Genomic DNA, 53,577 nt, shown 5'->3' on the forward strand with positions numbered 1-53,577 from the left:
CTTCACATCCGCGTCTAACCGCAGTGGACCCAGCCGCTGTTGCCGGTGTGCTTCTTGACGATGTAGGTGTCGTTGGGGCCGACCCAGGAGCCCGTGATGTCGCCGCGCACCCGCACGCAGCTGCCGGGGGCCTTCACGTAGACGGGGCCCGCGTACTGGGTGTAGGCGCGCTGGCCGTCGACGTCGCTCTTGCCGGCGCCCTCCAGGATGACGGACATGCCGTCGGTGACGTAGAACTGAGAGTCACGGCGCAGGATCGCGCAGTTCGTGCCCGTGGACGCGTTGTAGTACAGGAACAGCACGCCGGCCCCGGTGGCACCCTGGCTGTCACCGAGCGGGTAGGCGTCCTGCTGGTAGTAGCCCGCGCCGCACGAGCCACCCGAGATCGTCTGGGCCTCGGCGGGGACCGCGGCGAGCGCGGAGATGGCGACCACCCCGGTGGTGGTGGCGAGGAGGTTGCGGAAGAATCGCTTCACTGAGGTCAGCCCCGTAAGTTCGAAGATCAATTGAACTTGTTGATCTTAGATCCTCTTTATCCGGGGTTGCGCACCCGATGGTTCGTCAATGCCGGTGACCTCGCCGGACATTGACGTACGGTCAGCGGCCGCTTCCCTCGGTGACGGAGACGGCGAGCCTCAACTCCTCGTAGGCGCGGGGGTCGAACTCTCCCGCCGCCGGGGCCAGTACCGTGGCCGCCGAGAGGGCGACCGCGCGGGAGAGCCGCTCGGGCCAGTCCAGGCCCTCCGCCAGGGCGGACAGCAGGCCGGCCACCGCGGAGTCGCCGGCTCCGGTGGGGTTGCCGGACAGGGCGCGGGGCGGGGCCGCCTGCCAGGTGCCCTCGGGGGTGGCGGCCAGCAGGCCGTCCGGGCCGAGCGAGGTGACCACCGCGTGCGCGCCCCGGCGGCGGGCGTCGCGGGTGGCGGGCAGCGGCTCGCGGGACCCGGTCAGCTCGGCCAGCTCGGCGGCGTTCGGCTTGATCATCTCGGGGCGGGCGGCGACCCCGCGGCGCAGGGCCTCCCCGCTGGTGTCCAGGAGGACCGGCACCCCGGCCGCGCGGGCGGCCCGTACGAGCGCCGCGTACGCGCCCACCGGCACGCCCGGCGGCAGGCTCCCGCACAGGGCCACCGCGGCGGCGCCGTCCAGCAGGGCCTCGTAGCGGGCGAGGAACCGCGACCACTCCGCGGGAGTGATCAGCGGGCCCGGCTCGTTGAACTGGGTGGTGTCGCCGGAGGTGTCGTCGACCACGGCCACCGTGCGCCGCGTGGCGCCCGCGCAGGGCACCAGGGCGTCCACGACCTTCGGGGAGCGCTCCGCCAGCAGTTCCCGTACGAGGGTGCCGGCCGGGCCGCCCGCGAAGCCGGTCGCCGTCACCTCGTGGCCGAGCGCGGCCAGTACGCGGGCCACGTTGATCCCCTTGCCGCCGGGGCGCTCGTCGACGGCGGAGACCCGGTGCGAGGCGTGCGGGAGCAGCCGCGGCACACGGTAGGTGACGTCGAGCGCGGTGTTGAGCGTCACGGTCAGGATCATGAAGGGCACCCCCGGGGTTGTTGCTGCCGGGATCATGCCAAACGGAGGGCGGTCGGCCCAGCCCTCCGGGCCGACCGCCCCGCTCCGTACAGCCGCTTGGCCGTCAGGAACCGGAGGCGGCGCCCGGGCTGACGATCCATTCGCCCCGCCGCATGACGCCCTTGAGGTCGAACTCGGCGTCCAGGACGACGAGGTCCGCGTACTTGCCCGGCTCCAGCGAGCCGATCTCGTCGTACAGGCCGATCAGCTTGGCCGGGTTGGCGGAGATCGCCTGCACCACGGATTCCACCGGCAGCTTGTCGACGGTCACCGACCGCTTGAAGGCGGTGTCCAGGGTCAGCGTCGAGCCGGCGATGGAGCCGCCCTCCACGAGCCGGGCCACGCCCTCCTTGACCTCGACCTCCAGCGGGCCGAGGTGGTAGGTCCCGTCGCCGAAGCCGGCCGCGTCCATCGCGTCGGTGATCAGCGCGACGCGGTGCGCGCCCGCGTGGTGGAAGGCCAGCTCCAGGGCGGCCGGGTGCAGGTGGGTGCCGTCGTTGATGAGCTCGACGGTGATCCGCTCGTCCTCCAGCAGGGCCGCGATCGGGCCCGGTTCGCGGTGGGCGAGGCCCGGCATCGCGTTGAAGAGGTGGGTGGCCACGGTCGCGCCCGCGTCGATGGCCGCGCGCGTCTGCTCGTAGGTGGCGTCCGTGTGTCCGATCGCGGCGATGACCCCGTGCTCGGCGAGCAGCCGTACGGAGTCCAGGCCGCCCGGGAGTTCGGTGGCGAGGGTGAACATGCGGGCGGCGCCGTGGGCGGCGTCGACGAGCTTGCGGACCTCGGCCGGGTCGGGGTCGCGGAGCAGGTCCTCCTTGTGGGCGCCCTTGCGGCAGGCGTTGATGAACGGGCCCTCGAAGTGGACGCCCGCGATCTCGCCCTGCTGGGTCAGCTCGGCGAGCAGCCCGGCCCGCCGGGCCAGCTCGGCCAGGTCCCCGGTGACGGTGGAGGCGACGAGGGTGGTGGTCCCGTGCTCGCGGTGGGTCCGTACGCCCTTGAGGACCTCCTCGGCGGTGCCGGAGGTGAAGGAGGCGCCACCGCCGCCGTGGTTGTGCATGTCCACGAAGCCGGGGACGATCCAGTGCCCGGACAGGTCGACGACCCGCGCGCCCTCCCGGGCGCTGCCGGAGATCCGGTCGCCCTCGACGATGACCCGGCCGTTCGCGACGGTTCCGGTGGGCAGCACCACCCTGGCGCCGGAGAGAACAGTGCTGTGCGCGCTTCCGGACATCAGGCAGGTACCTCCGTGGCGAGTAGGTCCCAGGCGAGCAGCCCTGCGCCCAGGCATCCGGCGGTGTCCCCGAGGGCCGCCGGAACGATGTGGGGGAGCCGCTGGAACGTCACGCGCTCTTCCACTGCGGTCCGTAGTGGTGTGAACAAGGTTTCCCCCGCCTCGGCGAGGCCGCCACCGATGATCAGCGTGCGCGGGTCCAGCAGGGTGATCGCGGTGACCAGCCCGTCGGCGAGCGCGCCGACGGCGGCCAGCCACACCTCGCGGGCGCGCGCGTCGCCGGATTCGACGGCCTTGGCGCAGTCGGCGGCGTCGGCGTCGGGGTCGCCGGAGGCGGCCGCCCAGGCGCGGCTGACGGCGGAGGCGGAGGCCAGGGTCTCCAGGCAGCCGTGCTGGCCGCAGCCGCAGGCGGGGCCGCCGGGGCGGACCACGATGTGGCCGATCTCGCCGGCGTAGCCGTGGGCCCCGGCCTCGATGCGGCCGGCGATGCCGATGGCACCGGCGATGCCGGTGCCGAGCGGGACGAAGAGGAAGCGGTCGGCGTCCCGGCCGGCGCCGATGCGGCCTTCGGCGAGTCCGCCCGTGCGCACGTCGTGGCCGAGGGCCACCGGGATGCCGCCGAGGCGCCGGCTCAGCAGGTCGCGCATCGGTACGTCGCGCCAGCCCAGGTTCGCCGCGTAGACGGCGGTCCCGTTCTCGGCGTCGACGATGCCGGGCACGGCGACGCCGGCGGCCGAGGCGGCCCGCCCGAAGCGTTCGCGGCCGGTGTCGCGCAGCTCGGCGGCGAAGTCCAGGATCGTCTCGACGACGGCGTCGGGGCCCCGCTCGCGGCCGGTGGCGCGGCGGGCCTCGTGGAGCAGGGTGCCGTCGGCGGCGACCAGGGCGGCCTTCATCCCGGTGCCGCCCACATCGAGGGCGATGACGTGTTTCACGGGTTTCACAGGGGACAGTCTCGCGTGCTCGGCGGGGAAAGGTCTAGTCCATTGAGGGGGATTGTTGAGCTGCCATACAAATCCGGGACCCCGGTCTGGATCCGAATGTGGAACAGCTGCCAAAGTGGTGTAGACCTTACGTGGATCGTACGTACAACAAGGGGTGGAACGAGAACTGTGGAGCGCCGTTACCTGCCGGGCCTGGCCGCGTCCTGTGCCGCGCTGGGCCTGATCGCGACGCTGACGGGCTGCGGAGCCCTCGGCGGACTCACCGGGGACAACGAGGTGACCCTGCGGGTCGTGGCGGCCGACTACGGGGACAATCCGCAGAACTCCTCGGAGACGTACTGGAAGGCCCTCGCCGACGGCTTCGAGAAGGACAACCCCGGCGTGAAGGTCGAGGTCAGCGTCTACTCCTGGTCGGAGGTCGACGCCAAGGTCGCCGAGATGGTCAAGGCCGGCAAGGCCCCCGACATCGCGCAGATCGGCGCCTACGCCGACTACGCCGAGGCGGGCAAGCTCTACACGGCGGACGAGCTGCTCTCCGTCAAGACCGAGGCCGACTTCCTCGCGCCGCTCGCCGACGCGGGCAAGGTCAAGCGGGTCCAGTACGGGATGCCCTTCGTGGCCAGCACGCGGCTGCTCTTCTACAACGAGAAGCTGCTGGCCGACGCCGGGGTCATCCCCAAGGACTCCAAGGCCGGCTGGCAGCCCAAGAGCTGGGCGGAGCTGGAGGCGGCCGCCAAGAAGCTCAAGGCCGCCGGCGTCCCGACCCCCTTCGCCCTGCCGCTGGGCCGCGAGGAGGCGCAGGCCGAGACGATGATGTGGATGCTCGCGGGCGGTGGCGGCTACACCGACAACGAGGAGCAGTACGCGATCGACTCCGCCGAGAACGTCAAGGCCCTGGAGTTCCTGCGCGACAAGATGGTCGGGCAGGGGCTGACGGGGCCGGTGGAACCGGCGAAGCTCGACCGGCAGGCCGCCTTCGACGCCTTCACGCGGGGCGAGGTCGGCATGCTCAACGGGCACCCCACGCTCCTCAAGCAGGCGGCCGGCAAGGGCGTCAGGTTCGGCATGGTGACCATGCCGACCGCCGACGGCGCCGAGCACTCGGCGATGGGCGTCGCGGACTGGGTGATGGCCTTCAAGAACGGCCACCGCAAGGAGTCGGGGAAGTTCCTGGACCGGCTGTTCGAGACGAAGAACGTGACGGCCTTCACCAACACGTACGACCTGCTGCCCGCGACGACCACCGGCTACCGGGCCATGGCGAACGGTACGGGCGGCTCCGCGCCGCAGCTGAAGACCTTCCTGGACGCGCTGCCGACCTCGAAGCTGTACCCGGTGGGCAAGAAGTCCTGGGCGGGCGTCAGCGAGGACATCAAGCAGAACATCGGCAAGAGCGTGCAGCCCGGCGGGCAGCCGGAGCGGGTGCTGGGGGACATCGCGACGGCGGCGCGGGCGGCGGACCCGCGCTAGCCCTGTGGAGGGCGCCCGGGGGGTGTCAGCGGTCGGCGTTAATCTGGCGGTATGACGGACGAGGGGCAGCTGACGGCCACCGAGGCCGCGGTGCTCGCGTACGAGGCACGCACCTGGCCGGGGCCCGGGGCCAAGGAGCGGGCGATACGGGAGGGGCTGGGGATGACCCCCGTCCGCTACTACCAGCTGCTCAACGTGCTGATGGACGACCCGCGCGCCCTCGCCCACGCGCCGGGCACGGTGAACCGGCTGCGGCGCATCCGCGAAGCACAGCGGGCCAGGCGGTAGGGCGGTCCCCGGCGGCACCGTAGCCGTCCCCGGGCGGGGCCGTTAGGGTCGTCCGTATGGGGAGCCATCCGCACGACCGCGACCTGCCGATGCCCGACACCGCAGCCGGACGCGAGGGACTCGAAGCCCTGCTCCGCGCACCCCGGCGATCCGTGATCGCCCTCGACTTCGACGGCACCCTCGCCGAGATCGTCCCCGACCCGGACCAGGCCCGGGCCCACCCCACGGCCGTCCCGGCCCTCTCCGCCCTCGCCCCCCAGGTGGCGTCGGTCGCGGTGATCACCGGCCGGCCGGCGGGGGTCGCCGTGCGCTACGGCGGCTTCGCCGGGGTTCCCGGACTGGAACACCTGGTGGTCCTCGGCCACTACGGGGCCGAGCGGTGGGACGCCGTCACCGGCATCGTCCACGCCCCGGCCGAGCACCCCGGGGTGGCGGCGGTCCGGGCGGAGCTGCCGGGGTTCCTGGAGTCGATCGGGGCCTGGCGCGGCACGTGGATCGAGGAGAAGGGCCGGGCCCTGGCGGTCCACACCCGCCGCGCGGCCGACCCGGCGGCCGCCTTCGCGGCCCTGCGCGAACCCCTCACCGAGCTGGCGGCGCGGCACGGGCTGATGGTCGAACCGGGGCGGGCCGTCCTGGAGCTCCGTCCCCCCGGCACGGACAAGGGCGTCGCCCTCACGGAATTCCTCGCCGAGACGGACGCGGAGGCGGTCCTGTACGCCGGCGACGACCTGGGCGACCTCGCCGCCTACTCGGCGGTGGAGAAACGCCGCGCCGACGGCCTCCCGGGGCTGCTGGTGTGCAGCGGCTCGGCGGAGGTCCCGGAACTCGCCGCCCGCGCCGACCTGGTCCTCCCCGGCCCGGCCGCCGTTGCCGCCTTCCTGGCCCAACTGGCGGCGGCCTTGCGGGGCTAGGACCGCCCCCGCCGCGCGGCGAGGGCCGGCCATCTCCCCCTCGGGCCGCCGAGCCCAGCCGGTGGCTGCCCACCCGCCCCCGACCGCGGGTCCGGGACCGCCGGTCGTCGTCGACAGCCGGACCGCTCGCGACTGCGTCGTGCGGATTCGCCAGATCACGTGAAAGAGGGTGGGATGAGCCAGTCGTCACAGATCGGCATCGACCGGCTCGACGGCACGGCCGCAGCGTCGGCCGAGGATGCCTTCCGGCAGGTCTACGCCGAGGCGTTCGCCGAGCCGCCCTATGACGAAACCGAGGCGGACGTGGCGGCCGCCTTCCGGCGTTTCCGGTCCCAGACCCGCAAGATCACGTTTCGCGCGGTCCTGGCCACAGCGGATGACGGCCGCCCGGTCGGCATGGCGTACGGCCACCACCTCCCCCCGGAGGCGGTGTGGTGGGGGCAGCTCACGGAGCCGGTATCCGAGGAGATGCGCCGTGAGGACGGCCGCCGGACCTTCGGCCTGATGGAACTCGCCGTGCGCGCCGGCTGGCGTCGATCGGGCGTGGCCCACCGGCTGCACGAAGCCCTGCTCACCACCTTCGAGGCCGAGAGGATCCTGCTCAACGTCCACCCGGACAACAGGGCGGCCGTGGCCGCGTACCGTGCATGGGGCTACCGCAAGGTGGGCGACGCCCTCCCGTGGCCCGGAGCCCCTCTGCACGACGTGATGCTGCTCGCCTTGGACGCCCGCCGGACGGCCAAGACCGGGCCGCCGCCTCCCGGGGCTATGCGCGGAGGTCCGCCAGCTGGGACGTGAACCACTGGGCCGGGGGGAGGGCCGTGGCGGCCGCGGCCAGGCGTTTCGTGCGTTCCGCGCGTTCGGCGGCCGGCATGGACAGCGCCGCGTGCAGGGCCGACGCCGTCTCCGAGACGTCGTACGGGTTCACCGTCAGCGCCTCCTCCCGCAGCTCCCCGTACGCCCCCGCCCCCGTGGACAGCACCAGGGCACACCCCGCCTCCGACACCACCGGGATCTCCTTCGCCACCAGGTTCATACCGTCCCGCACCGGGTTCACCAGCGCCACGTCCGCCAGCCGGTACACGGCCAGCGAGCGCGCGAAGTCGTCCTGCACCGACACCAGCACCGGCTGCCAGTCCGCCGTGCCGAACTCCGCATTGATCGCGGCCGCCAGTTCCCGTACCGACTCCGTGTAGTCCCGGTACACCTTCAGGTCCTGCCGGGACGGGTACGCGGAGGCCAGGTGCACCACCCGGCCCCGCCACTCGGGGTGGACCGTCAGCAGCTCCCGGTACGCCAGCAGGCCCCGCAGGATGTTCTTCGACAGCTCCGTGCGGTCCACGCGGACGATCGTCTTCAAGCCGCCGACCTCCGCCCGCAGGGACGCCAGCTTGTCGTCCACCTCCGGCCGGTGCGCCAGCGCCCGCAGCTCGTCCCCGTCCACCCCCAGCGGGTACCTCGTCACGTGCGTGAACCGCTCCTCGCCGCCGGCCCTGGTGTGCTTCACCCCGCGCAGCGGGTCCTCCCCGCCCGGCAGGTGGGTCCGCGCGACGCCGCTCGCGTCCTCGATCCGCGCGCTCGTCATGAAGGCGAGCGCCCACTCGTCCGTGTGGAACCCCAGCCGGTCCGCCCCGAGCATCCCCCACACCAGTTGCGACCGGATGTCGGCCGGGAGCAGGTCCATGAACTCCCGGGCGGCCCACGGCGTGTGCGTGAAGTGCCCGATCCGCAGGTCCGGCCGCAGCCGGCGCAGCGCCCCCGGCACCAGCGCCAGGTGGTAGTCCTGCACCAAGACGGCCGCGCCCTCGGCCGCCTCCTCGGCCAGCGCCTGCGCGAAGGCCCGGTTGTAGGCGGCGTACGACTCCCACCGGCGCCGGAACTCCGCGTCGAAGACCGGCTCGCGCGGGATGTCGTACAGGTGGTGGTGGGTGAACCACAGCACCGAGTTCGCGATGCCGTTGTACGCGTCGTCGTACACCGCGGGATCGATGTCCAGCATCCGGACCCCGGGCTCCGCGACGCCCCGGCGGACCGCCTCCCGGTCCGCGTCCGAAAGGGCCGCGCAGATCCACAGCGCCTCCGGCTGCTCCGCGAGGGCCGCGGAGAGTCCGGAGACGAGACCGCCCCCGCCGCGCCGGGCACCGAGCGTGCCGTCGGCGGCGAGGGCGTAGGAGAGCGGGCCGCGGTTCGCTGCAACGAGTACCTGAGAAGCCATGCGGCCAACCTAGCCCGGCCCGCCCCCGCTCAAACCGTACGTTCCGTCACGCCACGCGACGCAGCGCGTACTCCTTGATGCCCAGCATCGGCGGCCGTTCCTCGGTGTCCACCGCGTACGTGCGCGGTACGAACCCCTCCGGGCCCCGCTCGAACTGCGTCAGCTCCGGCCGTACGAGGTGCCCGCGCGAGAGCCGTACCTGGGCCGTCCGGTAGATCGCCGCGGCCATCCGGCCCAGCGCCTGCCCGTCCTGGTGGCGGTGGTGCCGTACGCCCACGTCCACCTGAGCCAGCGCGTCCAGCCCGACGGTGTGCAGCGCGTCGACCAGCAGGCCCAGCTCCACCCCGTACCCGACGGGGAACGGCAGCCGCTCCAGCAGGGACCGGCGCACGGCGTACTCGCCGCCCAGCGGCTGCACGAAACCGGCCAGCTGCGGCCAGTGGAGGTTCAGGAGGGGACGGGCCACCAGCTCCGTCACCCGCCCGCCCTGGCCCGGGGCCTCGCCCAGCGGGCGGTCGTACATGGCCTTGACGAACTGCACCTCCGGATCGGTCAGCAGCGGCCCCACGATCCCGGAGACGAAGGAGGCCGAGAAGTCCCGCAGGTCGGCGTCGACGAAGCAGACGATCTCCCCGGTGGCCGCCAGCAGGGAGCGCCACAGCACCTCGCCCTTCCCCGGCAGTGCCGGGATCCGCGGGAGTATCTCGTCGCGGTGCACCACGCGGGCGCCGGCCTTCGCCGCCACTTCCGCCGTAGCGTCGCTGGAGCCCGAGTCGATCACGATCAGTTCGTCGACCAGCGGGGCCGGCGGTCCCTCCATCAGCTCACGCCGGATGATCTCGACGATCTCACCGACCGTCGCCTCCTCGTCGAGCGCGGGCAGCACCACGCTGACCGTGGTCCCAGCCGCCCGTTTCCGTTCCAGCAGCTGGTCGAGCGGTCGGTCGGCGGCTGCCCAGGAGCGGACGGCCAGCCAGCGCTCCACCTCTTCCAGCACTGTGAGCACTCCCTGTGGCTTGGTCGGTTTGACCGAAAAGAGATCCATCTCGCGGTTCGGACGGCTGTCTCAACCGCCCGGCCCTTCGGTTACAGTCTTGAACAACGCGAAGGACCACCGCATGCCGGGGGTCCTCGCGCACAAACGCACCGGCGCGCCATAGAGCGCGTGTGCCGGTGCCATACCGCTCATCCAGAGGGGCAGAGGGACACGGCCCGTTGAAGCCCCGGCAACCCTCCAGTCGGTTCTCGCGATGCGTCTTGGACGCACCCCCGCGAGGTCCCCGGCTAGGGAAGGTGCCAATTCCGTCTCATGGCGAAGTGCGCCATGGGGAAGATGAGGAGAAAGGGCCTCGCCATCATGGCTGCACAGACTGTCGCCACCTCTGTTGATCTCGGACCCGCCACGGGTCTTTCCTGTCGCGAGTGCGGCACCCGCTTCGAGCTCGGCCCCATCTTCGCGTGCGTCGAGTGTTTCGGACCGCTGGAAGTCACCTACGAGCTCCCCACCGGTGACCCCGAGGCCCTGCGCGCCGCCATCGAGGCCGGCCCCAACAACATCTGGCGCTACGCGCCGCTGCTGCCCGTCCCCGCGGACGTGGCCGACAAGCCGAGCCTGAACCCCGGCTTCACCAAACTCGTGGACGCGGAGAACCTGGCCAAGGCGCTGGGCGTCACCGGCAAGCTCTACGTCAAGGACGACTCCGGCAACCCGACGCACTCCTTCAAGGACCGCGTCGTGGCCATCGCCGTCGAGGCCGCCCGCGCCTTCGGCTTCACCACCCTCTCCTGCTCCTCCACCGGCAACCTGGCCGGCGCCGTCGGCGCCGCGGCCGCCCGCGCCGGCTTCCGCTCCTGCGTGTTCATCCCGCACGACCTGGAGCAGGGCAAGGTCGTCATGGCCGGTGTCTACGGTGGCGACCTGGTCGGCATCGAGGGCAACTACGACGACGTCAACCGCTTCTGCTCCGAGCTCATCGGCGACCCGCTGGGCGAGGGCTGGGGCTTCGTCAACGTCAACCTGCGCCCGTACTACGGCGAGGGCTCCAAGACCCTCGCGTACGAGATCTGCGAGCAGCTCGGCTGGCAGCTCCCCGACCAGATCGTCATCCCGATCGCGTCCGGCTCCCAGCTCACGAAGATCGACAAGGGTCTGCAGGAGCTGATCAAGCTCGGTCTCGTCGAGGACAAGCCGTACAAGATCTTCGGCGCCCAGGCCGAGGGCTGCTCCCCGGTGTCCACCGCCTTCAAGGCCGGCCACGACGTGGTCCGCCCGCAGAAGCCGAACACCATCGCCAAGTCGCTGGCCATCGGCAACCCGGCGGACGGCCCGTACGTCCTGGACATCGCGCGCCGCACCGGCGGCTACGTCGAGGACGTGACCGACGAGCAGGTCGTCGAGGCCATCAAGGTCCTCGCGCAGACCGAGGGCATCTTCGCCGAGACCGCGGGCGGCGTGACCGTCGGCGTAACGAAGAAGCTCATCGAGAACGGCCAGCTCGACCCGACGCTGACCACCGTCGTCCTGAACACCGGTGACGGCCTCAAGACCCTGGAGGCGGTGGCCGCGGACAGCGGCCAGACCGCCACCATCCGCCCGAGCCTGGACGCGTTCCGCGCCGCCGGCCTGGCCTGACCCTCCCCTGCACACCGGAAAGGCAGTAGCGCCATGAGCGTCAACGTCCGCATCCCCACCATCCTGCGCACCTACACCGGCGGCCAGGCCGAGGTGCCCGCCGAGGGCGAAACCCTGGCCCAGGTCATCGCGTCGCTGGAGAAGAACCACCCGGGCATCGCGGCCCGCGTCCTGGACGACCAGGGCAAGCTGCGCCGCTTCGTCAACGTGTACGTCAACGACGACGACGTGCGCTTTGAGGGCGGGCTGGAGGCGGCGACGCCGGACGGCGCCGGCGTTTCGATCATTCCGGCCGTCGCGGGCGGCTGCTGATCACCTTCCGGGTGACACGCGCAAACCAGAATTGCCCCCTCCGCTAAAAGCGGAGGGGGCAATTCTGCTTGATTGGGCGCGGTAGAGTTGGGGAAGTCCCCTCCGCTGTTCTTGCCCGCCGCATATGAACGGGCCGTGTGAGGGTCGACATCGGGTCAATGTGCAAGTGCGGTATGGGGCTTTGGCGCGATATGCCGGGCCCGAGTTGCCCTGGAATATGCCAAATTTTCACTCTATTTCAATGTATCCGTGTGTCCAGAATTCTCGTCGGATTGACCTGTTGCAGACAGCACCGGCGCAGATACATTCAGCCTCGGTCGACGCGTTCCGACGCAAGTTCTGACCCGGGAACGCGAAGTGCGCTCCCGCGCAAGGGCCAGTAATAGGGGAGTTAGGCATGGCTCAGGGCACCGTCAAGTGGTTCAACGCGGAGAAGGGCTACGGCTTCATCGCGGTCGACGGTGGTGCGGATGTGTTCGTCCACTACAGCGCCATCCAGATGGACGGGTACCGCACCCTTGAAGAGGGTCAGCGGGTCGAGTTCGAGATCTCGCAGGGCCAGAAGGGTCCGCAGGCGGACATGGTCAAGCTCGCCATCGGCTAGTCCTGGCGCGATCGACCGCCGACGCGACAGCGTTGATTCAAGACGTACGAGGGGCCCACATCCTGGACACGGGATGTGGGCCCCTCGCGCGTCGCCGGTGTGTTCACTGGGGTGTTCCCCCAAGCCGCTTGCACTCGGGGGGGTCGAGTGCTAATCATTGGCGTTAGCACTCTCCAGGTGAGAGTGCTACTGAACGAGGACCGGGTCGGTGAGGCCCGCAGGGTCCGGCGGGAAGGAACCGCCGGGCACGCAGGCCGTCCGTCGCGGGCGCGGGCGCGGTCCTGGGAGCAATCCACCGCTGTCCGGGAGGACCACTTCAGATGGCCAAGATCATTGCGTTCGACGAGGAGGCCCGGCGCGGTCTCGAGCGTGGCATGAACCAGCTCGCCGACGCCGTCAAGGTCACCCTTGGCCCCAAGGGTCGCAACGTCGTCCTTGAGAAGAAGTGGGGCGCGCCCACGATCACCAACGACGGTGTCTCCATCGCCAAGGAGATCGAGCTCGAGGACCCGTACGAGAAGATCGGCGCCGAGCTGGTCAAGGAAGTCGCCAAGAAGACGGACGACGTCGCCGGCGACGGTACGACCACCGCGACCGTGCTCGCCCAGGCGCTCGTCCGCGAGGGCCTGCGCAACGTGGCCGCCGGCGCCAACCCGATGGCCCTCAAGCGCGGCATCGAGAAGGCCGTCGAGGCCGTCTCCGGCGCCCTGCTGGAGCAGGCGAAGGATGTCGAGACCAAGGAGCAGATCGCTTCCACGGCCTCCATCTCCGCCGCCGACACCCAGATCGGCGAGCTCATCGCCGAAGCCATGGACAAGGTCGGCAAGGAAGGCGTCATCACCGTCGAGGAGTCCCAGACCTTCGGTCTGGAGCTGGAGCTCACCGAGGGCATGCGCTTCGACAAGGGCTACATCTCGGCGTACTTCGCCACCGACATGGAGCGTATGGAGTCGGCTCTCGACGACCCGTACATCCTGATCGTCAACTCCAAGATCGGCTCGGTCAAGGACCTGCTGCCGCTCCTGGAGAAGGTCATGCAGTCCGGCAAGCCGCTGCTGATCATCGCCGAGGACGTCGAGGGCGAGGCCCTGTCGACCCTGGTCGTCAACAAGATCCGCGGCACCTTCAAGTCCGTCGCCGTCAAGGCCCCGGGCTTCGGTGACCGCCGCAAGGCCATGCTCGGCGACATCGCCATCCTCACCGGTGGCACGGTCATCTCCGAGGAGGTCGGCCTCAAGCTCGAGAACGCGGGCCTGGACCTGCTGGGCCGCGCCCGCAAGGTCGTCATCACCAAGGACGAGACCACCATCGTCGACGGTGCCGGTGACAGCGACCAGGTCGCCGGTCGCGTGAACCAGATCCGCGCCGAGATCGAGAACTCCGACTCGGACTACGACCGCGAGAAGCTCCAGGAGCGCCTCGCGAAGCTGGCCGGCGGCGTGGCCGTCATCAAGGCCGGTGCCGCGACCGAGGTCGAGCTCAAGGAGCGCAAGCACCGCATCGAGGACGCCGTTCGCAACGCGAAGGCGGCCGTCGAGGAGGGCATCGTCGCCGGTGGTGGCGTGGCCCTGCTGCAGGCCTCCTCCGTCTTCGAGAAGCTGGACCTCTCGGGTGACGAGGCGACCGGCGCCAACGCCGTGAAGCTCGCCCTGGAGGCCCCGCTCAAGCAGATCGCCGTCAACGGTGGTCTCGAGGGTGGCGTCGTCGTGGAGAAGGTCCGCAACCTGACCGTCGGCTGGGGCCTGAACGCCGCGACCGGCGACTACGTCGACATGATCGCCGAGGGCATCATCGACCCGGCGAAGGTCACCCGCTCTGCCCTGCAGAACGCGGCGTCCATCGCGGCCCTCTTCCTCACCACCGAGGCCGTCATCGCCGACAAGCCGGAGAAGGCCGCCGCCGCTCCGGGCGGCATGCCGGGCGGTGACATGGACTTCTGATCGGCCCCTGGCTGATCGGCTGTTCTCGAACGAGGGCGGCACCCCCCGTGGGGGTGCCGCCCTCGGGCGTTTCAGAAGCCTGTCGTGTCGATCGTGAAGTCGAATGGCTTCGGAACGTACAGCGGCTCGCCGAACGAGACCGTCGTACGGGAGCGGTACCCGTGCGGGGAGGGGTCCCAGAAGCAGGTGATCTCCGCATCCTGCATGTCGACGACCAGGTAGATGGGAACGAGCAGGCCGTACACCTCCAGCTTGTCGTTCCAGTCCGCGTCCTTGGTGGAGACGGAGGTGAACTCGCCGACCAGTGACAGAGCCGCTGCGTCTGCGTGCAGACCTTCTTCCTCGAAGGCCGCCTCGTCCGCGACGTACAGGCCTGGTCCGTAACCGCGCTCCGCTGCCGGGAACCGGAACAGGAAGGGTGACGTATCCGCGAAGTGCCCCTCGGGGACGTGGGCCTGGAGCTGCGCGCGGAGCAGACGCATACGACGGGAGTAGCGCAGTTTGGAAAACGGCGACACGATGATCTTCCCCCGGATGAGCTCGGCCTTGAAGCCGTCTGGCGTCTCCATCTCCGCGACTGTGTGCAGGAGAGTCTCGAATGATGGCGGCGACAGGCTCTCTATCGGTGTGGCCCGGTCGGTCATGATCGTCACCGTCGTCCTCCGGATGGCATGCTGTGCCCTGATCGTGTGCCTCGTCCCAGGCTAGCGGCGGGAAGACCGCATGCCCGGCCTATGGGACGCATCGCCGTGGGCAGGCATGGTTTGGTTGACTGCTGCCATGACGGACGGGACGAGCGTGTTCATCAAGATCTGCGGGCTCAAGACGGCGCGGGACGTCGAGGTCGCCGTGGCGGCCGGGGCCGATGCCGTCGGGTTCGTCTTCGCGCCCGGCAGTCCGCGTACGGTCGATGCCGCCACGGCGCGGGCGCTGGCGGCGCTGGTGCCGGATTCGGTGCTCACCGTCGGGGTGTTCCGGCGGCAGTCGGTGGCGGAGGTGCGCCGGTTCGCCGAGGAGAGCGGCGTACGGGGTGTGCAACTGCACGGTGAAGAGGGGCCCGAGGATTTCGCGGCGCTGCGCGCCGAGGGCCGGACGCTGCTGCGGGCCACCGCCGAGCACGTGGAGCGGTGCGGGGAGTACGGCGAGGACCTGCTCCTGATCGACGCCCCCGACCCCGGCTCCGGCAAGCCGTGGAACTGGGGCTCCGCGGACTTCACCGCGCCCGAGGGGCGCTGGCTGCTGGCCGGCGGGCTGACCCCGGCGAACGTGCGGGAGGCCGTCGAGGTCACCCGGGCCTGGGGAGTGGACGTGTCCAGTGGTGTGGAGCGCGAGCGCGGGGTGAAGTCGCCGGAGCTGATCCGGGCCTTCATCGAGGCCGCCCGGGGAGCCGGCTCTTCGCACTGAGGGTATTCGTAGCATTACTCTCAGCGAGAAACCGGGGTGTGGGCGGGCCCGGCGGGGGCAGAGGAACCGCATGGTCATCGACACCCTGGGCCGGCTGTTCGCGCCGCGCCGGGCCCCCGTCTTCACCGCCGACTTCGCCTCCTCCACCCAGTGGATCGCCGGCCGTTCGTGGGCCTATCCCGACGGCGGCCCGGTCAACCCGGGCGACAACAAGCTCGACCACCTCACCGCCGACCCCGCCTACAGCCGCGGCGGCGTCTTCCGCGCGACGCTGCGCCCCGACGGGAACTGGGACACCGGACTGCTCACCACCGAGGGCAGCGAGGAAGGCTTCATGCTGCGCACCGGCGACGTCCTGGAGGCCCGGGTGAAACTGCCCGAGGTGCTCGGGGCGTGGCCCGCGATCTGGACCTGGCGGGACGGCGGCCAGGAGATCGACGTCTTCGAGTACCACCCCGACAACCCCGATCTGCTGGAGCTGTCGAACCACGTCCGCGAAGCCCACCGCTACCACCGGGACCCGGCGGTCCGGCCCGGCGGCTGGATCGACCTGAAGGTGGAGTTCGGGAAGGGCTCGGTCGTCTGGTGGGTGGACGGGATCCGTGCGTTCAGCGACGGCAGGGGCGTGGGCCGCGCCTGGCGCGCGTACCTCATCGTCAACCTGTCGGTCTCGGCCGGGCGTTACCACCCGGCGCCGGCGCCGGAGGCCACGGAGATGTCCTACGAGGTGTCGCAGCTGCGGGTGTACCGGTCCGGCCGCTCCGGCTGGCCGGGCTGGCCCGGCTGGTTGAGCCGGGTGCCCGCGCCTTCGGTGCCACCGGCCTGACGCTGCGCGAAGGAAGCCGGGGGGATCCGTGCCCGCCCGGCTCCTACGCCGTCGTGGATCAGAGGCTGGTGACGAAGGCCGCCCAGGCCGGGGCGTTGAAGGTGAGGTGGGGGCCGTCCGGGACCTTGGAGTCCCGGACGGGGACGAGGCCGGGGTGGTCGTCGGAGACTTCGAGGCAGTTGCCGCCGTCGCCACCGCTGTGGGTGGACTTGCGCCAGGTGGCCATCTCCAGGCAGTCGCCGCCGTCACCACCGCTGTAGGTCGACTTGTGCCACACGGCGGCCGACAGGTCGTACTCAGTTGTGCTGATCATGTGCGTAATCCTCTGCCACGGACTCGACCAGAGCCAGGGATTGGCTGGGTGACAGCGCGCTCGCCGTGAGGAGATCGTAGGTCAGGCTGTGCCGGGCGACCTCAGCCGGATCATCCAACAGCCTTCCTGTTCCATTGCTTTGGACGTAGGCGAGCGGAGGAGCGTCCTCGAAGGACATCAGCTTGAGGGGGCCCATCAGGGCGGCGTGGGCTCCGGCACTGAACGGGACCACCTGCACGATGACCCTCCGCGCCCGGATCAGGGCCGCGATGTGGTGCAGGGCCTCGGCCATCACCGCGCTGCTGCCGACCACGCGCCGGAGTACCGCCTCGTCCAGCACGCACCACAACAGGGGCGTTGTGGGATCGGAGAGGAGCGAGGCCCGCGCCAGCCGGGCCTCGGTCAGCTCGTCGATGACGTTCTGTGTCGCGGTGGGCTGGTAGGCGTGGAAGACCTCGCGGGCGTACGCCTCCGTCTGGAGCAGTCCGGGGATGAGCAGGGGCGCGTACTCGCGGATGGCTTTGGCCTCCGCCTCGGCTTCGGCGGCCTCCGCGAAGTGGTCGGGGTACTTGGACTTGGCGGACGCCGCGCAGTTGCGAACGAAGAAGCCGCCGGTGTTGAGCAGTTCGTCTATCGGCCGGGCGAGTTCGAGGGTGATGCGGCGGGTGCCGGCTTCCATCTGGCCGATGTACGAGCCGCTCACGAACAGCGGCTCGCCGAGCTCGGTCTGGCTGAGGCCCGCGCGTTCGCGCGCGACGCGCAGCTCGGCGCCGAGCAGGGCTCGGGGTGAGGAGGAGGGATCGAGATCCTTGGGTGCGGGCATGGCAACTCCTGTTGCAACGGCACGTGTTGCTGTATCTGCCTGCTTGCAAGGCTAGCCGCGGCGTCGCCACGCTGAGTGAGGAACATGAACACTCAGAGTAGAAAGGTGACATGTCATGGTGCTCTCTCCGCAGGAGCGGATGCGGGCGGCCGAAGAAGCCGTCCGGCAGCTGAAGGAGTCCCTGGCCGGAGTGGGGGTGGTCTTCCCCTCCCTCCGTGTGGAAGGGGTCTCGGCGGCCGGCTCGTACGGCCTGCCCCTCGTCGACCTGGGCCGCTGCAATCTGGACACCGCGCTCCGGCTGGCCGCCGTACTCCACGAGCGGGCGCACCCGTGAGCGAGGCGGTGGAGTGGGGCTTCGAACTGGGCTGGAAGCTCCACGCGTTGGAAGCGGCCCTTGTCAGTGGCGGATGGAAGCGTGGAGGCATGGGACTGACGGTGCGCGTGCAGCGCGACGACGACGGCGGGGGCGACGGCGGGCCGTGGACCGCCGTGGGGGACGACGGGGAGCGGAGGGAGACGCGGACGGCGGACACCGCGGACGAGGCGACCGCTCTCGTACAGGAGGCCTTCGGGATGAAGGCGTGGCGGCCGCAGCCGCCTCCGCCGCCCGGGTGGCAGCGGTTCACGCTGATCCACTGCCCGGTGGGGGAGTGTCCGGGGTTCGAGGACGCGCGCTACGACCGGCTCAAGGCGGAGCCGCCGCAGGGCTGCGTGGCCGAGGAGATCGGCGGGTACTTCGGGCTGCGGTGCGAGCGGCCGGGGGCGCGGCTGCTGGATGCCGTCGCCGCCACGTGCGCCGAGGTCCGGGGCGGGTACGGGCTGCTGATGACCGATCTCGGCATCGAGAAGCTGTGGGAGTGGTCGGCGGACGGCACGGACGGCTGGGGCGCGGAGATCGTGGGCCAGTTGCTGCTGATGGCGGCGGAGCGGGGACCGAAGCTCGGCTACTCCGTGGACGATCTGGCCCGGTTCCTGCGGGCGGCGGCGGGGGCGGACCTCAGGCGTAGTGGCTGAGGATGAACAACAGCGTGGCGGTGTGTGCCGTGGCCTGGAGGCCGGTCATCCAGGCCCGTGCTCCGGCGAACGGCAGGTGTCGGGCCGGCCAGGACACCGCGAGGAGGCCCGCGACGAGGGTGAGGGCGAGGGCCCCGAGCACCCACGTGCCCGGAACTCCGTGGGCGCAGCCTTCCCCGTAGGTGATGCAGCGGCCCGCGCGCGGAGAGGCCAGTACGGCGACGAAGGTGGCGATCAGGGAGGGGATCAGCAGGCCGAGCCCGATGCCGGCCGTCATGCGGGCGCGGCGGTCTCGTACGCGCGGCTCCCGGTCCTCCTGGATCTGGGGGGTGGCGGGGACCGGAGCGGCGACGGGTGTGGTCATGGCCCCATTGGACCGTGTGGGGGTCCGCGGGTGATCGGCCGACGTACTCAGGCGGTGTAGGTAGCCGGGCTCAACCGTCCGTGCGCAGGCGGGCGTGGAGGTGCTCGTCGTGCCAGCCGTCCGCGTGGAGGAGGGCGCCGCGCATGGTGCCCTCCAGGGGGAAGCCCGCCTTGGTCGCGATGGCGCAGGAGGCGGGGTTGCCCGCCGAGTGGGTGATGCGAAGGCGGTGCAGTCCGAGGTCCTCGAAAGCCCAGCGGGCCAGGCGGGACGTGGCCGCGACCATGGCACCGCTGCCGCGGCCCGCGGGCAGCAGCCAGTAGAGGAACTCGCCGCTGCCGCCGCGCAGATCGAGGTCGGCCAGGCCGATCAGGCCGACGGCCGGGCCGCCGTCGGCGGGGGCGATCGCCCAGATCGCGGCCTCCTCGGCCTGCCAGAGGTCGCGGAACCGCGTGATGCGCTCCTCCGCCTCCGCCGCAGTGCGGTGGCCCGGGCGGTTCCAGTGCCGGATGTCCGGGTCCTCGTACGCCGCGACCAGCGCGGGGGCGTCGTCCTGGGTCCAGGGGCGCAGGTGCAGGGGTCCCGGGAGGGCGAACGCCGGCTGCGGGAGGGCGCACATCCGGCCGGCCGGGACCACGGGGGGTATGTCGTTGATCATCCCTCCAAGGGTGCCAGACAGCCGGGCGGTGCCGAGGGAAGCCGGGTGCGCACGGCAACTGGCGTAGAGCCGCTCCCCGCCGGCCGGCCGAGGGGGAGGGGCTCTACGCCAGCGCCGGCTCCTTCGCCGGGTCCGGGCCCGTGCCCGGGGCGGTCGGGGGCGGCGGTGGGGCGGGGTCCGTGTTGAGGTCGGTCAGCATCTGGCGGGTGAAGCCGAAGAAGTACGTGGCGATGAAGCCCGCCGCGTAGCCGACCGTCAGCCCGCCCGCGTAGGTGGCGACGGTGGCGAACACGCCCGACGTGCCGTCCAGGAGGGGGAAGAGGGCCCAGCCCGAGGGGCCGATGGCGGTGGAGCCGAAGCCGATGCCGAGCTGGTTGAAGAGGCCGATGAAGGCGCCGCCGGCCGCGCCGCCGACGCAGGCGGTGACGAAGGGGCGGCCGAGGGGGAGGGAGACCCCGTAGATGAGGGGCTCGCCCACCCCCAGGAACCCGGCCGGGAGCGCCGACTTGACGGTGGCGCGCAGCGAGCCGTTGCGCGGGAGCCGGCAGTAGACGGCGATGGCCGCGCCGACCTGGCCCGCGCCGGCCATGGCGAGGATGGGGAGCAGGACGGTGTAGCCGGACTGCTCGATGAGGGTGGTGTGGATGGGGATCAGGGCCTGGTGCAGGCCCAGCATGACGAGCGGGAGGAAGAGGCCGCCCAGGACCAGGCCCGCGAAGGCGCCGCCGGTGGCGAGCAGCCAGTTGGCGAAGCCGCCGATGGCGGTGGAGGCCTCGCCCGCGAGGAACATGAGGCCGTAGATGGTGACCAGGCCCGGGACCAGGACGGTGAGGGTGGGCGTGACCAGGACGTCCAGGGCCTCGGGGACCCGGCGCCGGCACCACTTCTCCACGTACACGGCGAGGAGCGCGGCCGCGAGCGCGCCCAGGACGCCGCCCTGGCCGGGGGAGAGGTGCCGGCCGAAGGCGTCGATCTTGGCGATGCCGGGGAAGACGATGATCGCGGCGACCGCACCGCCCAGGACGGGCGTGCCGCCGAACTCCTTGGCGGTGTTGTGGCCGACGAAGACGGCGATCAGCGACATGAACCCGGAGGCCATGGCGGCGAGCGCGGGGACGACGGCGGGCAGCGAGCCCGTGTTGGTGAGGATTCCGTTCAGGCCCGCGATGATGCCGCAGCCGATCAGGGCGGGGATGAGCGGGACGAAGATGTTCGCGATGCGGCGCAGGAACAGCTTGAACGGGGTGGAGTTGCGGGCCTTCCGGGCCTGCTTCAGCGCCGCGCCGCGGGCGGCGAGGTCGTCGGCCGTGACGCCGTGGGGTGCGGGTGCGGGCGCTGCCGCCGGTTCGGGTGCCGCCGTTGGCTGCAGGCGGGCCTCCGCCACGAGCGCCTCGAATTCCGGGGTGACGCGGGCGACGGCGCCCGGGCCCAGCACGATCTGGTACGTGTCGTCCTCGACCACGCCCATGACCGCCGGGAGGGCCTTCAGGGCCTCGTCCTGGACGAGCGAGCGGTCGCGGAGCGCGATGCGCAGGCGGGTCATGCAGTGCGCGATCGAGGTGATGTTGTCCGGGCCGCCGACGAGGGGCAGGATCGCGGCGGCCGTGGCGCGGTGCTTGTCAGTGGGCATGTGGGGGCGCCTTGCGTGGGGAGGGAGAGGGGTCAGCTGGTCCGGGGCGTCTGGGCCAGGGCCTCGCGGAGGTGGCCGCGGGAGGCGGCCAGCAGGGCGGCGGCCCGCGCGGCGTCGACCGCGCCGAGGATGACGAGGACGGCGTTCTTGACCTCGCCGCCGGTGGCGGTCAGCGCGGCCTCGATCTCCTCGTCGGGCGCGCCGGTGGCCAGCGCCACGATGCGCCGGGCGCGGGCCCGCAGCTTCTCGTTCGAGGAGCGCATGTCGACCATGAGGTTCCCGTACGTCTTGCCCAGGCGGATCATGGTGATCGTCGAGATGAGGTTGAGGACGAGCTTCTGCGCGGTGCCGGCCTTCAGGCGGGTGGACCCGGTGAGCAGTTCGGGGCCGACGACGACCTCGATGCCGTGTTCGGCGGCCGCGGCGAGCGCGGAGCCGGCGTTGCAGGAGAGCCCGACGGTGAGCGCGCCGCGCGTACGGGCGAACTCGACGGCGCCGATCGCGTACGGGGTGCGGCCGGAGGCCGAGATGCCGATCACCGTGTCGTCGGGGGTGAGGTCCAGCGCGGTGAGGTCCCGCGCGGCCAACTCCCCGGAGTCCTCGGCGCCTTCGACGGCCCGGAACATGGCGGAGGGGCCGCCCGCGATGAGGCCGACGACCTCGGCGGGGTCGGTGTTGAAGGTGGGCGGGCACTCGCTGGCGTCCAGCACGCCCATCCGCCCGGCCGTGCCGGCGCCCGCGTAGACCAGCCGCCCGCCGCGTGCCATCCGTACGGCGATCGCGTCGATCGCGGTGGCGATGTGCGGGAGTTGGGCGGCGACGGCGGCCGGGACGGTGGCGTCCTCGGCGTTCATGGTGCGGGCGATGTCGAGGGTGGAGAGCCGGTCGATCTCGGCGAGCTCGGGGCGGAAGGCCTCGGTGGTCAGGGTGTCGAGCTGTGCGCGGAGCGCGGCGTGCGCGGGGGTCATCGACGGGGCCTCCTGGCGGCTGTGGGGTGGCTGCGGGCTGGGGCTGCGGCTCTTGCGCTGGCGCCATGGTGGCACTGCCGGAGCCCCGGGAGGCCGGGCGCGCCCGGTGCGCCTCCCGGCTTCGTGCGCCGTCCACCGCGTTGGCGGCGCGGCACGGGCGGGGGCCTGCCGCTGCCGGAGCGTGCGTACACCCGTACCGTGTGTGGCCGGCCGCGCGGTGACCAGCGGTCCGCCGGGCAGTGCGGGGCGGGCATCCCCTCCCCTTATGGGCGGGGAGGGGTCAAAATGAGCGCATGGACCACGCAACCCCCCTGGAGCAGGCGCTGCACGTCGCACGTGCACTTGTTCTCGCCGATCTCGCCGCCGGCGAGGTCGCCGATGCCGATGTCGTCTCCCTCGTCGAGGACTCGGTCACACACCGCCGGTGGTGGGTGGAGCAGTGGCCGGAGGGGGTCGACTACCTTGCCGGACTCGTCGCCCAGGACGTGCAGGACGCGCTGCTGGAGAAGTACGGGCGCTGGCCGCTGTGCCCCGTATGCGAGCACGGAGACCCGCACGCGCTGGACGTGGAGCCGGAATTGGGGCCGGACCCGCACTGGGTGTGCTCGGAGGCCGGTGTGAGGGTGGCGGCCGTGGGCGCGCTCGGCCCCGTCTTCCACCCGGGCCGGTGAGGCCGGTGAGCCGCCGGTGACGCTGTACATCGACCCGCCGACCTGGCCGGGCCACGGCCGCATGTGGTCGCACCTGGTCAGCGACGTCTCGTACGAGGAACTGCACGCCTTCGCGGCGGGCATCGGCTGCCCGCCGCGCGCCTTCGAGCGGGACCACTACGACGTCCCGTCGCACCGCTACGCCGACGCGGTCGGCGCGGGCGCGGTCGAGATCGGCAGCAAGGAACTGGTCCGCCGCCTCACGGCGGCCGGCCTGCGCCGCCCGAAGGGCCGGGCGACGGCCTAGGCGTGTTCGGTTACCGGGGTTGCCGGGGTGGGGGTTGAAGAGGTGACCACGCGGGTCGTGCGGGGTGGGGTGCGGCGGTCCAGGCGGAGGGCGACCGTGGTCAGGGCGATCGCGGTGAGGGTCATGGCGGCGCCCGCCCAGGCGGTGGCGGAGAAGCCGAGGTCCGCGTCGATGACGGTGCCGCCCAGCCAGGGGCCGCCGGTGTTGCCGAGGTTGAAGGCGGCCGTGGTGGTGGCGCCGGCCAGGGTCGGGGCGGCGCCGGCCACGTTGAACATGCGGGCGTTGAGCGCCGGGGCGGTGAAGAAGGCCGAGAAGCCGATCAGGAAGGCGAGGGCGATCGCCGCGACCTGGAACGACGCCAGCAGGGCGAGCGCGGTCAGGAAGACGGTCGAGGCGGTGATGCCCCAGATCATCACGCCGAACAGGTGCGCGTCGGCGACCCGGCCGCCGGCCGTGGTGCCGGCCAGGGCGCCGATGCCGAACAGGGCGAGGATCCACGGGACCCAGCCCGACTCCAGCCCGGCCACGTCCGTGAGCAGCGGCGACAGGTAGCTGAAGGCGCAGAACACGCCGCCCGCGGCCAGGGCCGTGATCCCGATGGCGAGCCACACCTGGCGGTCGCGGTAGATGCGCAGCTCGCGCCCGAGCGACGGCTTCTCGGCGGGCAGCGGGATCTTCGGGATCAGCACCAGGATGCCGGCGAGGGCGATCGCCGAGGCCGCGCCGACCGACCAGAACGCGGAGCGCCAGCCCAGGTGCTCCCCGAGGAAGGCGCCGGCGGGCACGCCGAGGACGTTGGCGATGGACAGGCCGCCGATCATGACGGCCATCGCGCGGGCCCGCTGGTCCTTGTCGACCATGGCGATGGCCACGGCCGCGCCGACGGCCCAGAAGCCGGCGCAGGCGAGGGCCGAGACCACGCGGGAGGCGAAGAGGAGCTCGTACGAGGGGGCCAGCGCGCCCGCGACCTGCCCGAGGCCGAAGAGGCTGATGAGGGAGATGAGGGTGGTGCGGCGCGGCAGCCGCAGCGTGGCCACGGCCAGCAGCGGCGCCCCGACGACCATGCCGATCGCGAACGCGGATATGAGCAGGCCCGCCTGCGGGATGGTGACGTCCATGTCCGCGGCGATGGGCGGCAGCAGGCCCGAGAGCATGAATTCGCTGGTCCCGAGCGCGAAGACGGAGAGACCGAGGACGTAGACGGCGATGGGCATGCGGGGGCGTGCGTCGGCTGCGGGCATGACTGTCACCAACCATGGCGAACGGGATCAAATTCCCCGGGCGTGTGTCAGTTGCGTGACATCAGGCGGGCTCGGTGAGCCGGGCGAGCTCGGCGCCGAGGTTCGCGCGGGCCGGGGCCTCCCAGTGGGCGGCGCCGTACGGGGTGCGGAAGAGCCGCGGCAGGTCGAGCAGCTGGCGCAGTACGGCCGCCCGGCCGGCGCGGAAGGCTTCGTCGGGGACGAAGCCGTACTCGGCGCGGACGGCGGCGGCGTAGGCGGCGTAGGCGCCCGCGTCCCCCGCGAGGACGGCCAGGTCCGCATCGCACAGCGCCTCGCCGTTGGTGTCGCCGGGGGCGGGGTCGTGGGTGACGGTCAGCCGGACCAGCCGGGCCACCTCGGCGGTGCGGGCGGCGTCGATGCCCAGCTCGGGGAGGGCGCGCTCGGCGAGGGCGGCGCTGCGCTCCTCGTTCTCGGAGCGGTCGGGGCGGTAGACGGCGTCGTGGAACCAGGCGGCGAGGCGCACGGCGGCGGGGTCGGCGGCGTGCGGCGCCAGTACGTCGATCCGCGCGAGTACGTCGGCCAGGTGCGCGGTGGTGTGGTAGCGGCGCTGCGGCTCCGCCCAGGCGGTGAGGAGGCGGTCGGCGTAGGGCTCCGGATCGCGGTCGGCCGGCGCTCCGGCGGCGGCGGTGGTCTCCCGCCAGTGGGCGCGAAGGGCGGTCGTGTCGGTGTGCGGGGTGCCTGTGTCCATGGGCACATTGTGGGGGTGGCGTGATTGTGCTGGTGGAGCGGTGGTGGAGGCCCGTACCCTGGATATTGGACTAGACCTATTTTCGCTGGTTCGCCAGTCTTCCGAAGGATGGGATCGAATGAGCAACCGTGCGCTCCTGGAGGTGATCGCCCTCGACGTGGAGGACGCGGTCGCGGCCCAGGCCGGTGGAGCGGACCGACTCGAGCTGGTCACCGACATGGCCGCCGACGGGCTCACCCCGCCGCGCGAGACCTTCGCGGCGATCAGGGCGGCGGTCGACATTCCGCTGCGCGTGATGCTCCGGAAGACGGACGGTTTCGCCGCGGGCGACCTCTCCGTACTGGTCGGGGCGGCGCGGGAGCTGCGGGCGGAAGGGGCGGAGGAGTTCGTCCTCGGCTTCCTGAACCCGGACGGCACCCCCGACCTGACCGCGGTCGAGGCGCTGACGGCGGAGCTCGGCGGCTGCCGCTGGACCTTCCACCGGGCGATCGACCGGGCCGCGGACCGCGACGGGCTGCGCAAGGCGCTGGCGGACCTGCCCGGTCTGGACACCTACCTGACGGCGGGCTCGGCCGCCGGGGTCGACGAGGGCCTGCCGGTGCTCGTGGCGGAGGCGGCGCGGCGGGGCGAGCCCGGGTACGGGCCGCGGATCCTGGTCGGCGGCGGCCTGGCGCTGTCCCACCTGCCGGTGCTGCGCGGCGCCGGCATCGACGCCTTCCACATCGGCGGCGCGGCCCGCCCCGACGGCTGGGGCCGCCCGGTCTCGCCCGCCGCCGTCGCCGCATGGCGAGCCGCCCTGTCCTGACCCCCGGGAGCGGAGCCGCGGGTCAGGACAGGGCGGCCGGGAGCGGGGCCGTGTGGAGGAGGCGGAGGCCCGACACGGCCCGGGTGAGGCAGACGTACAGGCGGCGCAGGCCGGTCCGTTCGTCCGGCTCGCCGTCGACGATCGCCGCCGGCTCGTCCAGCACGACGTAGTCGTACTCCAGGCCCTTGGCCAGTGAGGCCGGGACCAGGGTCAGGCGGGCCTCCGCCGTCGTCTCCTCGCCCGGCGCGAGGTACGCCAGACCCGCCGCCCGCAACGTCTCCGCCAGGACCGGGATCCGCGCGTCCGCCGCGATCAGGCCGACCGAGCCCTCGTGCACCAGGGCGGCCCGGCAGGCCTCGACCACCGACGCCGCCAGATCGGCCGTCTCCGTGACGACCAGCGAGCCCGGCGTCTCGCGGACCGAGGAGACCGGGGCCAGCCCCGGGGAGATCGACGGCAGCAGGCGCGACGCGTACGCGATCACCTCGCGCGGCACGCGGAAGCCCGCCGTCAGCTCCTCCAGCACGGCCGCCGGCTTGCCCAGGTGCGCGAGGGCCTCGTCCCAGCTGCGCGTGGCCCACGGGGTGGTGCCCTGCGCGAGGTCGCCCAGCACCGTGGCCGAGCCCGTCGTGCAGCGCCGCCCCACCGCCCGGTACTGCATCGGCGACAGGTCCTGCGCCTCGTCGACGACCACGTGGCCCAGCGAATGCGTGCGCTCCACCAGGTCCGCCGCCTCGTCGATCAGCACGAGGTCCGCCGCCGACCACTTCGCCGACTTCACGCTCCTGAACGGCTTCGGCCAGAGCAGCAGCTTCTGTTCGTCGGCCGTCAGGACACCCTCCGCGTGCAGAGCCAGGAACTCGGCGTCGGAGAGGAGCCGCAGCACCAGCTTCGCCGGGTCGACCGGCGGCCAGATCTCCTTCACCGCCGCCTTGACCGCGGCGTTGCGCGCCACCGCGTCCTGCACGCGGTCGTCCGGGGCCTCGCCCGCCTGCTCCATCCGTACGAGGACCGCGTGCGCGATGCGCTGCGGCAGCGCGTCGCGCGCGGCCCCGTAGCGGATGTCGCGGTTCTGCAGCTCCTCGACCATCTCGGCCAGCTCGTACGAGGGCACGCGCCAGCGGCGCGAACCGCGGACCACCATCAGCGCCTCGGTGGGCGCCGTGACGTGCGAGCGGACGGCACGGCCCAGCACCTGCGCCATCCGGGCGTCGCCCTTGACCACGGCGGTTTCGGCCGCGTCCGCGCCGCGTACCTCCAGGCCGTCGCGCGCGACCAGGTCGTCGACGGTGGCCTGCTTGACCTCCAGCTCGCCGAGGGCGGGCAGGACCTGCTCGATGTAGTGCAGGAAGGAACGGTTCGGCCCGATGACCAGCGTGCCGGTGCGGGCCAGCCGGTCGCGGTGGGCGTAGAGGAGGTACGCGACGCGGTGCAGGCCGACGGCCGTCTTCCCGGTGCCGGGGCCGCCCTGCACGCAGACGGAACCGGACAGGCCGTAGCGGACGATCTCGTCCTGCTCGGGCTGGATCGTCGCGACGATGTCCCGCATGGGGCCGACGCGCGGCCGTTCGATCTCCTGCTGGAGCAGCTTGCTGACCGCCGCCGCCTCGGCGGGGTCGGAGAGGTGCTCGTCCTCGTACGCCGTCAGCTCGCCGCCGGTGTAGCCGAAGCGGCGGCGCAGCCCGATGTCCTGCGGGTCCTTCTTGGAGGCCCGGTAGAACGGCTGGGAGACGGGCGCGCGCCAGTCGATGACCATCGGGTCGCCGTCGGAGTCGTGGACGTGGCGGCGGCCGATGTACAGCGGCCCATTGGCTGCCTCCGGCAGCGGGTGCTCGCCCTCCGCGCCCTCGGCGAGCTCCGCTCCCGGGGCGTGCAGGTAGTTCAGGCGGCCGAAGAAGAGCGGCGTGTGGGCGAGGTCGGCGAGGGCCTTGATGCGGTCGTCGATCTGGGCCTGGAGGACGACCGCGTTGACCCAGTTCGCGGTGACGTCGCGGATGTCGAGGGCCTCGACGTCCTCGCGCATGGCGCGCAGCGCGGCGCGCGAGGCGGTGAGGTGCGCGCGCTCACGGGCGAGCGGATCGGATTCCGCGTCGTGTCGTGCCTGGTGCTCCGGGGCGGATTCGGGGGCGTGCGCGGACACGGGACTGCCTCCAGCGGGGGATGTGGGGAAACAGGAGCCCGCCGGTTGCCGTCCGGCGGGCGGCTCTCCCCGATGGGGCTGCGGGAGGCGGCAAGAGCGGAGATTCTAGCCACTGGGATGGGGCGGCGCGAATGGATTAAGGGGGCCGGAAGTCCCCTCGCGGCGGGACCTCCGAACGGGTGTCATACCTGGGAGTGTCAAACCTCGGGCAGAGCCACTAGGGGGCGGCAATGGGCCGAGAGGAGGACGCGGGAGGCCTTGAGGTTAAGCCCGCAGGGCGATGCGGCGGGGCGGCCGGAAACGCACCATGGATACATGAGCACCGCAACCTTCACCGAGATCCAGGGCGGCCGCCCTAGCGGCGCCACCGCCACCTCCGACTCCCGCCCGCGCCACCGGTTCGGCAGCGTGCTGAGGGCCGCCAAGGTCTTCGCGGCGACCGCCGTGAGCGTCGTCGTCCTGGGCGAATACGCCGAGGACGCGGGCGTCATACGCCGCTGATCCCCGGCACCCGCGCAGCCTGCCCGGGTGGTGTCCGGATACCGACGGGCCGCGCGGCGCACGGGCACTGATCCACTAGGGTCACGCCCGTGACCCGCAGTCCCGTTCCCGGTCGCTCGCCGTCGCCGTTCGCCGGTGGGCTCGCCGCCGGGTCGTTGCTCGTGCTGGGGGTGCTCTGCATCGCCCTGCGCGTGCCGATGGCAGACGCCCTCGTGCACGGCTTCTCGGCCGCCGAATGGCAGCCGCCCGCCGCCTATCCGCCGTTCGCCGCGATCCTCTTCACGCCCGCCGCCTGGCTGCCCGCGGGCCTGCTCAAGGCCGTGCTCGTCCTCGGCAACGCCGGCCTGCTCGCCCTGCTGATCCTGCTGTCCTGCCGCCTCGCGGGACTGCGCGCCAGGACCGGGCCCGTCCTCGCCGCCACCATCGGAGGGCTCTGGCTGGAGCCGTTCTTCCAGGCCCCGCTGCCCGGCCAGGTCAACCTCGCCCTCGCCTGCCTGGCCGTGTGGGACCTGGGCCGGCCGGCCGCCGCGCTCGGCAAGGGCTTCGCACTCGGCACCGCCGCCGGGATCACCCTGGCCCCGGCGCTCTTCATCCCGTACCTGCTGCTCACCCGACGCGTCCGCGCCGCGCTGACCGCCCTCGCCGCCTTCACCGGCACGGCCCTGCTCGGCCTGCTGGTCCTCCCGCAGGCCTCCGCCGACTTCTGGGCCCGGCACTTCCCCGACACCGGCCGGGCCCTGCTCCTGCACTGGCCGCACCTGTGGGTGTGGTGCGTCCCGCTGCTCGCCGTCCTCAGTCGCTCGCCAGCAGCTCGTCGGCGTCCATGATCCGGTAGGCGTACCCCTGCTCGGCGAGGAAGCGCTGGCGGTGCGCCGCGAAGTCCTGGTCGATGGTGTCGCGGGCGACCACCGAGTAGAACCGCGCCTCGTGCCCGTCCGCCTTCGGCCGCAGCACCCGGCCCAGCCGCTGCGCCTCCTCCTGCCGGGAGCCGAAGGTGCCCGACACCTGGATGGCGACCGTGGCCTCCGGCAGGTCGATGGAGAAGTTCGCGACCTTCGACACGACCAGCACGCTGATCTCGCCCTCGCGGAACGCGTCGAAGAGCTTCTCGCGCTGCGCGTTGGAGGTCTCGCCCTTGATGACGGGGGCGTCCAGGTGCTCGCCCAGCTCGTCGAGCTGGTCGATGTACTGCCCGATGACCAGCGTCTGCTCGCCCTGGTGCTTGCGCACCAGCGCCTCCGTCACCTTCCGCTTCGTCGCCGTCGTCGCACAGAAGCGGTACTTCTCCTCCGTCTCGGCGGTCGCGTACGCGAGCCGCTCCGACTCGGTGAGGTTGACCCGGACCTCCACGCAGTCCGCCGGCGCGATGTAGCCCTGCGCCTCGATCTCCTTCCACGGGGCGTCGAACCGCTTGGGCCCGATGAGGGAGAAGACGTCCGACTCCCGCCCGTCCTCCCGTACGAGGGTGGCCGTCAGGCCGAGGCGCCGGCGGGCCTGCAGGTCGGCGGTGAACTTGAAGACCGGCGCGGGCAGCAGGTGCACCTCGTCGTAGACGATCAGGCCCCAGTCCCGGGAGTCGAAGAGCTCCAGGTGCGGGTAGATGCCCTTCCGCTTCGTCGTCAGGACCTGGTACGTGGCGATCGTGACGGGCCGGATCTCCTTCCTCGTACCGCTGTACTCGCCGATCTCGTCCTCCGTCAGCGAGGTCCGCTTGACCAGCTCGTGCTTCCACTGGCGGGCCGAGACGGTGTTCGTGACCAGGATCAGCGTCGTCGCCTTGGCCTTCGCCATGGCACCGGCGCCGACCAGCGTCTTGCCGGCGCCGCACGGCAGCACGACCACCCCGGAGCCGCCGTGCCAGAAGCCCTCGACGGCCTGCTGCTGGTACGGGCGCAGCGCCCATCCGTTCTCGGCGAGGTCGATCGGGTGGGCCTCGCCGTCGACGTACCCGGCGAGGTCCTCGGCCGGCCAGCCCAGCTTGAGCAGCGTCTGCTTGATCTGCCCGCGCTCGGAGGGGTGCACGGCCACGGTGTCGGGGTCGAGCCGCGCCCCGACGAGCGGGGTGATCCGCTTGGAACGCAGGATCTCCTCCAGCACGGGCCGGTCGGTGCTGGTCAGGACCAGTCCGTGCACGGGGTGCTTGGAGAGGGTGAGGCGGCCGTAGCGGGCCATCGTCTCGGCCACGTCGACGAGCAGCGCGTGCGGGACGGGGTAGCGGGAGTACTCGACGAGCGCGTCCACGACCTGCTCGGCGTCGTGCCCGGCGGCCCGGGCGTTCCACAGGCCGAGCGGGGTGATCCGGTAGGTGTGGATGTGCTCGGGAGCGCGCTCCAGCTCGGCGAAGGGAGCGATGGCGCGGCGCGCCGCCCCGGCGAGCTCGTGGTCGACCTCGAGGAGGAGGGTTTTGTCGCTCTGGACGATGAGAGGCCCGTTCACACACGTCCCTTTCCGGCGTGGGGTGGCCGCCCGGGCGCGGACGGCCAAACCTCCAGTCTGCCGTATCGCTCCGCGGGCGGGGTGGTGGAAAAGCCGCTGCCGCCCGCGGAAGGGGTGCGTAGGGTCCGGGCATGAGTGATGAGCAGCAGAGTTTCGTGCCCGAGGGCTTCGAGGTGCCGGCCGGCCTGGAGGGCGCCGGGTTCCGGCTGGAGCCGCTGGGGGAGGAGCACAACGAGCGGGACCTCGCCGCCTGGACCGGGAGCATCGCGCACGTCCGGGCCACGCCCGGTTTCACGGGGCGCGGCTGGCCGCCCGTGGAGGGCATGTCCGCCGAGGCGAACCTACGCGATCTGGCCCGGCACGCGCGGGACTTCGCCGAGCGGCGCGGGTTCACGTACAGCGTGCTCGAAGGGGACCGCGAGGTCATCGGATGCCTGTACATCTACCCGGGCAAGGAAGACCCGGGGCGGGTCCAGGTGAGCTCCTGGGTGCGCGCGGACCGGGCGCACCTGGACCGGGTGGTGTACGAGGCCGTGCGCACCTGGCTGCGCGAGGTGTGGCCGTTCGACGCCGGGCGGGTCGACTACGCTCCGAGGTGAGGCAACGGGCCGCAGGGGTAGGGGGTTTCCACCGGGAGCAGGGCCCGGGCGGCGTCCGTGTCGCCGGCGCGGAGCAGGCCGTGGATCTCCCGGGCCAGCGGGGTGACGTCGCGGATGGAGACCGTCCACTCGTCGGCGTACGCCCGTGAGGCCGGCCCGGACAGGCCCAGCTGGAGCGAGCGGTGCGGCAGCGGGTTGAGGTGGAGGTCGCGCTCCGGGTCCCACTGGACGCGGACGGGGGAGCCGGCCAGTCGGCGCTGCCAGTCCGCCCGGTCGGTGTGGGTGCGGGGTTCGTAGTGGGAGAGGCAGGCGCGGCGCAGGGCCTCGTCGAAGCCGGAGCGGGTGATCTCGATCGCCAGGACCGTCTCCTGGTCGGTCTTCGTGGCCCAGCCGCAGCGGTACATCATCCACAGGAACGACGGCTTGATCCACGTCATCCGCTCGCGCTTCCAGGCGGGCGGGAAGCGGTTGTCGCGGGCGGCCGGTTCCCCCAGGCGGGGGGCGTAGGCCTGGTAGACGGTGATGGTGGTGTCGGTGTGGTGGGCGCGGATGCGGCGGTCGGGCGGCTGTTGCATGTGCCCAGGGTGCGGGGTGGCCTGGCGGCCCGCCAGCCGTTTTTCCTGCGGGGGCTTGGGGGATACGGGTGCGGCGCCGTTGCCGGGGCTCCGCCCCGGGCCCCGCGCCTCAAACGCCGGCGGGGCTGGAATGGCCCGGCGGGGCTGGGATCAGAGGTGGTCCTCCGCCAGTTCTGCCACGCCCGTGATGCGGTGGAGGGCGTACGTGCGGACCTCGTCCGCCGTGTGGTCGTAGCCCGTGACGAAGCCGCCCTCCACGCGGACCGGGGCGATGACCCGCTGGCTGGCGGCGCCGTCCGCGTTGACGTAGCCGATCCAGACCGCCGAGCCCGTCAGGGCGGCCGCCTGGACCGTCGCCAGGGTTTCCGCCGCGCTCGTACGCGGGAGTTCACCGGGGACGACCGAGGCCGAGGCCGGCTCCTTGCGGACCGCCGTCGCCGCCAGGTCGCCCGCGCGGATGGCCCGTACGGCCGCCCCCAGCAGGGTGTCGTCTGGTACCGGCGGGCCGTCCGGCACCGGAACGGGCGCCGTGCGCGCCGGGGTGCGGTGGGCGTCGGCCCGGGCCACCAGCACGTCACCGGTACGGGACTCCGCGGCCGGCGCGTAGCCCATCGCCCGCAACCCGTCGAGGAGGGCGCCGGGTTCGGCCTGGGCGGCCAGGACGGTCGGGGCGAGGCGGCGCAGACCCAGCCCGGCCGAACGCTTGTCGGCCAGGATCTCGCCCAGCATGGCGTCGTCGTCGCAGCGGACGTAGGAGGAGGCCGCGCCGACACGCAGGTGGCCGTGGCGCCGGGCCACGTCGTCGATCAGGTAGGCCAGCGGCTGCGGGACCGGCGTGCGGCTGTGCTCCGCGAGGAAGGCGTGCAGGTCGGCGGCGGCGTGCCCGGCGTCCAGGGCGCGGCGCACCGACCCGGGCGTGAAGCGGTACACCGTCGCCCCGCCCTTGGATTCCACGTCCGCGAGCACCGCCAGGGTGTCCCCGAGCGGCCGGCGCAACGGGCCGGGGGCCACCGCCGTCAGGTCGGCCTGGAGCAGGACGTGGTCCACCGGCTCCGGCAGGAGGGGGGCCAACAGCGGCGCCGCGTCGCGGTGTTCCAGCAGGGCGCGGCCGAACGCGCTCAGCGCGCCCCGGCCTGTGACGCCGAGGACCTCCGCCTCGGTCAGCGTCCAGTGCGCGAGGCGGGCCCGCAGATCGCTCGCGCTGCGTACGGGACGCTCCCACGCGAGCCGGTCCAGCAGCGCGTCCGGGTCGGCGGAGGCACCCTCGGGCAGGGCGTCGAGGAGTTCCAGGACCCGGCGGCGCACCTCGGGGGCGGCGGAGCGGTCGAGGTCGGGGCCGAGCACGGAGAGGGTGCGGCCCTTGGCGTCTTGCTCGCCGGCCAGTCCGGCCGTACGGGTCGCGGGCAGCCAGGCCTCCGCCAGCACCGACCACCGCTCGGCGGGCGGCAGTTCGCACCAGTCGTCGAAGGCGGGGGTGGGCGCGTACCGCTCGTCGGCCTCGCCGTCGCTGGCCAGCAGCCCGGCGGCGTAGGCCAGTTCGATCCAGAACGCCGCCTGCGGCTCGGACGTGTCCAGCGCGGCCGCGGTCCGCTTCAGGTCCCGTACGGAGAGCCCGCCCGCGCGCAGCACTGGCGGACCGGTGTGTTCCCAGGACTTCACCAGCTCCTCGACGGTGGACAGCGCGGCCAGCGCCTGCCCGGCGGCGTTCGCGTCCACAAGCTGTGGACGGTGCTCGCGGTGCGCCGGCACCGGCGGGGGCACCGGCGCCGTGTCCCGGTGCGCGAGGCCGCCGCGCAGGTGCAGCGCCACCTCGCGGGGCAGTACGACGGTCCGCGCCGAGGCCGGCAGCAGCAGCCCGCGGTCGCGCAGCCAGCGCACCGGCGCGGTCGGGTTCGGGGTGACCTCCCCGTACGGCGGCCCCCACACCAGCCGCCCCAGCACCTGGTGGGCCTCCGCCGGAGCCTCGTCGAGCAGGGCGGACATCCGCTCCGGGTCGGTGAACAGCCCGGTCAGCGCGTTCACGGCGGACACCGGGTCGTGGGTGGCGGGCAGCCCGACGGCGGCGACGATCTCCTGGATCCGGGTCGGCGACATCCCGGCCGTGGCCTCGGCGACCGTCGGCCCCAGGCCGGTGGGCGAGGGCCGCTGCGCGGAGGGCGCGAGCAGTTCGCGGGCGGTGCGCACCAGGCGCAGCCGGTCCTCGCCGCCCCACACCAGGGCCTGGTCGCGCAGGGTGGCCAGGGCCCCGGGGAGGGCGGCGCGGGCCCCGTTGTCCTCGCCGGTGGTGCCCTCCTGGCCGGTCAGCAAGGACTCCAGCACCTCGTACGGGCACGGGTCCGGGGCCACCGCGAGCGCCTCCGCGGTCTGCAGGGCGAAGCGGTCGAGGCGTTCCAGCGCGCGGACCACCGAGGCCCGCGTTCCGGCGCGGGTGGCCAGCTGGGTGACGTCGCCGGGCACCGGGCCCAGCAGGTCGGGGCGGGCGCGCAGCAGCGCGGCGAGTGCCGCGTCGTCGCGGGCGCGCAGCGCCTCGGCGAGGGAGCGCGGGGCTCCGCTTCCGCCGGATCCTCCCGCAGTGCTTGCCTCGGGCACAGTCGCCTCCCGGTCGCGTCGGCCGGTCAGTCGGCCGGTTCCCATCCGGCCCACGGTATCCGCTGAGCCCGCGGCCGCTCCACGGGCGCACGCGCTACCTTTCCCGGAGGGGGTACGGGAGGAGCCGGGGCATGGGGATCGAGAGCGACCATCTGGTCTACGAATATCTGAGCCGCGTCGGGGACTTGGCGCAGCGCCGGCAGCTGTCCTCCGGCGACCGCATGCGGCTGGTGGCGGGGCTGCGGGACGAGATCGACCGTCGGCGCGCCCGGTACGACCCCGAGACCCCGGCCGCCGTACGGCGCATCCTGGAGCGGATCGGCACGCCGGAGGAGGTCCTGGACACCCTGTCGGCGTCCCCTTCCTACCGGGCACCCGAACCGGGGGCACCCGAACCGGACCCCGCCCCCGCGGTGCCCGCCCAGCGGGCGCCCGGCCTGCTCCGCCGCAAGCAGGTGCCCGCGCCGCGGCCGGCGGCGGAGCCGCGGAACGTGCCGCCGCACCTGGCCGGGCTGGACGAACTCGGCCCCTCCGGCGGGGAGGAGCCCGACTGGTGGCGGGTCACCCCGGGCTCGTACGGGGCGGGGCCGCAGGTCGAGGGCTTCGCGGGCGGCATCGAGATCCCGGACCTGTTCAAGGAGGACCCGGAGGAGCAGCCCGCGGAGCCGGCGGAGCCCCCGCCCGGCCCGCCGCAGTCGCGCACCCGGACCCTCGTACGGTTCCTGCGGGAGCGGCGGCGCGCGAAGGCGCAGGCGGCGGCCCCCGAACCGGCGGCGCAGACCCCGGCCGCCGGACGGCCCCGGCCGAACGCCTTCCTGCTGCTGGCCGCCGCCGTCCTGGTGGTGGGCGCGGTCACCGGCTACTGGCTGCTGCTCGTCATCGGCTGGCTCCTCCCGTACGCCTCGCGCGTGCTGCGGCCCGCCGAGCGCAAGTGGGCGGTCTTCGGCCCGCCCGGCGCGGTGCTCGCGGGGGCGGCGGTGTGGCTGTGGGGCCGCATGAACGGCAAGTGGGGCGAGTCCCTGGCCGAAGACCAGCTGAGCGGGACCGTGCACGGCATGTGGCCCTGGCTCCTGCGAGCCGCGGCCCTGGCCTCGGTGCTCTACCTGGTGTGGCGGGCCCGCCGTCGGTAGCTGGGGGCGGGGGCTGTACGGGCTCACGCGGGTGCGGGGCCTTCACCCCCTCGGGCCCCGCTCCGGGGCGGTGGTTGCCCACCCGCCCCCTCGGTGCCGGGGTGGGCGCGGGCCGTCCTGTAGGGCGGGGGCCGTACGGGTCCCCGCGCGGGTGCGGCGCCTTCACCCCCTCGGGCCCCACCCCGGGCCGGGGGACGGCTCGGGGCCTCGGCCGGGCGGAACCAGAGAGGCCTTGGGGGTTTCCCGGCTGCCCATCGTCCTTCCGTGTCGGGCCGGTCCCTCAAGGGCGCTCCCTGCGGTCGCGTCGCTTCGCGATGGCCTACGGCCACCCTTGACCGACCGACCCGCCCCGGAAAGACAAAGGACAACCGGGAAACCCCCAAAAGAACGGGCCGGACCAGAACAACGACAGACGGCCCCGCCAGAGACGCCCGACCCCGCTCCGGCAGCAGCCGGGCACCGGGCTCGTCCAGACCGCTTCCCGGACCGGGCAGGCGGCCGGCCGTCACCAAACAGCGACCACAGGCACCTCAGCCCCCGACAGGCGCCTCAAATCGCTACGCGCTCCTCACCAACGGCGTCCGACGGCCGTCCTGGGCCGGGCATAAGCCTCCACAGATCGCTACGTGCTCCTCGACGACGGCGTCGAACGTCGTGTGGGTTCTTCCCAGACGGCCGTTCGGCGGTGAGGCGGGCTTGAGTGCACGTTCCCCCGCTGTTGGTCCGGAGGGCGGTCTTCCGGTTGGTTTGGGTCGGCACAATGGCCGGTATGAACCTCACCGTCGGCTTCGACCTCGACATGACCCTCATCGATTCCCGGCCGGGCATCAAGGCCGCCTACCAGGCCCTGTCGGCCGAAACGGGCACGTTCATCGACGCCGACGCGGCCGTCACGCGGCTGGGGCCGCCGCTGGACGAGGAGCTCGCGTACTGGTTCCCTCAGGCCGAGATCCCGGCCATGGCGGACCGCTACCGGGAGATCTACCCCACATACGCCATCGAGCCGACCCCGGCGATGCCGGGCGCGCGCGAGGCCGTCGAGGCCGTCCGGGCGCTCGGCGGCCGCGCGATCGTCGTCACCGCCAAGCACGAGCCCAACGCCCGCCTGCACCTGGCGCACCTGGGCATCGAGCCGGACGCGGTCATCGGCTGGCTGTGGGCGGAGGCCAAGGCCGGTGCGCTGCGCGAGTACGGCGCCCAGGTCTACGTCGGCGACCACGTCGGGGACGTGCGCGGGGCCCGCACGGCGGGCGCGCTGTCTGTGGTCGTGCCGACGGGGCCGTGCCCGGAGCCGGAACTGCGGGAGGCGGGTGCCGACGTGGTGCTCGCGGACCTCACCGAGCTGCCGGCGTGGCTCGCGCGCTACGTCGCGGAGCAGGAGGACCAGGTAGACCGGCCGGCCCGGCCCTCCCAGCCGGCCGGGATCTAGGCGAGCGCCCCGGGGATCCGGTCAGGCGGTCTGCGAGGCCCGCGCCTCGCGCCGCTGCGCCGCCGCCGAGCGGAGCACGCCCGCCGCGGCGAGCGCGAAGCCGACGCCCATCAGCATGCACACGGCCCACGCGTACGACGGGAACGGGTCCACGTTCAGGAACAGCGGGGCCATCGTCACCAGCGTGGCCACGGCGCCCGCGATGAACACGATGCCGCCGGCCCGGACCAATGCGTCGCCGGGCCGCGCTTCGTCGGAATGAGGAGTAACAGTCACCTCACCAGGGTAGTTCCCTTGCCTGAAGCAGCCGACGGCGTAGGGCCGGGGAACGTCTTGTCACACGGCCCCGGACCATTAGCCTTGAGGTGGCGGGTCACACATGGCCCGCTGCGCTGTTATCCGGAGCCGTTCCGCGGACTCCGGACCCCGACGAGCACAAGGACAGAGGACGGACGTGCCTACCGGCAAGGTCAAGTGGTTCAACAGTGAGAAGGGCTTCGGCTTTCTCTCCCGCGACGACGGCGGCGACGTCTTCGTCCACTCGTCGGTGCTCCCTGCCGGGGTCGACTCCCTCAAGCCCGGCCAGCGGGTCGAGTTCGGTGTCGTCGCCGGCCAGCGCGGTGACCAGGCACTTTCGGTGACGGTCCTGGACCCGGCCCCCTCCGTCGCGGCGGCGCAGCGCCGCAAGCCCGACGAGCTCGCCTCGATCGTGCAGGACCTCACCACGCTGCTCGAGAACATCACCCCGATGCTGGAGCGCGGCCGGTACCCCGACAAGGTGCACGGCACGAAGATCGCCGGACTGCTGCGCGCGGTCGCCGACCAGCTCGACGTCTGATCCCGCGAATCCTCGCGCGAAACCTGTGCCCCGCCACTCGAAAGAGCGGCGGGGCACAGCCGTTCGGCGACTACGGGAAGCTCAGCGCGCCCGACGGAATGGCCGGTACCAGCCCCTCGGCGGCGGCCCGCGTCAGCAGCCCGCGCACGGCCGCGTAGCCGTCCTCGCCGAGGTCGGCGGTGAACTCGTTGACGTAGAGCCCGATGTGCTGGTCGGCGACCGCCGGGTCCAGCTCCTGCGCGTGGGCGCGTACGTACGGCCGCGAGACCTCCGGGTCGTCCCACGCCATCAGGACCGACGTACGGGCCGACTCGGCGAGCGCGCGCAGCCGTTCCTCGCCCAGCGAGCGCTTGGCGATGATCGCGCCGAGCGGGATCGGCAGCCCGGTCGTGGACTCCCAGTGCTCGCCCATGTCGGCCAGGCAGTGCAGCCCGTAGTCCTGATAGGTGAACCGGGCCTCGTGGATGACCAGTCCGGCGTCCACCCGGCCGTCGCGCACCGCGGGCATGATCTCGTTGAAGGGCAGCACGACCACCTTGCCGACGCCCTCGGGCAGCACGTCGGCGGCCCACAGCCGGAACAGCAGGTAGGCGGTGGAGCGTTCGCTCGGCACGGCGACGGTCTTGCCGGCCAGGTCCAGGCCCGCCTCGCGGGTCAGCACGAGCGGACCGCAGCCACGCCCCAGCGCCCCGCCGCACGGCAGCAGCGCGTACTCCTCCAGCACCCAGGGCAGGACGGCGTACGACACCTTCAGCACGTCCAGCTCGCCGCGCTCGGCCATGCCGTTGGTGATGTCGATGTCGGCGAAGGTCACGTCGAGGCCGGGCGCACCCGGGACGCGGCCGTGCGCCCAGGCGTCGAAGACGAACGTGTCGTTCGGGCAGGGCGAGTAGGCGATGCGCACGCTGTCAGCGGTCGTGGCGTTCGTTGCGTTCGTGGCGTTCAAGGCGTTCTCCCCAGTTCGCGAGTACGGGGCCCAGCGCGCGGAAGCCGTCGGTGAGGGCGCCGAGCGCGTCCCCGATCCGCCAGGCGGCACGGTCGCGCGGGCCCACGGCGTTGGACACGGCGCGGATCTCCAGTACGGGCAGCCCGTGCGCGCCGGCCGCCTCCGCGACCCCGAAGCCCTCCATGGCCTCGGCCCCGGCCAGCGGGTGCCGGGCCGCGAGCCCGGCGGCGCGGGCGGCGGTCCCGGTGACGGTGGAGACGGTCAGCACGGGCGCGAGCAGCGCCCCGGTCGCCTCGGCGGCGAGGGCCGCCAGCTCGGCGGGCGGCAGGTGCACGCTGTGCCCGAACCCGAGGGCCCGTACGTCGACGAAACCGTCGGGGGTTTCGGCCCCCAGGTCGGCGGCGACGATCGCGTCCGCCACGACGAGCGAGCCGAGGGGGGCGGCGGGCTGGAACCCGCCGCCGATGCCCGCCGAGACGACGAGGTCGTACGGGCCCAGGGCGAGGGCGGTCGCGGCCCCGGCGGCGGCGGCCGCCGGACCGACGCCCCCGACGAGCACGTCGAAGGCGATGCCGGGGAGGTCCCGGCGGCTGATCGGGTAGCCCCCGGGCAGGGTGCGCGGCTCAGGACCGTTGGCGTCCGGATGAGGATGAGGGGTGAGACCGGTGAGGACGGAGTCTGCCTCCGCCGCCACCGCGGTCACGACGAGCGCGCGCACCGGTGCCGTCCGGCTACTTGAGCTTGAGGTTGAAGGTCCAGACGGAGAGCGGCTTGCCGTCCTCGGCGACCTGGACGAAGGCGAGCTTCTTGGAGGACGGGGCCTCGCCCTGGCCGCCGGTCGCGAAGACGTCGGCGCCCGGGAAGCTGCGGTAGGTGTTCTCGGACGGCTCGGTGATGGGCTGGCCGTCGAGGACCGCCTGCCACTTCCTGCCGTCCTCGACGACCTCGGGCTCGACACCGAGGCGCAGCGTGTCGCCACGCGCGTACTCGATGGTCTTGGCGTCCTTCAGGTTGGTGAGGCAGTCCTGGACCTTGTCCATGGACAGCGGCTCCGAGCCGCCGTGGCAGGCCGCCTCGGCGGACACCGACGAGGTGCCGACGGTCACGGTCGCCAGCGGAGTCGGCTTGTCGCAGGCGGAGAGGAGGAGGAGGCCGGCGGACACGGCTCCGAGGGCCGCGACGCTGCGGCGGGCCCTACCCGAGAAAAGCGGTGCGGTCATGAGCCGAAGGCTATCGGGCCCTTGGGCTGCGCCGCTGCACGGGGTACCGCCGACCTGCGGCGCGGCGCGCATCCGCCCCGGCGGGGCCGCCGTGCCCGGCTGCGGCGCCGTCGCCGGGGCGCTGCCCCGGACCCCGCGCCTCAAACGCCGGCGAGGCTGGATTTGCCTCCCGCGGCGCTTCAAACGCCGGCGGCGCTGAGGTTGCCGCACCGGCGGGACGGCAGGGGGAATCCAGCCCCTCCGGCGTTTGAGGAGCGGGGTCCGGGGCGGAGCCCCGGGGAGCCTGGGCGGGGCCCCCGCTTGGCCGTACCCCCGGACGGGGCCCGGCTACGCGACGCGTGGTCGTGGCGCGTGGCCGTGGCGGGGGGCCGTCAGGAGGCCGCGGAGGGCCATCGTCGTGCCCAGGGCGACCACGGCCGCCGCGACCGACATGCCCAGCACCCCGTTCAGGGGGAGCGCGATGCCGATCGCGCCGCCCAGCACCCACGCCACCTGCAGCAGGGTCTCCGAGCGCGCGAACGCGGAGGTCCGCACCGCCTCCGGAACGTCCCGCTGGATCATCGCGTCCAGCGACAGCTTGGCGAGGGCCTGGCAGAACCCCGCCGTGGCGCCCAGCACGGCCATCATCAGCCCGCTGAAGAAGATCGCCGCGAAGACGGCCGCCGCCAGCGTCAGGCACAGCACCGCCGCGATGATCCCCTCCGGCGCCCGCGCCCGCAGCCACGCCCCCACCGCCGTCCCGCACGCGTTCCCCACGCCCGCCGAAACCGCCACGATCCCCAGCGACACCGCCGCGTTCTGCCCCGACAGGGGATGCTCGCGCAGCAGGAACGCCAGGAAGAAGATCAGGAACCCGGACAGCCCGCGCATCGAGGCGTTCGCCAGCAGCCCGCACAGCACCGACGGCGTCACCGTCCGCAGCCCCGGCCGCCGCGAGTGCGCCTCGTGCGTCGACAGCCTGGCCCGCCGCTCCCCCTTCGCCTCGTCCACCTTGTGCGGCAGCGAGAACGCCGCGAACGTCCCCCAGACGAAGATCGCGCAGGCCCCGTACAGCGGCCACGGCGGCCCGATCGCGTGCAGCCCGGCCCCCAGCGGCGCTGCCGCGCCCGTGGCCAGCAGCCCGGCCAGGGTGACCCGGGAGTTCGCCTTGACGAGGGAGAACTTCGGCGGGAGCAGCCTCGGCACCACCGCGCTGCGCACGACCCCGTACGCCTTGGAGGCGACCAGCACGCCCAGCGCCGCCGGATACAGCTCCAGCCCGCCCGTGGCCACCGCGCCCGACATCATCAGCGCCAGCAGCGCCCGCGTCAGCATCGCGGCCGCCATCGCCGCCCGCCGCCCGTGCGGCAGCCGGTCCAGCAGCGGACCGATCACCGGGGCCAGCAGGGTGAACGGGGCCATCGTGATCGCCAGGTACAGGGCCACCCGGCCGCGCGCCTCGTCCGTGGGGACGGAGAAGAACACCGTCGAGGCCAGCGCCACCGTGATCATGACGTCGCCGGCGCCGTTGATGGCGTGCAGCTCGATCAGTCGGCCGAGGCCCGATTCACCGGCCCCGTGCGCGTGCGTGGCCCGCCGGATCCCCCGCGCCGGACCCGTGATCGGCATGTGCAGGGCACGCCCCAGGGCCCGGCCGGCCCGCCTGGCCGGTCCCGAGCCGTCGGCGGACGACCGTACGGGTGCCACACTCGCCATAGTGCCCCAAGGCACCCTCCGGGACCCCTTGCGGCGCGTCGCGGCCCGTCCGCTTGTCCGCGAATCGGACCTTGCATGTGGGCCCGGGGCGCCGGAGGAGGTAGCGTGCGTAGCGCGCCACCGGCGGTTGCTCTTGGCCGCGCGCCTCTTCGCGATCCCGCAGAATGGATAGCAGGTAGGTGCGCCCGGAGTCCGATCGGGTGCGGACGTCGACGCGGCCCTCTGGTCCGCTCCGCCCGCGCTTCGTACGGACAGCACCGCCGGGTCGTTGTGGACGACAGTACGGACGGCGCACTCGTGAGACGGCGTAGGAGAGAACGAGACCAGTGAGTGCTGCGACGACGCGAAGCCGTACCCCGCGTACCCCGCGTACGCCCGCCCCCGACCGGTTGTGCGTCGAGGCGGTCGAGCTCGCCCGGGCGGCGGCCGAGGAGGCCGCCTACCCCGGAGTGGTGGGAGAGCACGTCTCCGCCGTCGCGGAGGGCGACCGCGTCGTCACCCACTTCTTCGAGGCCAAGGAGCAGGGCTACCGGGGCTGGCGCTGGGCCGTCACCGTCACCCGCGCCTCCCGCGCCAAGAACGTCACGCTCGACGAAACGGTGCTCCTGCCCGGCGAGGACGCCCTCCTGGCCCCCGAGTGGGTGCCGTGGAGCGAGCGGCTGCGCCCCGGCGACATGGGCCCCGGCGACCTGCTGCCCACCGACGCCGACGACCTGAGGCTGGAGCCGGGCTGGTCGGACGAGGACGCGCCGCCGCCGAACTCGGTGGTCTCCGAGGAGATGGCCGAACTCGTCGAGGCGGAGGACGCCGACGTCACCGACCGCGTGGTCGTCCCGGCGCGCGGCTCCATCACCTCGGTCGCCGAGGAACTGGGCATGCGGCGCCGGCGGGTCCTCTCGCGGTACGGGCTGCACAGCGCGGCCGACCGCTGGGACGACTCCTTCGGCGCGAAGACCCCGATGGCGCAGGCGGCGCCGGCGTCCTGCGTGTCGTGCGGGTTCCTCGTGAAGATCGGCGGGTCGCTGGGCCAGGCGTTCGGCATCTGCGCGAACGAGTTCGGCCCGGCGGACGGCCGGCTGGTGTCCCTCTCGTACGGCTGCGGGGGCCACTCGGAGGCGGCGGTCATGCCGAAGCCGCTGCGGCCGGCGCCGCCGGTCCTGGACTCCGTGGCCGCGGACGAATTCCCCCTGCGCCCGTCCCCCGACACCGGCTCGGTCCCGGTGTCCGACCTCCCGGCCGCGGACCTCGGCCACTCGTAGCCCCGCCGCGAGCGCCGGCGGGCTGATCCGCCGGGTCGCCGTACGCCCGGACGGGTGACTCGGGCGGCGGCCCCCGGCGGGAGCCGGCCGGTACGCTCACGCCATGGGGGACGACACGGAGATGGTGGGCATGACCGGCCGGGTGACCGGGACGGTCGGGCCGGGACTGGTCGGCGAGGTCATCGTCCGGATCCGCGGCGGGGCCGAGCACTTCCTCGCGCACCCGGTCGCCGGGACCGGCCGGCTGGCCGTCGGGACGGTGGTGACGGTCGTCGAGTACCAGCCCCCGCGCACGGTGTACGTGATGGCCGCCTACGACAACTGAGCCGGTCCGGCGGGGCGTCCGTATCAAGATGGCGACAAGAATGATCCAGCCACTTCTCTGAGGGAACGGTTCGGCGCAGACTCGCCCTCGTCGGTGTCGAACGGCACCGCGATAAGGGGGCGTTGCCGATGGCTATCGGCGTCGTGGCGGGAATCGTTCTCGCCGCAATCGTGGCTTTGATCGGCCTGTTCAAGCTCATGTGGCGGGTGGCCGAGCCCAACGAGGCACTCGTCATCTCCGGATCCGCGCACAAGACCGAGGGCATCGGCGAGGGCATGGGGTTCCGGATCGTCACCGGGCGCGGGACGCTCGTACTGCCGGGCGTGCAGGCGGTGCGGAAACTGTCCCTGGACCTCAACGAGACCCAGCTGTCGGTGGACTGCGTCACCCACCAGGGCATCCCGCTGCGGGTCAAGGGAGTGGTGATCTTCAAGGTCGGCGACGACCTCGTCTCGATCGCGAACGCGGCGCGCCGCTTCCTGGACCAGCAGAAGATGATGCCCGAGCGGGTGCACATCGTGTTCGCCGGCCATCTGCGGTCGATCGTGGGCGGGTTGACGGTCGAGGACATGATCCGCGACCGGGAGAAGCTGACCGGGCAGACCCGGATGGCGTGCGGGACGGAGATGGAGAAGCTCGGCCTGATCGTCGACTCGCTCCAGATCCACGAGATCGAGGACCCGACCGGCTACATCAAGAACCTGGCGATGCCGCACGCGGCCGCCGTGCAGCGGGACGCGCGGATCGCGCAGGCCGAGGCCAACCGGCTGGCGACGGAGGCCGAGCAGGCCGCGTCGGCGCGGATGGCGGAGGCGACGCGCGACAGCGAGATCCTGCAGGCCGGCTACCAGGCGGAACGTGACAAGGCCGCCGCGGCCGCGCGGCAGGCGGGCCCGCTCTCCGAGGCCGCCGCCCGGCAGGAGGTCGTGGTCCAGGAGACGCGGGTCGCGGAGCTGGAGGCGCACCGGCGCGAGCAGCAGCTCCAGGCGGACGTACGCAAGCCCGCGGACGCGGCGGCCTACGAGATCCGGACCAGGGCGGAGGCGGAGCGCGACGCCCGGATCTCGGCGGCGCAGGCCAAGGCGAAGGAGACGGAACTGGCGGCCGCCGCCGAGGCCACACGGGTGACGACGGCGGCGGCGGCCGACGCGAAGGCCACCGAGGCCAGGGGCCTCGCGGCGGCGACCGCGACCCGCGCGACGGGCGAGGCGGAGGCGGCGGCGACGCAGGCGAAGGGCCTGGCGGCGGCCGAGTCCGCGAAGGCGAAGGGTCTGGCGGAGGCGGAAGCGATCAAGGCCCGGGCGGCGGCCCTGGCGGAGAACCAGGAGGCGGTCGTCGCGCAGCAGCTGGCCGAGAACTGGCCGGCGATCGTCGAGGCGGGCGCGGGGGCGTTCGGCAACGTGGAGCACATGGTCCTGCTCAACGGGGCGGAGGGCATGTCGGAGATGTTCGCGAAGGCCCTGACGATGGGCGGCACGGGCCTGGGCCTGGCCCGCCAACTCCTGTCCTCGATGTCCCAGACCCCCACGGCCCCGAACACGGCCCCGACCCCCGCGGCCACCCCGAACGGCCGCATCCCGATCCGCGAGGAGTAGCCCAGCGCCGCCCGCTACTTCGCGGCGCGGCGGCGCAGCAGGCGCTTGGCGGCGAACAGCACCACCGCCGCCCCCGCCAGAACGAGGGCGCCCTTCGTGAAGCTCCCGCCCTCGCCCGGCAGGGGCGCGGCGGGGGCGCCCGGCTGCGGGGTCGCGGGGGCCGCCGAGGCCCCCGCGCCGGCGGTCAGGGGGACCGCGACGACGCGGCTGCCCTCACCCTCCGCGCCGAACATCAGCGCCGAGCCGTCCGCCGTGTACGTCACCGACTCGGCCTGCCCCTGCCACGGCGCGTCCACCCGTTCGCCCTCGCCCTGCGGCCGCCCGTCCTTCCACCCGTACGTCCGCGCCGAGAAGTACCCCCGCAGCGTCAGCCGGCTGCCGTCCGGGGAGAACGCCCCGTCCGTCACCCACGGCACGTCCGCGATCCGCCGGAACACGTTCGACCCGGTGGCCGACAGCTGCTCCGGGCCCTCGTACAGCCCGCCCTTGCTCTCGTTCTTGCTCGCGATGTACACCCGCCCCGTCACCGGATGCACCATCAGAGCCTCCGCGTTCCGCGGCCCGTCGGCGTACCGCACCGTGAACTGCGCCGCCTGGACGGTGACGTCGCGCAGTTCCTTCGGCTCCGGGAAGCGGTAGATCCACACGTGGTCCCAGGTCCCGTCCCGGTTGTCGCCGATGTCCCCGACGTACAACTGCCCGTCGGGCCCCAGCGAGATCGCCTCGACGTCACGCGGCTTCCCGATCCCCGTGAGCGTCACCCGGGCCACCGTCCTGCCCGTCGCCGAGTCCACGCCGTACACGTACGGCCCGTCGTCGCTGTCGTTGTGCGTCCAGTACACCCCGGGGTGGATCCGGCTCGCCGCCAGCCCGCTGGACTCCTTGATCCGCGGATCGGCGATGGTGAAGGACGAGGCCACCGGACCGGGCGCCGGCGTGGGCGCGTCGGCCGCGAGGGCCGCTCCGCCCGGCAGCAGGGCGAGGGCGAGGACGACGAGGGCGGCGAGCGCGGCGGCGGCGGCACGGGCGGGGAAGGACGGCAACAGGCGCATTACCCCAGCCTGCCAGCCCGTTCGGCGTGTCCGGCATCACAAGGGCGCCTGTCGCGTGATCCGCGATGATGACCGGATGCGTTTCATGTTCGTCGGTGACTCCATGACCATCGGACGCGCCGGCGACTACACCTGGCGCTACCGGATGTGGCAGCACCTGGACTCCACCCTCGGCGCCCCCTACGAGATCGTCGGCCCGCGCAGCGAGCTGTACGACACCTCCTCCGACGCGCCCACCAGCCACGCCTACGCCGACCCCGGCTTCCCGCCGCACGCCCGCCGGCACCTCGCCGGCTGGGGCGAGGGCTGGCAGCACATGGCGCCCCTCGTCGGCCCCGCCGCCCGCGCGGGCCGGGCCGACGTCCTGCTCGTCTCCCTCGGCCTGATAGACCTCGGCTTCTACACGGCCGCCGACGAGACCGCCGCCAACGTCCGCCGCTTCATCGCGGCCGCCCGCGAGGCCCGTCCGGCCGTCCGGATGGTCCTGCTCCCCGTCATCCCGAACGTCCGCGCCGAGGAGGACGCCCCGTTCGCGGCCGAGGTGGACCGGTTCAACGAGCTGCTGGCGAAGGCGGTCGCCGATCTGACGACCGCCGCCTCGCCGATCCTGCTGGCCGCGCGCCCGGAGGCGTACGACATCCACCACGACACCTACGACGGCACGCACCCCAACGCCTCCGGCGAGCACCGCCTGGCGGGCGAGTTCGCGGCGGTCCTGCACCAGGCGTGGGGCATCGGCGGCCCCTACCGGGCCCGCTGAAGCCCTCCGGAGACCCTTGCTTCGAGTGCACTCGAAGCAGTTGGCTTGGGCCCCATGAAGTACACGCAGCTCGGACGCACCGGACTCAAGGTCAGCCGACTCGTCCTCGGCACGATGAACTTCGGTCCGCAGACCGACGAACCCACCAGCCACTCGATCATGGATGCCGCGCTCGGCGCGGGCCTGAACTTCTTCGACACCGCCAACGTCTACGGGTGGGGCGAGAACAAGGGCCGCACCGAGGAGATCATCGGCACCTGGTTCGCCCAGGGCGGCGGCCGCCGCGACAAGACCGTGCTCGCCACGAAGGTCTACGGGAACATGGGCGCGGAAGGCGACCCGTGGCCCAACTACGACCGACTGTCCGCGCTGAACATCCGGCGGGCCGTCGAGGCCAGCCTGAAGCGGCTCCAGACCGACCACATCGACGTCTACCAGTTCCACCACGTCGACCGCCGGACCCCCTTCGAGGAGATCTGGCAGGCCGTCGACGTCCTGATCCAGCAGGGCAAGATCCTCTACGCGGGCTCCTCCAACTTCCCCGGCTACAAGATCGCCCAGGCGAACGAGACGGCCGCCCGGCGCGGCGGCCTCGGCCTGGTCAGCGAGCAGTGCCTCTACAACCTCGCCGAGCGGCGCGCGGAGATGGAGGTCATCCCGGCCGCGCAGGAGTACGGCCTCGGGGTCATCCCCTGGTCCCCGCTCCACGGCGGCCTGCTCGGCGGTGTCATCAAGAAGGAGGTCGAGGGCGGCCGCCGCGCTTCCGGCCGGTCGGCGGACGCGCTGGCCAACACCTCGGTACGGGCGCAGGTGCAGGCGTACGAGGACCTGCTCGACAAGCACGGCCTGGAGCCCGGCGAGACGGCGCTGGCCTGGCTGCTGACCCGGCCGGGGGTGACCGGCCCGATCGTCGGGCCGCGCACGGCCGGGCAGTTGGAGAGCGCGCTGCGCGCCCTTGAGCTGGAGCTGGGCGAGGAGCTGCTGACGGCCCTGGACGAGATCTTCCCGGGCCCGGGCCCGTCCCCGGAGGCCTTCGCCTGGTAGGCGGCGGCCGGCCGGCTACTGCCCGACGGCGGCCGCCACGGCCACGACGACGAACATCAGCACGAGCACACCGGCCATCACACGGTTTCTGGTCTTGGGATCCACCCGTCGAGCCTAACGCGGCCGCCGCGCTGCCCGGCACCGGCCCTCGGCTCAGCCTTCCAGGGGCCAGGACCCGACGGTCTCGTAGCGGGGCTGTTCGTGGGGCACACCGCTGACGGGCAGGTGGCTGCGGACCAGGCTCAGCGTGTCGGCCTGCCAGGGGGTGCCCTCGAAGCCGGCGAGTGCCTCCAGGTACGGGTGCAGGCGGGTGGCGGCGTCGTGGCCGCGGGCCAGCGTGACGTGCGGGGTGTACCGGCGGTGCTGTCCCATCGGCACCCCGGCCCTGCGGGCGGCGGCGTCGGCCCGCTCGGCGAGCATGCGGACGGCGGAGAGGTCTCCGGCGGCGCCGATCCACAGGGTGCGGTTCCCGAAGTGCCCGGCGCCGTGCAGCCGCAGCGTGAAGGGGGCGGTGTGGTGGGCCGCCCGGGCGAGCCGGGCGTGGAGCTCGGGAACCACCTCGTCCCGCACCTCGCCCATGAAAGCGAGCGTGAAGTGCCAGGCGGCCTCCGCGGCCCACGTCAACCGGTCGTCGCGCACCGGCCGCACGGCTTCCCGAAGCTCGGCCAGGGCGGCCTCGGGCGGCAGGACGGCGGCGAACAGTCTCATGCCGCCGAGCCTAGCGGCGGGCCAGGCCCCGGGGACGCTGCGGCGCCGCCGCCGGGGGCCCTGCCCCCGGACCCCCGCGCCTCAAACGCCGGCGGGGCTGAAATCGCCCTGCGGGCAATCCAGCTCCGCCAAGCGGACGGCATCAGCCAGATCCAGCCTCGCCGGCGTTTGAGGCGCGGGGTCCGGGGCGGAGTCCCGGGAAGCGGTGCCGGGCCCGGACCGCGTGGGACGCGGTTACGCGGCGGCGACCAGTTCGCGGCGGGACGCGGGGACGAACGTCACCCCGCGCCGGTTCACCCGCAGCCGCAGGTTGCCCACGCGGGCCAGTACCACCGCGATGGCGACACCGGCGGCCAGCGAGATCAGACCGCCCGCGGCCATGCCGATCCGCGCGCCGTACGTGTCCGTGATCCACCCCATCAGCGGGGCCCCCAGCGGGGTGCCGCCGGTGAAGACCATCATGAACAGCGCCATGACCCGCCCCCGCATCTCGGGGTCGGTGGCCATCTGCACGCTGGAGTTGGCCGTGACGTTGACCGTCAGGCCGAAGATCCCGATCGGCACCAGCAGCGCCGCGAACAGCCAGAAGCCGGGCGCGAAGGCGGTCACGAGCAGCAGCACCGAGAACAGCACCGCCGCGGCCACCAGCAGCCGCAGCCGGGACAGTCCGCGCCGGGCGGCGAGCAGGGCGCCCGCCAGGGAGCCGGCCGCGATCAGGGTGTTGAACAGGCCGTACGTCCCCGCGTCCCCGTGGAACACGTTGCTCACGAACGCCGACAGCCAGATCGGGAAGTTGAACCCGAAGGTCCCGATGAAGCCGACCAGCACGATCGGCCAGATCAGCTCGGGGCGTCCGGCGACGTACCGCAGGCCCTCCCGCAGCTGCCCCTTGGCGCGCGGCTGCGGCTCGACCGGGTGCAGCTCGTGCGCCCGCATCAGCAGCAGCCCGGCGATGGGCGCCGCGAACGACAGTCCGTTCAGCAGGAAGGCCCAGCCGGAGCCGACGGCGGTGATCAGCACACCGGCGATCGCCGGGCCGACCAGCCGGGCGGACTGGAAGTTGGCCGAGTTCAGGCTGACGGCGTTGGCGACCTGCTCCTTGCCGACCATCTCGGAGACGAAGGTCTGCCGGGCCGGGTTGTCCACGACGGTGACCAGGCCGAGCAGGAAGGCGGCGAGGTAGACGTGCCAGACCTGGACGTGTCCCGCCAGGGTGAGCACGGCCAGTGCGACGCCCGTCAGGCCCATCGCGCTCTGGGTGGCGATCAGCAGCGGCCGCTTGGGCAGCCGGTCGGCGAGCACGCCCCCGTAGAGGCCGAACAGCAGCATCGGCAGGAACTGCAGCGCGATGGTGATGCCGACGGCGGAGGCGGAGCCGGTGAGGGAGAGGACCAGCCAGTCCTGGGCGATGCGCTGCATCCAGGTCCCGGTGTTCGAGACGACCTGGCCGGTCGCGAAGAGCCGGTAGTTCCGGATCTTCAGCGAGCTGAACATCGAGTTCCTGCCCGCGCGTGCGGCCGGGGCCGCGTCGGTGGTGGTGGATGTGTGGCCGGGTGCGGAGTCTGCTCCGGTTCCCGTACTCAAAAGCGTTCGCCTCCTGGCGTCGTTCCTTACAAGTGGGCGAGCTTCTCCAGGACGGGCGCGGCCTCGCGCAGCTTGGCCCACTCGTCCTCGGTCAGCTCGGCCGCGAGCCCGGCCAGGAAGGCATTGCGCTTGCGACGGCTCTCTTCGAGCATCGCCTCGGCTGTCTCCGTCTGGCGGACCACCTTCTGGCGGCGGTCGTCGGGATGCGGCTCCAGCGTGACCAGTCCCTTGGCCTCCAGCAGCGCGACGATGCGTGTCATCGACGGCGGCTGGACGTGCTCCCGGCGGGCCAGCTCGCCGGGCGTGGCCTGGCCGCAGCGGGCGAGGGTGCCCAGCACCGACATCTCGGTCGGGCTCAGCGACTCGTCGACGCGCTGGTGCTTCAGGCGCCGGCCCAGTCGCATGATGGCGGAGCGGAGATCGTTCACGGCGGCAGCATCGTCGCCATGGGAAAGGTCATGCATGTCTTTAGAATAACTCATTACTCTAGCTAAAGAACACCGGGTTAAACCGGCCGCCCGCCGCGGTCACTCGTACGGGTGAGTGGGGCGCGGAAAGTGACCCGCGTCCACACCCTCTGCCCCGACCCTTTCGGCATGGGGACACATGTGCTGAGCATGCGCATAGACGGGGAGCTCCTCGACAGGCTCCGGACTCATGCCGCCAAACGCGGAATGAGCGTCCAGGACTATGTGGTCCGGACGCTCATTCGCGACGACTTCGACGAGCGCTTCAAGGCGGCCGTCGACGAGACGGAGAAGTTCTACGGGCTGACGTGAGCCCGCAGGGAAGGGCTCACGTGAGGCCGAGGGCGGGCATCGCGTAGTAGAAGACGAACACCGCCGACACGACGTACATGGCCACCGGGACCTCGCGGCCCCGGCCGGTCGCCAGGCGCAGTGCGCAGAAGCTCACGAAGCCGATGCCGATGCCGTTGGTGATCGAGTAGGTGAAGGGCATCATCACCATGGCCAGGAAGGCCGGGACGGCGATGGTGAAGTCGCTCCAGTCGATGTCCTTGACCGAGCCCGCCAGGATCAGGAAGCCGACCGCCACCAGGGCGGGGGTGGCCGCCTGGGAGGGGACCATGGTGGCGAGCGGGGTGAGGAACAGCGCCACGGCGAAGAGGCCGCCCGTCACGACGTTCGCCAGGCCCGTACGGGCGCCCTCGCCGACGCCGGCCGTGGACTCCACGAAGCAGGTGGTGGCCGAGGAGGAGGTCGCGCCGCCCGCGGCGACGGCCAGGCCGTCGACCAGCAGGACCCGGTTGATGCCGGGGAACTCCCCGGTCTCCTTGTCGACCAGCTTCGCCTCGTCGCCGACGCCCAGGATCGTGCCCATGGCGTCGAAGAAGCAGGACAGCAGCACGGTGAAGACGAAGAGGATGCCGGTCAGCACCCCGACCTTCCCGAAGCCGCCGAAGAGGCTGACCTGACCGACGAGCCCGAAGTCGGGCGCGGCCACCGGGTTGCCCGGCCACTCGGGGACGGTCAGGCCCCAGGCGGTGGCGGGCAACTGGGTGATCAGCTGGACGGCGACCGCGACGACGGTCATCACCACGATGGAGATCAGGATCGCGCCCGGCGTCTTGCGGATCAGCAGGGCGAGGGTCAGCAGCACGCCGGCGACGAAGATCAGCACCGGCCAGCCGTGCAGGTGGCCGCCCGTGCCGAGCTGGAGCGGGACCGTGGTGTGCGCGAGGTCGGGGATGCGGGTGACGAAGCCCGAGTCGACCAGGCCGATCAGCATGATGAACAGGCCGATGCCGATGGCGATGCCCTTGCGCAGGCCGAGCGGGACGGCGTTCATGACCCGCTCGCGCAGGCCGGTCGCCACCAGCAGCATCACGACGAAGCCGGCCAGGACCACCATGCCCATGGCGTCGGGCCAGCTCATGCGGGGGGCGAGCTGGAGGGCGACGACGGTGTTGACGCCGAGGCCCGCGGCGAGCGCGATCGGGACGTTGCCGATGACGCCCATGAGGAGGGTGGTGAACGCGGCCGTCAGGACGGTGGCGGTGACGAGCTGGCCGCCGTCGAGCTGGTGCCCGTACATGTCCTTCGCGCTGCCGAGGATGATCGGGTTCAGCACGATGATGTAGGCCATCGCGAAGAAGGTCGCGAAGCCGCCGCGGACCTCGCGGGCGAGGGTCGAGCCGCGCTCGGAGATCTTGAAGTAGCGGTCCAGCCCTCCGGAGGGTTCCCGGTGGGAAGGCTCCGGGAGGGTGGGCGTGGAGGCGGGGGCCGGGGTGCTCATACGGTCCTCATTGGGTAATTCATACGAAGAAATGGGCCTCGCCCAGACCGTTTCAGTATGAACACATGAACGAAGGAGCGTCCATCTCCGCGCGTAGACCCGGAATCGCCGCACCTAGACTGGGGGGCATGGCGAAATGGACTGCGAAGCACGAGGCTCCCGAGCCCCTCGAGGGCCCGGTCGTCGCGACCATCACGGGCGGCACGATCCTGTGGTTCGCCCTGTTCGTCGTCCAGCTCCCCTTCTACGGCTGGTTCGCCGACCGGGACCTGCTGTGGTGGGTCTGGACCTGCGCGGCCGGCGGTTTCCTCGGTCTGATCGGCATCTGGTACGTCCGGGGACGTGACGCGGCCCTCAAGCGGCACGCCGAGGCCGCTGCGCGGGCCGAGCGGGCCCCGCACCCGGACCGGTCCTAGCCCGGGGCCTACCAAGGGACGATTCGGGTCATCCCGAAGTCGGATCTTCGGACGTCTCGGCGGGTGAAGCGTTCGAACCGCCCGTACCGTCGAAAACATGACGCAGCGGGCGAAGATCGACAATGACGGGCCTGAGCCGAGCGACGCAGCGGGCGGCGGCACGGCCGGCATCGCCATCGACGCGGGAGCCGAGCTCGACCCGGTGCACCCCGTGCAGCCACCGGCCCCCAGGTTCAAGCCCGGCGGCCTGACGACCGCCGAGGTCGCCGAGCGCGTCGCACGCGGTGACGTCAACGACGTCCCCGTCCGCAGCAGCCGCTCCACCGCCGACATCGTCCGCGCCAACGTCTTCACCCGCTTCAACGCCATCATCGGCGTCCTCTGGGTGATCATGCTCTTCGTCGCGCCGATCCAGGACAGCCTCTTCGGCTTCGTGATCATCGCGAACACCGGCATCGGCATCATCCAGGAACTGCGCGCCAAGAAGACCCTCGACGGCCTCGCCGTCATCGGCGAGGCCAAACCGAGCGTGCGCCGCGACGGCCGCACCGCCGAGATCTCCACCTCCGAGATCGTCCTCGGCGACGTCATCGAACTCGGCCCCGGCGACAAGGTCGTCGTCGACGGCTCCGTCGGCGAGGCCGAG

The 53,577-nt window shown here is 72.7% G+C and carries 58 protein-coding genes and 1 riboswitch (1 of these 59 only partly in view); of the genes, 29 read left to right on the forward strand and 29 right to left on the reverse strand.

Annotated elements, in window-relative coordinates; all coding sequences use genetic code 11:
• Positions 1 to 14: 14 nt before the first annotated feature.
• From ACFTXQ_RS24865 to ACFTXQ_RS24880, 4 genes are all read right to left on the reverse strand, one after another.
• Complete coding sequence (locus ACFTXQ_RS24865; RefSeq protein ID WP_382644313.1) at positions 15 to 476, reverse strand: hypothetical protein; 462 nt, start codon at positions 474 to 476, stop codon at positions 15 to 17.
• A gap of 121 nt (positions 477 to 597) precedes the next feature.
• Positions 598 to 1,527, reverse strand: coding sequence for a 1-phosphofructokinase family hexose kinase (locus ACFTXQ_RS24870; RefSeq protein WP_382644315.1), 930 nt, complete (start codon positions 1,525 to 1,527; stop codon positions 598 to 600).
• 103 nt (positions 1,528 to 1,630) lie between these two features.
• A complete protein-coding gene (gene nagA, locus ACFTXQ_RS24875; RefSeq protein WP_382644317.1) occupies positions 1,631 to 2,794 on the reverse strand; it encodes an N-acetylglucosamine-6-phosphate deacetylase in 1,164 nt (387 codons plus the stop codon).
• Positions 2,794 to 3,726: an ROK family protein gene (locus tag ACFTXQ_RS24880; RefSeq protein WP_382644434.1), complete on the reverse strand. Its 933-nt coding sequence runs from the start codon at positions 3,724 to 3,726 to the stop codon at positions 2,794 to 2,796. The genes nagA and ACFTXQ_RS24880 overlap by 1 nt, the downstream gene beginning before the upstream one ends.
• Positions 3,727 to 3,903: 177 nt before the next feature.
• On the opposite strand from ACFTXQ_RS24880, the gene ACFTXQ_RS24885 reads away from it, so the two are divergent.
• The 4 genes from ACFTXQ_RS24885 (at position 3,904) to ACFTXQ_RS24900 (ending at position 7,202) form a co-directional block, all read left to right on the forward strand.
• Entirely contained in the window at positions 3,904 to 5,205 is a 1,302-nt protein-coding gene (locus ACFTXQ_RS24885) for an extracellular solute-binding protein (RefSeq protein WP_382644319.1), read from the forward strand.
• Between the two features lie 51 nt (positions 5,206 to 5,256).
• On the forward strand, positions 5,257 to 5,493 hold the full coding sequence (locus ACFTXQ_RS24890; RefSeq protein ID WP_382644321.1) for a DUF3263 domain-containing protein: 237 nt from the start codon (positions 5,257 to 5,259) through the stop codon (positions 5,491 to 5,493).
• A 56-nt stretch (positions 5,494 to 5,549) separates the two neighbouring features.
• Entirely contained in the window at positions 5,550 to 6,404 is an 855-nt protein-coding gene (gene otsB, locus ACFTXQ_RS24895; RefSeq protein WP_382644323.1) for a trehalose-phosphatase, read from the forward strand.
• A gap of 174 nt (positions 6,405 to 6,578) precedes the next feature.
• Positions 6,579 to 7,202, forward strand: coding sequence for a GNAT family N-acetyltransferase (locus ACFTXQ_RS24900; RefSeq protein ID WP_382644325.1), 624 nt, complete (start codon positions 6,579 to 6,581; stop codon positions 7,200 to 7,202).
• On the opposite strand, the gene ACFTXQ_RS24905 is transcribed toward ACFTXQ_RS24900, so the two are convergent.
• Together ACFTXQ_RS24905 and ACFTXQ_RS24910 are read right to left on the reverse strand one after the other, a co-directional pair.
• Positions 7,171 to 8,619 (reverse strand): trehalose-6-phosphate synthase, encoded by a 1,449-nt coding sequence (locus tag ACFTXQ_RS24905; RefSeq protein ID WP_382644327.1) that lies wholly within the window; start codon positions 8,617 to 8,619, stop codon positions 7,171 to 7,173. The two genes, ACFTXQ_RS24900 and ACFTXQ_RS24905, sit on opposite strands and share 32 nt — an antisense overlap.
• A 46-nt stretch (positions 8,620 to 8,665) precedes the next feature.
• Entirely contained in the window at positions 8,666 to 9,616 is a 951-nt protein-coding gene (locus tag ACFTXQ_RS24910) for a glucosyl-3-phosphoglycerate synthase (protein ID WP_382644329.1), read from the reverse strand.
• Between the two features lie 185 nt (positions 9,617 to 9,801).
• A riboswitch (SAM riboswitch) is annotated at positions 9,802 to 9,959 on the forward strand.
• 17 nt (positions 9,960 to 9,976) lie between these two features.
• Between ACFTXQ_RS24910 and thrC the strand changes: the two genes are divergently transcribed.
• The 4 genes from thrC (at position 9,977) to groL (ending at position 14,107) form a co-directional block, all read left to right on the forward strand.
• Complete coding sequence (gene thrC, locus ACFTXQ_RS24915; RefSeq protein WP_382644331.1) at positions 9,977 to 11,251, forward strand: threonine synthase; 1,275 nt, start codon at positions 9,977 to 9,979, stop codon at positions 11,249 to 11,251.
• A 33-nt stretch (positions 11,252 to 11,284) separates the two neighbouring features.
• Positions 11,285 to 11,563 (forward strand): MoaD/ThiS family protein, encoded by a 279-nt coding sequence (locus ACFTXQ_RS24920; RefSeq protein ID WP_382644333.1) that lies wholly within the window; start codon positions 11,285 to 11,287, stop codon positions 11,561 to 11,563.
• 397 nt (positions 11,564 to 11,960) lie between these two features.
• Complete coding sequence (locus ACFTXQ_RS24925) at positions 11,961 to 12,167, forward strand: cold-shock protein (RefSeq protein WP_189949539.1); 207 nt, start codon at positions 11,961 to 11,963, stop codon at positions 12,165 to 12,167.
• Positions 12,168 to 12,487: 320 nt separating this feature from the next.
• Positions 12,488 to 14,107, forward strand: a complete 1,620-nt coding sequence (gene groL, locus ACFTXQ_RS24930) for a chaperonin GroEL (RefSeq protein WP_382644335.1) — start codon at positions 12,488 to 12,490, stop codon at positions 14,105 to 14,107.
• Positions 14,108 to 14,178: 71 nt separating this feature from the next.
• Here groL and ACFTXQ_RS24935 read toward each other — a convergent pair whose 3' ends face one another.
• Positions 14,179 to 14,676, reverse strand: coding sequence for a Uma2 family endonuclease (locus ACFTXQ_RS24935; protein WP_382644337.1), 498 nt, complete (start codon positions 14,674 to 14,676; stop codon positions 14,179 to 14,181).
• 211 nt (positions 14,677 to 14,887) lie between these two features.
• Here ACFTXQ_RS24935 and ACFTXQ_RS24940 point away from each other — a divergent pair, with 211 nt between their 5' ends.
• The gene (locus ACFTXQ_RS24940) at positions 14,888 to 15,511 is read left to right on the forward strand and encodes a phosphoribosylanthranilate isomerase (RefSeq protein ID WP_382644339.1); all 624 of its coding nucleotides are present in this window, start codon (positions 14,888 to 14,890) and stop codon (positions 15,509 to 15,511) included.
• A gap of 70 nt (positions 15,512 to 15,581) precedes the next feature.
• Positions 15,582 to 16,337: a beta-glucanase gene (locus tag ACFTXQ_RS24945; protein WP_382644341.1), complete on the forward strand. Its 756-nt coding sequence runs from the start codon at positions 15,582 to 15,584 to the stop codon at positions 16,335 to 16,337.
• A gap of 58 nt (positions 16,338 to 16,395) precedes the next feature.
• Here ACFTXQ_RS24945 and ACFTXQ_RS24950 read toward each other — a convergent pair whose 3' ends face one another.
• Both ACFTXQ_RS24950 and ACFTXQ_RS24955 read right to left on the reverse strand, forming a co-directional pair.
• Positions 16,396 to 16,650 (reverse strand): DUF397 domain-containing protein, encoded by a 255-nt coding sequence (locus tag ACFTXQ_RS24950; protein WP_382644343.1) that lies wholly within the window; start codon positions 16,648 to 16,650, stop codon positions 16,396 to 16,398.
• On the reverse strand, positions 16,634 to 17,473 hold the full coding sequence (locus tag ACFTXQ_RS24955) for a Scr1 family TA system antitoxin-like transcriptional regulator (RefSeq protein WP_382644344.1): 840 nt from the start codon (positions 17,471 to 17,473) through the stop codon (positions 16,634 to 16,636). Before ACFTXQ_RS24955 ends, ACFTXQ_RS24950 begins: the two co-directional genes overlap by 17 nt.
• Positions 17,474 to 17,588: 115 nt before the next feature.
• Here ACFTXQ_RS24955 and ACFTXQ_RS24960 point away from each other — a divergent pair, with 115 nt between their 5' ends.
• A complete protein-coding gene (locus tag ACFTXQ_RS24960; RefSeq protein WP_382644345.1) occupies positions 17,589 to 17,807 on the forward strand; it encodes a hypothetical protein in 219 nt (72 codons plus the stop codon).
• Positions 17,808 to 17,896: 89 nt separating this feature from the next.
• Positions 17,897 to 18,487 carry a hypothetical protein gene (locus tag ACFTXQ_RS24965; protein ID WP_382644347.1) on the forward strand — a complete coding sequence of 197 codons (591 nt, stop codon included), beginning with the start codon at positions 17,897 to 17,899 and terminating at the stop codon, positions 18,485 to 18,487.
• Here ACFTXQ_RS24965 and ACFTXQ_RS24970 read toward each other — a convergent pair.
• From ACFTXQ_RS24970 to murQ, 4 genes are all read right to left on the reverse strand, one after another.
• Positions 18,471 to 18,851 carry a hypothetical protein gene (locus tag ACFTXQ_RS24970; protein WP_382644349.1) on the reverse strand — a complete coding sequence of 127 codons (381 nt, stop codon included), beginning with the start codon at positions 18,849 to 18,851 and terminating at the stop codon, positions 18,471 to 18,473. The genes ACFTXQ_RS24965 and ACFTXQ_RS24970 overlap by 17 nt on opposite strands.
• Before the next feature lie 70 nt (positions 18,852 to 18,921).
• Positions 18,922 to 19,506 (reverse strand): GNAT family N-acetyltransferase, encoded by a 585-nt coding sequence (locus tag ACFTXQ_RS24975; RefSeq protein ID WP_382644350.1) that lies wholly within the window; start codon positions 19,504 to 19,506, stop codon positions 18,922 to 18,924.
• A gap of 103 nt (positions 19,507 to 19,609) precedes the next feature.
• Positions 19,610 to 21,136: a PTS transporter subunit EIIC gene (locus ACFTXQ_RS24980; RefSeq protein ID WP_382644352.1), complete on the reverse strand. Its 1,527-nt coding sequence runs from the start codon at positions 21,134 to 21,136 to the stop codon at positions 19,610 to 19,612.
• 32 nt (positions 21,137 to 21,168) lie between these two features.
• The gene (gene murQ, locus ACFTXQ_RS24985; RefSeq protein ID WP_382644353.1) at positions 21,169 to 22,104 is read right to left on the reverse strand and encodes an N-acetylmuramic acid 6-phosphate etherase; all 936 of its coding nucleotides are present in this window, start codon (positions 22,102 to 22,104) and stop codon (positions 21,169 to 21,171) included.
• A gap of 293 nt (positions 22,105 to 22,397) precedes the next feature.
• Between murQ and ACFTXQ_RS24990 the strand changes: the two genes are divergently transcribed.
• A complete protein-coding gene (locus ACFTXQ_RS24990) occupies positions 22,398 to 22,775 on the forward strand; it encodes a hypothetical protein (protein ID WP_382644355.1) in 378 nt (125 codons plus the stop codon).
• Positions 22,776 to 22,791: 16 nt separating this feature from the next.
• Positions 22,792 to 23,061, forward strand: a complete 270-nt coding sequence (locus ACFTXQ_RS24995) for a DUF4031 domain-containing protein (protein ID WP_382644357.1) — start codon at positions 22,792 to 22,794, stop codon at positions 23,059 to 23,061.
• On the opposite strand, the gene ACFTXQ_RS25000 is transcribed toward ACFTXQ_RS24995, so the two are convergent.
• Complete coding sequence (locus ACFTXQ_RS25000; RefSeq protein ID WP_382644436.1) at positions 23,058 to 24,275, reverse strand: Cmx/CmrA family chloramphenicol efflux MFS transporter; 1,218 nt, start codon at positions 24,273 to 24,275, stop codon at positions 23,058 to 23,060. The genes ACFTXQ_RS24995 and ACFTXQ_RS25000 overlap by 4 nt on opposite strands.
• 88 nt (positions 24,276 to 24,363) lie before the next feature.
• Positions 24,364 to 25,029 carry a hypothetical protein gene (locus ACFTXQ_RS25005; RefSeq protein WP_382644359.1) on the reverse strand — a complete coding sequence of 222 codons (666 nt, stop codon included), beginning with the start codon at positions 25,027 to 25,029 and terminating at the stop codon, positions 24,364 to 24,366.
• A gap of 118 nt (positions 25,030 to 25,147) precedes the next feature.
• On the opposite strand from ACFTXQ_RS25005, the gene ACFTXQ_RS25010 reads away from it, so the two are divergent.
• Complete coding sequence (locus ACFTXQ_RS25010; protein ID WP_382644361.1) at positions 25,148 to 25,834, forward strand: copper homeostasis protein CutC; 687 nt, start codon at positions 25,148 to 25,150, stop codon at positions 25,832 to 25,834.
• 22 nt (positions 25,835 to 25,856) lie between these two features.
• On the opposite strand, the gene ACFTXQ_RS25015 is transcribed toward ACFTXQ_RS25010, so the two are convergent.
• Positions 25,857 to 27,857 carry a HelD family protein gene (locus ACFTXQ_RS25015; protein WP_382644438.1) on the reverse strand — a complete coding sequence of 667 codons (2,001 nt, stop codon included), beginning with the start codon at positions 27,855 to 27,857 and terminating at the stop codon, positions 25,857 to 25,859.
• A 432-nt stretch (positions 27,858 to 28,289) separates the two neighbouring features.
• Here ACFTXQ_RS25015 and ACFTXQ_RS25020 point away from each other — a divergent pair, with 432 nt between their 5' ends.
• The gene (locus ACFTXQ_RS25020; RefSeq protein ID WP_382644363.1) at positions 28,290 to 28,475 is read left to right on the forward strand and encodes a hypothetical protein; all 186 of its coding nucleotides are present in this window, start codon (positions 28,290 to 28,292) and stop codon (positions 28,473 to 28,475) included.
• An 89-nt stretch (positions 28,476 to 28,564) separates the two neighbouring features.
• Entirely contained in the window at positions 28,565 to 29,302 is a 738-nt protein-coding gene (locus tag ACFTXQ_RS25025; RefSeq protein ID WP_382644364.1) for a glycosyltransferase family 87 protein, read from the forward strand.
• Here ACFTXQ_RS25025 and ACFTXQ_RS25030 read toward each other — a convergent pair.
• Positions 29,268 to 30,911: a DNA repair helicase XPB gene (locus tag ACFTXQ_RS25030; protein ID WP_382644366.1), complete on the reverse strand. Its 1,644-nt coding sequence runs from the start codon at positions 30,909 to 30,911 to the stop codon at positions 29,268 to 29,270. The two genes, ACFTXQ_RS25025 and ACFTXQ_RS25030, sit on opposite strands and share 35 nt — an antisense overlap.
• A gap of 131 nt (positions 30,912 to 31,042) precedes the next feature.
• On the opposite strand from ACFTXQ_RS25030, the gene ACFTXQ_RS25035 reads away from it, so the two are divergent.
• Complete coding sequence (locus ACFTXQ_RS25035) at positions 31,043 to 31,510, forward strand: N-acetyltransferase (protein ID WP_382644368.1); 468 nt, start codon at positions 31,043 to 31,045, stop codon at positions 31,508 to 31,510.
• On the opposite strand, the gene ACFTXQ_RS25040 is transcribed toward ACFTXQ_RS25035, so the two are convergent.
• The gene (locus tag ACFTXQ_RS25040; protein WP_382644370.1) at positions 31,495 to 32,085 is read right to left on the reverse strand and encodes a DUF4291 domain-containing protein; all 591 of its coding nucleotides are present in this window, start codon (positions 32,083 to 32,085) and stop codon (positions 31,495 to 31,497) included. The genes ACFTXQ_RS25035 and ACFTXQ_RS25040 overlap by 16 nt on opposite strands.
• Positions 32,086 to 32,235: 150 nt before the next feature.
• Complete coding sequence (locus ACFTXQ_RS25045; RefSeq protein WP_382644372.1) at positions 32,236 to 34,719, reverse strand: helicase-associated domain-containing protein; 2,484 nt, start codon at positions 34,717 to 34,719, stop codon at positions 32,236 to 32,238.
• Between the two features lie 86 nt (positions 34,720 to 34,805).
• Between ACFTXQ_RS25045 and ACFTXQ_RS25050 the strand changes: the two genes are divergently transcribed.
• Together ACFTXQ_RS25050 and ACFTXQ_RS25055 are read left to right on the forward strand one after the other, a co-directional pair.
• Positions 34,806 to 35,804: a hypothetical protein gene (locus tag ACFTXQ_RS25050; protein WP_382644375.1), complete on the forward strand. Its 999-nt coding sequence runs from the start codon at positions 34,806 to 34,808 to the stop codon at positions 35,802 to 35,804.
• A 760-nt stretch (positions 35,805 to 36,564) separates the two neighbouring features.
• Entirely contained in the window at positions 36,565 to 37,233 is a 669-nt protein-coding gene (locus tag ACFTXQ_RS25055; RefSeq protein WP_382644376.1) for an HAD family hydrolase, read from the forward strand.
• Between the two features lie 21 nt (positions 37,234 to 37,254).
• Here ACFTXQ_RS25055 and ACFTXQ_RS25060 read toward each other — a convergent pair whose 3' ends face one another.
• A complete protein-coding gene (locus ACFTXQ_RS25060) occupies positions 37,255 to 37,509 on the reverse strand; it encodes a hypothetical protein (RefSeq protein ID WP_382644378.1) in 255 nt (84 codons plus the stop codon).
• 178 nt (positions 37,510 to 37,687) lie between these two features.
• Here ACFTXQ_RS25060 and ACFTXQ_RS25065 point away from each other — a divergent pair, with 178 nt between their 5' ends.
• A complete protein-coding gene (locus ACFTXQ_RS25065; RefSeq protein ID WP_322975534.1) occupies positions 37,688 to 38,071 on the forward strand; it encodes a cold-shock protein in 384 nt (127 codons plus the stop codon).
• Between the two features lie 70 nt (positions 38,072 to 38,141).
• Here the strand turns inward: ACFTXQ_RS25065 and ACFTXQ_RS25070 are convergent, their stop codons facing one another.
• From ACFTXQ_RS25070 to ACFTXQ_RS25085, 4 genes are all read right to left on the reverse strand, one after another.
• On the reverse strand, positions 38,142 to 39,017 hold the full coding sequence (locus ACFTXQ_RS25070) for a 1,4-dihydroxy-6-naphthoate synthase (RefSeq protein WP_382644380.1): 876 nt from the start codon (positions 39,015 to 39,017) through the stop codon (positions 38,142 to 38,144).
• Positions 38,980 to 39,735: a futalosine hydrolase gene (locus tag ACFTXQ_RS25075; RefSeq protein ID WP_382644382.1), complete on the reverse strand. Its 756-nt coding sequence runs from the start codon at positions 39,733 to 39,735 to the stop codon at positions 38,980 to 38,982. Before ACFTXQ_RS25075 ends, ACFTXQ_RS25070 begins: the two co-directional genes overlap by 38 nt.
• A gap of 13 nt (positions 39,736 to 39,748) precedes the next feature.
• Positions 39,749 to 40,237: a DUF2771 domain-containing protein gene (locus tag ACFTXQ_RS25080; protein WP_382644384.1), complete on the reverse strand. Its 489-nt coding sequence runs from the start codon at positions 40,235 to 40,237 to the stop codon at positions 39,749 to 39,751.
• Positions 40,238 to 40,564: 327 nt separating this feature from the next.
• Entirely contained in the window at positions 40,565 to 41,932 is a 1,368-nt protein-coding gene (locus ACFTXQ_RS25085) for an MFS transporter (RefSeq protein WP_382644386.1), read from the reverse strand.
• A 326-nt stretch (positions 41,933 to 42,258) separates the two neighbouring features.
• On the opposite strand from ACFTXQ_RS25085, the gene ACFTXQ_RS25090 reads away from it, so the two are divergent.
• From ACFTXQ_RS25090 to ACFTXQ_RS25100, 3 genes are all read left to right on the forward strand, one after another.
• Positions 42,259 to 43,191, forward strand: a complete 933-nt coding sequence (locus ACFTXQ_RS25090; protein WP_382644388.1) for a DUF3027 domain-containing protein — start codon at positions 42,259 to 42,261, stop codon at positions 43,189 to 43,191.
• 103 nt (positions 43,192 to 43,294) lie between these two features.
• Positions 43,295 to 43,516 (forward strand): hypothetical protein, encoded by a 222-nt coding sequence (locus ACFTXQ_RS25095; RefSeq protein WP_382644390.1) that lies wholly within the window; start codon positions 43,295 to 43,297, stop codon positions 43,514 to 43,516.
• A 128-nt stretch (positions 43,517 to 43,644) separates the two neighbouring features.
• Positions 43,645 to 45,111, forward strand: a complete 1,467-nt coding sequence (locus ACFTXQ_RS25100; RefSeq protein ID WP_382644392.1) for a flotillin family protein — start codon at positions 43,645 to 43,647, stop codon at positions 45,109 to 45,111.
• A gap of 14 nt (positions 45,112 to 45,125) precedes the next feature.
• On the opposite strand, the gene ACFTXQ_RS25105 is transcribed toward ACFTXQ_RS25100, so the two are convergent.
• Positions 45,126 to 46,163, reverse strand: a complete 1,038-nt coding sequence (locus tag ACFTXQ_RS25105; RefSeq protein ID WP_382644394.1) for a WD40 repeat domain-containing protein — start codon at positions 46,161 to 46,163, stop codon at positions 45,126 to 45,128.
• Positions 46,164 to 46,239: 76 nt separating this feature from the next.
• Between ACFTXQ_RS25105 and ACFTXQ_RS25110 the strand changes: the two genes are divergently transcribed.
• Entirely contained in the window at positions 46,240 to 46,923 is a 684-nt protein-coding gene (locus ACFTXQ_RS25110; protein ID WP_382644395.1) for a GDSL-type esterase/lipase family protein, read from the forward strand.
• Between the two features lie 54 nt (positions 46,924 to 46,977).
• Positions 46,978 to 47,967: an aldo/keto reductase gene (locus ACFTXQ_RS25115; protein WP_382644397.1), complete on the forward strand. Its 990-nt coding sequence runs from the start codon at positions 46,978 to 46,980 to the stop codon at positions 47,965 to 47,967.
• A 153-nt stretch (positions 47,968 to 48,120) separates the two neighbouring features.
• Here ACFTXQ_RS25115 and thpR read toward each other — a convergent pair whose 3' ends face one another.
• From thpR to ACFTXQ_RS25130, 3 genes are all read right to left on the reverse strand, one after another.
• Positions 48,121 to 48,675, reverse strand: a complete 555-nt coding sequence (gene thpR / locus ACFTXQ_RS25120) for an RNA 2',3'-cyclic phosphodiesterase (RefSeq protein WP_382644399.1) — start codon at positions 48,673 to 48,675, stop codon at positions 48,121 to 48,123.
• A 234-nt stretch (positions 48,676 to 48,909) separates the two neighbouring features.
• Positions 48,910 to 50,259, reverse strand: coding sequence for an MFS transporter (locus tag ACFTXQ_RS25125; protein WP_382644400.1), 1,350 nt, complete (start codon positions 50,257 to 50,259; stop codon positions 48,910 to 48,912).
• Positions 50,260 to 50,285: 26 nt separating this feature from the next.
• Complete coding sequence (locus ACFTXQ_RS25130) at positions 50,286 to 50,723, reverse strand: MarR family winged helix-turn-helix transcriptional regulator (protein WP_382644402.1); 438 nt, start codon at positions 50,721 to 50,723, stop codon at positions 50,286 to 50,288.
• A gap of 132 nt (positions 50,724 to 50,855) precedes the next feature.
• Between ACFTXQ_RS25130 and ACFTXQ_RS25135 the strand changes: the two genes are divergently transcribed.
• Positions 50,856 to 51,038: a hypothetical protein gene (locus ACFTXQ_RS25135; protein WP_030156886.1), complete on the forward strand. Its 183-nt coding sequence runs from the start codon at positions 50,856 to 50,858 to the stop codon at positions 51,036 to 51,038.
• Positions 51,039 to 51,054: 16 nt separating this feature from the next.
• On the opposite strand, the gene ACFTXQ_RS25140 is transcribed toward ACFTXQ_RS25135, so the two are convergent.
• Positions 51,055 to 52,515, reverse strand: a complete 1,461-nt coding sequence (locus ACFTXQ_RS25140) for an NCS2 family permease (protein ID WP_382644404.1) — start codon at positions 52,513 to 52,515, stop codon at positions 51,055 to 51,057.
• Positions 52,516 to 52,643: 128 nt separating this feature from the next.
• Here ACFTXQ_RS25140 and ACFTXQ_RS25145 point away from each other — a divergent pair, with 128 nt between their 5' ends.
• Together ACFTXQ_RS25145 and ACFTXQ_RS25150 are read left to right on the forward strand one after the other, a co-directional pair.
• Entirely contained in the window at positions 52,644 to 52,931 is a 288-nt protein-coding gene (locus tag ACFTXQ_RS25145; protein ID WP_382644406.1) for a DUF2530 domain-containing protein, read from the forward strand.
• Between the two features lie 97 nt (positions 52,932 to 53,028).
• A protein-coding gene (locus ACFTXQ_RS25150; RefSeq protein WP_382644408.1) for an HAD-IC family P-type ATPase crosses the window boundary here: on the forward strand, positions 53,029 to 53,577 show its beginning. Its footprint extends 1,929 nt past the window's final position; 549 of the gene's 2,478 nt are visible here — the first part of the coding sequence; the start codon lies at positions 53,029 to 53,031; the stop codon falls past the right edge of the window.

It is taken from the genome of Streptomyces sp. NPDC057010 (genome assembly GCF_042673805.1).
In the GTDB taxonomy this organism is placed as follows: Bacteria; Actinomycetota; Actinomycetes; order Streptomycetales; family Streptomycetaceae; genus Streptomyces.

Bases quoted from the DNA above. Each gene is read 5' to 3' on its own strand.
- ACFTXQ_RS24965 (WP_382644347.1), top strand. From the start codon at position 17,897: ATGGGACTGACGGTGCGCGTGCAGCGCGACGACGACGGCGGGGGCGAC.
- ACFTXQ_RS25010 (WP_382644361.1), top strand. From the start codon at position 25,148: ATGAGCAACCGTGCGCTCCTGGAGGTGATCGCCCTCGACGTGGAGGAC.
- ACFTXQ_RS24925 (WP_189949539.1), top strand. From the start codon at position 11,961: ATGGCTCAGGGCACCGTCAAGTGGTTCAACGCGGAGAAGGGCTACGGC.
- ACFTXQ_RS25000 (WP_382644436.1), bottom strand. From the start codon at position 24,275: ATGCCCATCGCCGTCTACGTCCTCGGTCTCTCCGTCTTCGCGCTCGGG.
- ACFTXQ_RS24935 (WP_382644337.1), bottom strand. From the start codon at position 14,676: ATGGAGACGCCAGACGGCTTCAAGGCCGAGCTCATCCGGGGGAAGATC.
- ACFTXQ_RS24975 (WP_382644350.1), bottom strand. From the start codon at position 19,506: ATGATCAACGACATACCCCCCGTGGTCCCGGCCGGCCGGATGTGCGCC.
- thrC (WP_382644331.1), top strand. From the start codon at position 9,977: ATGGCTGCACAGACTGTCGCCACCTCTGTTGATCTCGGACCCGCCACG.
- ACFTXQ_RS25145 (WP_382644406.1), top strand. From the start codon at position 52,644: ATGGCGAAATGGACTGCGAAGCACGAGGCTCCCGAGCCCCTCGAGGGC.
- ACFTXQ_RS24945 (WP_382644341.1), top strand. From the start codon at position 15,582: ATGGTCATCGACACCCTGGGCCGGCTGTTCGCGCCGCGCCGGGCCCCC.
- ACFTXQ_RS24950 (WP_382644343.1), bottom strand. From the start codon at position 16,650: ATGATCAGCACAACTGAGTACGACCTGTCGGCCGCCGTGTGGCACAAG.
- ACFTXQ_RS25110 (WP_382644395.1), top strand. From the start codon at position 46,240: ATGCGTTTCATGTTCGTCGGTGACTCCATGACCATCGGACGCGCCGGC.
- murQ (WP_382644353.1), bottom strand. From the start codon at position 22,104: ATGACCCCCGCGCACGCCGCGCTCCGCGCACAGCTCGACACCCTGACC.
- ACFTXQ_RS25135 (WP_030156886.1), top strand. From the start codon at position 50,856: ATGGGGACACATGTGCTGAGCATGCGCATAGACGGGGAGCTCCTCGAC.
- ACFTXQ_RS24890 (WP_382644321.1), top strand. From the start codon at position 5,257: ATGACGGACGAGGGGCAGCTGACGGCCACCGAGGCCGCGGTGCTCGCG.
- ACFTXQ_RS24905 (WP_382644327.1), bottom strand. From the start codon at position 8,619: ATGGCTTCTCAGGTACTCGTTGCAGCGAACCGCGGCCCGCTCTCCTAC.
- ACFTXQ_RS25035 (WP_382644368.1), top strand. From the start codon at position 31,043: ATGAGTGATGAGCAGCAGAGTTTCGTGCCCGAGGGCTTCGAGGTGCCG.
- ACFTXQ_RS24940 (WP_382644339.1), top strand. From the start codon at position 14,888: ATGACGGACGGGACGAGCGTGTTCATCAAGATCTGCGGGCTCAAGACG.
- ACFTXQ_RS25140 (WP_382644404.1), bottom strand. From the start codon at position 52,515: ATGAGCACCCCGGCCCCCGCCTCCACGCCCACCCTCCCGGAGCCTTCC.
- ACFTXQ_RS25050 (WP_382644375.1), top strand. From the start codon at position 34,806: ATGGGGATCGAGAGCGACCATCTGGTCTACGAATATCTGAGCCGCGTC.
- ACFTXQ_RS25100 (WP_382644392.1), top strand. From the start codon at position 43,645: ATGGCTATCGGCGTCGTGGCGGGAATCGTTCTCGCCGCAATCGTGGCT.
- thpR (WP_382644399.1), bottom strand. From the start codon at position 48,675: ATGAGACTGTTCGCCGCCGTCCTGCCGCCCGAGGCCGCCCTGGCCGAG.
- ACFTXQ_RS24980 (WP_382644352.1), bottom strand. From the start codon at position 21,136: ATGCCCACTGACAAGCACCGCGCCACGGCCGCCGCGATCCTGCCCCTC.
- ACFTXQ_RS25020 (WP_382644363.1), top strand. From the start codon at position 28,290: ATGAGCACCGCAACCTTCACCGAGATCCAGGGCGGCCGCCCTAGCGGC.
- ACFTXQ_RS25130 (WP_382644402.1), bottom strand. From the start codon at position 50,723: ATGCATGACCTTTCCCATGGCGACGATGCTGCCGCCGTGAACGATCTC.
- ACFTXQ_RS24970 (WP_382644349.1), bottom strand. From the start codon at position 18,851: ATGACCACACCCGTCGCCGCTCCGGTCCCCGCCACCCCCCAGATCCAG.
- ACFTXQ_RS24920 (WP_382644333.1), top strand. From the start codon at position 11,285: ATGAGCGTCAACGTCCGCATCCCCACCATCCTGCGCACCTACACCGGC.
- ACFTXQ_RS25015 (WP_382644438.1), bottom strand. From the start codon at position 27,857: ATGCGCGAGGACGTCGAGGCCCTCGACATCCGCGACGTCACCGCGAAC.
- ACFTXQ_RS25005 (WP_382644359.1), bottom strand. From the start codon at position 25,029: ATGGACACAGGCACCCCGCACACCGACACGACCGCCCTTCGCGCCCAC.
- ACFTXQ_RS25115 (WP_382644397.1), top strand. From the start codon at position 46,978: ATGAAGTACACGCAGCTCGGACGCACCGGACTCAAGGTCAGCCGACTC.
- ACFTXQ_RS25040 (WP_382644370.1), bottom strand. From the start codon at position 32,085: ATGCAACAGCCGCCCGACCGCCGCATCCGCGCCCACCACACCGACACC.
- ACFTXQ_RS24990 (WP_382644355.1), top strand. From the start codon at position 22,398: ATGGACCACGCAACCCCCCTGGAGCAGGCGCTGCACGTCGCACGTGCA.
- ACFTXQ_RS24960 (WP_382644345.1), top strand. From the start codon at position 17,589: ATGGTGCTCTCTCCGCAGGAGCGGATGCGGGCGGCCGAAGAAGCCGTC.
- ACFTXQ_RS24955 (WP_382644344.1), bottom strand. From the start codon at position 17,473: ATGCCCGCACCCAAGGATCTCGATCCCTCCTCCTCACCCCGAGCCCTG.
- otsB (WP_382644323.1), top strand. From the start codon at position 5,550: ATGGGGAGCCATCCGCACGACCGCGACCTGCCGATGCCCGACACCGCA.
- ACFTXQ_RS25045 (WP_382644372.1), bottom strand. From the start codon at position 34,719: ATGGGAACCGGCCGACTGACCGGCCGACGCGACCGGGAGGCGACTGTG.
- nagA (WP_382644317.1), bottom strand. From the start codon at position 2,794: ATGTCCGGAAGCGCGCACAGCACTGTTCTCTCCGGCGCCAGGGTGGTG.
- ACFTXQ_RS25085 (WP_382644386.1), bottom strand. From the start codon at position 41,932: ATGGCGAGTGTGGCACCCGTACGGTCGTCCGCCGACGGCTCGGGACCG.
- ACFTXQ_RS24870 (WP_382644315.1), bottom strand. From the start codon at position 1,527: ATGATCCTGACCGTGACGCTCAACACCGCGCTCGACGTCACCTACCGT.
- ACFTXQ_RS25080 (WP_382644384.1), bottom strand. From the start codon at position 40,237: ATGACCGCACCGCTTTTCTCGGGTAGGGCCCGCCGCAGCGTCGCGGCC.
- ACFTXQ_RS25055 (WP_382644376.1), top strand. From the start codon at position 36,565: ATGGCCGGTATGAACCTCACCGTCGGCTTCGACCTCGACATGACCCTC.
- groL (WP_382644335.1), top strand. From the start codon at position 12,488: ATGGCCAAGATCATTGCGTTCGACGAGGAGGCCCGGCGCGGTCTCGAG.
- ACFTXQ_RS25105 (WP_382644394.1), bottom strand. From the start codon at position 46,163: ATGCGCCTGTTGCCGTCCTTCCCCGCCCGTGCCGCCGCCGCCGCGCTC.
- ACFTXQ_RS24900 (WP_382644325.1), top strand. From the start codon at position 6,579: ATGAGCCAGTCGTCACAGATCGGCATCGACCGGCTCGACGGCACGGCC.
- ACFTXQ_RS25095 (WP_382644390.1), top strand. From the start codon at position 43,295: ATGGGGGACGACACGGAGATGGTGGGCATGACCGGCCGGGTGACCGGG.